The sequence below is a fragment of the Armatimonadota bacterium genome, assembly GCA_016869025.1.
Taxonomy (GTDB): domain Bacteria; phylum Sysuimicrobiota; class Sysuimicrobiia; order Sysuimicrobiales; family Humicultoraceae; genus VGFA01.
Map to the genome: position 1 here is coordinate 1 of VGFA01000018.1, position 54697 is coordinate 54697.

The window sequence follows — 54697 nt, forward strand, 5'->3', positions numbered from 1 at the left end:
GAAGCACGCTGGCCTTCCAGCGGTCCGTGCGCTACGCCGCGGTCGTCATAGGCTGCTATGCCGCCTATGCCATGGGCGCCAACAACGTCGGCAACGCCATGGCGCCGTACGTGGCCGTCGGCGTGATCGGGGCCTCCTCCGGAGCCGCCCTGGGTGGCGCGGCCATAGCGCTAGGCGTGCTGACCTACAGCCATCGCGTCATCATGGTGGTAGGAAAGCAGATTACGGCGCTGGATCCGATCTCCGCCCTGGTGGCGACCACGGCCACGGCGATCACGATCCACCTGTTCACCCAGATTGGGATCCCCGTGTCCACCTCGCAGGCGATCGTCGGCGCGGTCGTCGGGGTCGGCCTCACCAAGGGGGTCATGGGCGTCAACCGCCGAACCTTGATGGTGATCCCGGCCGGATGGGTGGTCAGCGTCGCCGGCTCGGGCGCCGCGGCCTGGCTTCTTCTGGTGGCCTACCGCGCGACCCAATGAGATCCCTGATTCGAGGCGGGCCATGGCCCGGCAGCCGGGACGGCCCAGGGAGGCATCCATGCCCAATGTCGTGGTACTGACAACAGGCGGTACGATCTCGACCCGCGATGCGGACGGCCGCGGGGCCACACCTGTCCTGCGCGGCGCCGACCTGCTGCGCGAGATCCCGGGGCTCGACGCGGTCGCCTCGCTAACAGTAGAAGAGTTCGACTTCATCCCGGGCGCCTTCATGACGCTCGAGAAGATCCTCGAGTTGAGCCGCCGCGCCTCGGAGATCATCACGCGGCCGGAGGTGGCGGGCCTGGTCATCACCCACGGGACCGACACGCTCGAGGAGTCTGCCTACTACCTGCACCTGACGGTGGGCGGCCAGACTCCGGTGGTCTTCACCGGTGCGATGCGCAACGCCTCGCAGATCGGGTTCGACGGTTATCGCAACCTCTACGACGCGATCCGCACGGCGGCCTCGCCCGAGGCGCGGGGGCGCGGGGTATTGGTGGTCCTGAACGAGGAGGTCCATTCAGCACGGTGGGTGACCAAAACCAGCGGGCAGAAGGAGGATACCTACAAGTCACCGGTGACCGGCCCGGCGGGTCTTGCGTACGGGGACCGGATCGCGTTCGTGGCCGCGCCGTACCCGCGGCGCGTGCTGCCCAACGCCATGGAGCCCAAGGTGGACCTGATCCGCCTGGCCGTGGGCGTTGATGACCGATTTCTCCGCTGCAGCCTGGAGAGCGGATCTAGAGGAATCGTGATAGAAGCCTTCGGCGGCGGCCGGGTGCCGCCACCGCTGCTGCCTGCCATCGGTGACGTGCTGGGCGCAGGGGTTCCGGTGGTCGTCACCACGCGGTGTATTGCCGGAGAGATGTGGAACGGCTACGGGTACCCGGGCGCACATCGCGATCTGCTGGCGCGCGGGGTCTACTTCGTGCACGACCTGCCGGGCCACAAGGCCAGGCTGAAGCTGGCGGTGGGGTTGGGCAACGGGCTGCGCGGCGAGGCGCTGCGCGACTACCTGGCGGCAGAGGCGTGAAGGCGCGAAATTGACACGCAAAAACCGGCCTTCTTATAATGGAGGATGGTGCGGCGGGTGCTGCAGGCCACACGGCTTCCAGCGACCGCCGGCTTTGCTTCCAGGAGGTCCGGCATGAAGATAGAAGGCGAGCATCTCCTCCCCGCAACGCGCGATGAGGTATGGGCAGCTCTCAACGACCCGGACGTGCTCGTCAAGACGGTCCCGGGACTCAAGCAGCTCAATCCCACCGGTGAAGACGCCTACGAGGCCACGATCGAGCTGGCAGTCGGACCTGTGCGCGGAACCTACCAGGGAAGGGCTCGCATCACGGACAAGACCGCCCCGGAGAGGATGACCCTGACCGTGGAGGGAGGCGGGCGGCCCGGCACGATCAGGGCAGCGGGCGCTCTGACCCTGGAAGGCCAGGGAACCGAGACGCTGGTGCGGTACGTCGGGGATGTGCAGGTTACCGGGATCCTGATGAGCGTGGGCCACCGCCTGTTCGGCGGCGTGGCCAAGCAACTGGCAGGCGTGTTCTTCAAGGCGCTGGAGCGCGAGGTGCACCAGCGCGCTGCCGCGGAGCCGGCCCTGTGATTCCGGCCGCGTTCGCCTACCATCGGCCCCGCACGGTGCAGGCAGCCATGCGGCTGCTGCTGACGCACGGCCACGACGCCAAGATCCTGGCCGGGGGGCAGAGCCTGCTTCCCATGATGAAGCTGCGGGTCGCAACTCCGGCCCACTTGATAGATATAGGGCACGTGACTTCTCTCCGGGGCATCCGGCTGCGCCAGGGCCGGCTTCGAATCGGGGCTATGGCCACGCACAGGGAGATCGAGCTCTCACCGGCGGTGCGCAGGGCGGCCCCGGTCCTGGCAGAGACCGCGGCGGTCATCGGCGACCTTCAGGTGCGCAATCTCGGGACAATCGGCGGCGCCCTGATGCACGCCGATCCCGTGGCCGACTACCCTGCCACGGTCCTGGCGCTGGAAGCGGAGTTCACGCTGCAGGGCCCATCCGGCGTGCGGACCGTCCCGGCCGCGGAGTTCTTCCTCGGGCCCATGACGACCGCAGCAGGGCCCGACGAGATCATGACCGAGATCGCCGTCCCCGCGGCACCTCCCATGCGTGGCGCGGCATACCTGAAGATGCCCAACCCGGCCTCGGGCTTTGCGCTGGCCGGGGTAGCGGCCGTGATTGGGCTGGATCAGTCCGGCCGCTGCGTCCACGTCCGCGTGGGCATCACCGGAGTGGCCTCGGCCGCATACAGGGCATCCGGCGTGGAGGCCGCCCTTTCCTGGAAGGAGCCCAATGATGAGGCGCTGGAGCGCGCCGCCGCCGCGGCCGCGGACGGGGTCGAGGCCAACCCCGACATCCATGCCAGCGCCGAGTACCGGATACATCTGGCCGGTGTTCTCACGCGACGCGCCCTTGCGCTGGCCCGCGACCGAGCCATGGCGGTCCGGCGCCGAGGACGGGCCGCGTCGCGAGCCTGATTGGTGGAGCAGGGGATGCATTCCGAGATTAGCCGCATCCAGGAACTGCTGGCCGGGCAGGGCTATGTCGCCGACCGCACAATCGCGACCAGCGTCTACCTGTCCATCACGCTGCGCAAGCCCCTGCTCATAGAGGGCGCCGCAGGCGTGGGGAAGACCGAGGTGGCGAAGGTAATGGCCCGCGCCCTCGATGCGGACCTGATCCGGTTGCAGTGCTACGAGGGCCTCGACGCCACCACCGCGCTGTACGAGTGGAACTACCAGAAGCAGCTCCTCCACATCCGGCTCTCCGAGGGTGGCGAGCGGTCGCTTGCCGAGCGCGAGGCCGAGATATTCAGCGAGGGGTTTCTCCTCAAGCGGCCGCTGCTGGACGCCATCACCAGGTCGCAGCCGCCGGTGCTGCTGGTAGACGAGATAGACCGGGCCGACGAGGAGTTCGAGGCGTTTCTGCTGGAGGTCCTCTCCGACTTCCAGGTTTCAATCCCCGAGATCGGCACGATAGCGGCCACCGCGATTCCCAACGTGGTGCTCACCAGCAACCGCACCCGCGAACTCGGCGACGCGCTGCGCCGGAGGTGTCTGTACCTCTGGATTGATTACCCCACGTTTGAGAAGGAGCTGGAGATCGTCAGGCTCAAGGTGCCTTCGGTCAACGGGCGCCTGGCCGAGCAGATCAGCGCCTTCATGCAGTTGATCCGGCGCGTCCGGCTGGAGAAAGCCCCGGGGGTTGCCGAGACCCTGGACTGGAGCGCCGCGCTCATGGCCCTCCACCGAGACCATCTCGACCGCACTGCGGTCGAGGAGACGCTGGGCGTGCTCTTCAAGCATCATGACGACGCCGCGACAGTGCGGGCGCACTGGCTGGATCAGCTTCTCGATGGTGTCGCGGCGCTGGAGCAGGAAGGACGGCCATGGTCCCAGGAAGCCGTGGTGCGCGCCGCGGAGCGGCTCGCGATCCGCAGGTAGACCGCCCGCGGCACGGTGACCTCGCGGCCAACGTGGTGGCGTTCGCCCGCCTGCTGCGAGGGCGCGGGTTGATCGTTGGACCGCCCGAGGCCGCCGACGCGTTGCGCGCTCTGTCCGCCGTGGACCTGACCGACCGCCTGGAGACCTATCTCGCGCTGCGGGCTGTTCTGGCGTCCGGGCCGGAGGCGCAGCGCATCTTCGACGTCGCCTTCTGGGAGTTCTGGGGCGAAATGCACAAGGCGGTGGGCGCTCCTCCGCCCGGAGATCAGAGTGCGCCGACGCTGGACGGCCAGCAGGCGCTCGACCGCGTGATGATCGAGTGGCAGGAGAACGGTGAGACAGGAGCCGACGGCGATCGAGTCCCGGCCTACAGCCCGGTTGAGGCACTCACCCACAAGGACTTCAGCACGCTTTCCGCCGATGAACTTGACGAGATCACCGCGATCGTGAACGCGATCGCCCGGAAGGTGGCAACGCGCCTCTCACGCCGGACCAGGCAGGCCAGGAGAGGCCGCTTGGTGGACCTGCGGCGTACAATCCGGCACAGCCTGCGCCGTGGAGGCGAGATACTAGACGTTCTCCGTAGGGAACGGAAGCTTCAGAAGACGCGCGTGGTGCTGGTCTGCGACGTCAGCGGCTCTATGGACCTCTACAGCCGGTTCATAATCCAGTTCATCTACGCGCTCCAGCACGCGGTGGCCAGGGTCGAGACCTTTGTCTTCAGCACCGGCCTCAGCCGGATCACGGGATCGCTCGCACGCGCCGATCTGCGTGCCGCCCTGGACGAGATCGCCCGGAAGGTGCCCGACTGGTCCGGCGGTACGAAGATAGGTCGCAGCCTGCGCCGGTTTCTAGCCGACCACGGAGGGTGGGCACTCGACGGCCGGACCGTGGTCATAATCATCAGCGACGGATGGGATACCGGCGATCCGGACGTGCTGGAGTCGGCCATGGCCGAGCTGCACCGGCGCGCCGCGCGCGTCATCTGGTTGAACCCGCTGCTGGCGAGCCCGGGGTATGAGCCAATCTGCCAGGGGATGCGTGTCGCGCTGCCCCATGTGGACGTCTTCGCCCCTGCGCACAACCTGGACAGCCTGCGCCGGCTCGAACGCCATCTGGCGCGCCGCCCATGAAGGAACTCGCCGACATCCTCTCCGCCGCACGGGAGGCCTCGGCCGCAGGAGAGCCGATGGCCGTGGCCACCATAATAGGGGTGAGGGGTTCCACGTACCGGCGTGAGGGCGCACGCCTGCTCGTCACCCGCTCGGGCCGCCTGACCGGCAACATCAGCGGGGGCTGCCTCGAGGGGGACGTGGCCGTCGTGGCCGCGGACGTAATGGAGCGGCGCCTCCCGCGGGTGACGCTCTACGACCTAACCGCCGATGACGACGCGGTGTGGGGTTTGGGCCTGGGCTGCAACGGCGCGATCGAGGTGTTCGTCGAGCCCGTAACGGGTGACGATCTGTTGTGGCAGGCGGCGGAGGCCGTGCTTGACGGCGCCACCCTTGGGCTCGTTACCGTGGTGGAGGGAGGGGCCACTGTCCCTGCCGGAGGGCGCATGGTGGTGTGGCCCGACGGTCGCCGCCAGGGCAGCCTGGGCGATGCGGCCGTGGATGAAGAAGCCGCACGGATCGCGCTGTGCGCTTCGGGCGCGCTCCGCTCGCGGGTTCACACCCTCGGTGCCGAGGGTGGGCCGCAGATACGGCTGTTCGTGGAAGTGCTGCATCCTCCGTTGCGCCTAATCGTCTGCGGGGCAGGGCACGATGCGATACCCGTGGTGCGTCTAGCATCGCAACTCGGCTGGAGGGTGCTGGTTGTTGACAGGCGCGAGGCGTTCCTGACGCCCGAGCGATTTCCGGGTGCAACCGGGTTTGTCCGCACGGAGTTTCCCGAGGCCGGAGCGACGGTCCCAACCGACCCCAACTCGTTCGTGCTGGTGATGACCCACAACTATGTCCACGACCGCGACCTGCTGCGGGCGTTTCTGCCGACACCGGTACGATACCTGGGAATGCTCGGGCCCAGGGCGCGTACCGAGAAGATGCTGGGGGAACTTGTGGCCGAAGGCGTGGCGATCAGCGAGGACCGCCGCGCGCAGATCTACGGCCCGGTCGGCCTGGATATCGGCGGTGATACCCCGGACGAGATCGCGCTGGCAGCCCTCTCCGAGATCCTCGCCGTGGCGCACGGCCGCGCAGGAGGGTTCCTGCGTGCCCGCTCCGGTCCCATCCATGTGCCTGCGCAGGACGCGGGCCCCTTCGTTTCTGCCGTGATCCTGGCGGCCGGAGCCAGCACCCGCATGGGCCGCCCGAAGCTGGCGATTCCCGTGCGGGGAACGCCGATGATCCGCCGCATAGTGGCGGCCGCGCTCGCCTCGCGCTGCAGTGAAGCCATCGTAGTGCTGGGCACGCACGCGGATCTCTACCGTTCGCTGCTCGACGGCCTGGCAGTACGGATAGTGGAAAACCGGGATCCCACGGAGGGTATGGCGTCCTCGATCCGCGCCGGAATCGAGGCGGTCTCGCCCGACGCCTCCGGCGCTGTGATCCTGCTGGCGGACCAGCCGTTCGTTTCGGCAGAGGTGATTGACCGTCTGATCGAGGCCGTCGCCTCCGACAGGCGGAGGATCGTCGCGTCGGAGCACCACGGCGCCGCGACTCCGCCGGTCTACTTCCCGCGAGCCTACTTTCCGGAGCTGCTGGCCCTCGAGGGCGACCGCGGTGCCCGCAGCGTGATCCAGGCCCATCCACGGGAATGCGTCTTGGTGCCGCTCCCCGAGTCCTGCGCCGCGGACATCGACACCAGCGAAGATCTCTCGGCCATCGGCGACTAGACGCGCCTCAGGACCCGCCCCGCCCTGGTGCCGGTGTCCACGGCGTTCTCGATGACAACCTGTCCGTTCACAACCACCTGGGCGACGCCCGCGCAGTAGCGATGTGGGTCGTGGAACGTGGCCAGGTCGGTGATCCGGTCCGGATCGAAGACCACCAGGTCGGCGGCGCAGCCCGGCCTGATCAGCCCCAGGTCGTAGCGGCGCAGCCGCTGTGCCGGGAGGGAGGTCATCTTGCGCACTGCCTCTTCGAGACTGAGCACGCGGTCCTCGCGCACGTACCTGGCCAGTACGCGCGCGAACGTGCCGTAGCTGCGCGGGTGTGGCCTTCCCCCGGCCGAGGGGGAAAGCGTCCAACCGTCGCTGGCAATGGCGACCGCGGGGTGGCGCATCACGCGCCGCACGTCCTCCTCGCACATGGAGAATATGATCATCTGAACCCCGCCGCGCCCGCTCTCGAGCAGGTGCAGGGCCGCGTCCACCGGATCCTCGCCCCTGTCCGCGGCGATCTCGGTGAGCATCCTGCCCTCGTACACCTTGCATGGACCGTCAGGGATGCTGCTGATCATGATCGCCTCAGGGTCGAACTCGCGGGCTCCAGAGGACAACGCCTCGGGTCCGGGAGACGCGATCTCGGCGCGGATGCGGGCGCGCTCGTGTGGATCAGCGAGGCGGGAAAGCATCGCCTCGATCCCGCCCTGCATCGCCCGCTTCGGCAAGATTGCCGCCAGGGTGGTGCTGCCGGCTGTGTACGGGTACTGATCCGCCAGCACGTCCTGACCTGATGCGCGCGCGCGGTCAATCATCTCCAGCGAGGCACCTACCAGGCCCCAGTTCTGGCGGCCCGTTGCCTTGTGGTGACTGAGTTGCACGGGCACCCTGGCGCGGCGTCCGATCGCGAGTGCCTCGCCGACCGCGTCCAGCAGCGAGTTGCCCTCGCCGCGGATGTGGGAGGAGTAGAATGCCCCATACCGCCCTGCCACCTCTGCCAGCGCCACAAGTTCCTCGGTAGCGGCGTAACTGCCGGGGACGTAGATCAGGCCCGAGGAAAGACCGAACGCCCCCTGCTCGAGCGCCCGCGCCACGTGGGTCCGCATCGCGTCCAGTTCCTGGGACGACGGAGCACGGTCGTCAAATCCCATCACCGCGACGCGCACGGTCCCATGGCCTACTTGCAGGGCGACGTTGCAGGCCAGCGGAAGGCGTTCCAGGCAGGCCGCGTAGCCGGAGGCGTCCTCCCACTCCCACGACAGCCCTGCGTCCACGAACGCTGCGTACGCACGCAACAGTTCCAATCGTTCCTTGTGGACCGGGAACGGCGAGAAGCCGCAGTTGCCGACGAGCTGCGTGGTGACACCCTGGCGCACCATCGCCTCGGCACGAGGGAATGCCGGGAGAGTGAAGTCGCCATGTGTGTGCAGGTCAATGAATCCGGGCGCCAGCACAGCGCCGTCAACGTCAACAATCCGCCGGGCAGCAGCCCCGGACAGATCGCCGACCATCGCGATGCGGCCGTCCTCCACGCCCACATCGCCCCAGAACCACGGGTTGCCGGTGCCGTCCACTATGCGGGCGTTGCGGAAGACCAGGCTGTACATCTATTCCCCTCCCTCACTTCCCACCCTGGGACGGAGGCAGCACCAACAAGACATCGCCGACCAGGCGCTCCCCGGTCTCGTCCGACGGCAGGTTGATCACCACTCCCCGGACCACGAGTGTCGTTGATCCGCCGCCATCCAGGTTCAGGGCGTCGGTCACCCCGAGCCGTCGAAGCATTCCTGCCAGCTCTGCAAGGGTCATGCCGAGACTGTGATAGGGCTGGCGCCCTCCGACCACCGCGATGACGATCCGGCCATCTTCCAGCCGGCCGATAGAGGTGCGAGGATGGCGCCGGTTTACAAACGACGGGCGGAACCCTTCGCCGCCGGCGAACTGGCCGCCGGAGAGGAGCCGCGGTCCACCGCCTACTACGTTCCGGACGCCTTCCCACCGCGCATCGCCGGAGGCCGGTACCAGCCGCAGGCGGAGCAAGACCCGATCGCCCTGCTTGAACGCGGCCAGCAGGGAGGCCCGACCGCGGGCGTGTCCCGAGAGAACGTAGCCGCCCTGAGGGATTGGGCTGTTGCCGCGTCCATCCAGCACATGCTGTACCGTGTCCCCGGCCACGACTACCTCGGCGCCGAGGGCGCTGGCGCGCGTGGTGGCGCCGTGCGCCGGGCGGTACAGGATGACCTCACCTGCGCCGCGGTCGCGGTTGACGCCGTCTATCGTGACCGTGCCTCCATCGGTAGAAGCGGCGGCATCGAGCCGGAGCACGTCGAAGAGCAACTGGCCGTCATCCGTGATTCCAACACAGCTCCTGCCCGCCAGCGGCTCGCTGATCACCTCACCCTCTATGACCAGGCACCCCAGTGGATCTCCCAACGAGGTGAAGAACCCGCCGTTTATCGCAGCGGTCGCGCCGACGCGACGCGCGGCCTCGCTGGTCCTGCCGCGGCCTATGAGCGGCCCGGAGGCCAGCGCCGGTCGCAGCCGCGCGCCGCCCGCGGGTTCGACTAGCACAACCCCGCTCCAGAAAGGTCCGGGCAGCGCCTCGTAGTCGGACACTGTAAGGATGATCCAGGTAGGCAGACCCTCGGCCGCGAGGCGTTGTTGCAGGCCGGCCGCCTCGTCGCGGGTGGCGTAGTTCCCCACGCGAACCTTGAAGAACTCGTCAACCGCATCCACGAACGCCGGAAAGCCCCGCGCCCGCATCGCATCGGCCAACCGTCGCGCCCGCTCTTCTTCCAGGAACGCGCCGATCTGCACCCGCCAGACCGGCGGCGTTCGCAACGCGCCTCGTTTCTCCAAGATGAGGGTGACGCCGGCTTCCAGCACGACCGAGAAGGTCAGCGACATGCCCTGCTCCGCGCCCTGCAGGTATGCCCACACCAGACTGGCTGCCTCGGCGCGCGTGAGCGGATCGCCGGGGCGCACGCGCTCCGAGGGTGGCTCGCGCAGCAGAGGCGGTGTGCTATGCGAGGCGACGGCGATCGCGCCGCGGACTGCAGGCGGTAGGCCGTTGAGGTCGGTGAACGGTAGCGCTGCGTTGACCATGTACGCGGATTCGAACGTGTGCCCCAGCGCGCGCACCAGCCAGATGAAAGCATCGCCGCGCACGAGCGGCGAGTTCGGGCGGAACAGGCCGCCCGCGGGAAGGATGCCGTAAGCCACGGCGGATTCAACCGCGGGCGCCAGTTCGCGTGCGAGTGATAGATCGGCAAACGACGGCGGATCGAGCCGCACCTGCGGCAGTCCGCGCGCTGCTACGAGCCAAGCGACGAACTGTGCGCGGCCGATTGGCGCATCCGGGCGGAACAGACGGTCGGCGCCGACCTCGATCACGCCGCGCGCGAGCAGGTTCGCGATGCGCTCCTCTGCCCAGTGGCCGCGCGCATCTTCGGGCCGCAACTGGGCGGATGCGGCGGCTCCTGAGGCAACCAGCAGCGCGGCCAGGAGGGTGAGCGCGATCAAGAGCGTGCGGCGTGCGTCCGGCGGAAACATCGCCTCGGGGATTCTGCTGACGCCCTGTTGTTCCTGCTCGCCTGATACACCTGTCTTGGAAATCAACAAATTGTGTCCGGCGAAGAAGGAGAATCTATATGTGGTATCGAACGGACATACGACGGCAAGATCGTGCCGTCCATCTTCCAAGAGAAGGAGGCGAGGACGGTGGCGAAGAAGGCTAAGAAGGCCGCTAAGAAGAAGGGCAAGTAGCCGCCCTGCGCTTGCCCCAAAGAGACGGCGGGTCTAACCGCCGTCTCTTTGTTCGTGATTGCGGCCTGCGTTCACCACAGACCGCATCTAGCCGAAAGCGTTGAAGCCCGTAAGATCACGGCCCAGTATGAGCGTGTGGATGTCGTACGTGCCCTCGTATGTGTCCACCGATTCCAGGTTGGCGGAGTGGCGCATCGCGTGGTATTCGAGCGTGATGCCGTACGCGCCGAGGATCGAGCGCGCGGCGCGCGCGATCTCCAGCGCGGCGCGGACGTTGTTGCGCTTGGCCAGCGAGACCTGCGTGTGCCGCATCAGCCCCTGATCCTTGAGCTGCCCCAGGCGGTAGACGAGGAGCTGCGCCTTGGTCAACTCGGTGAGCATGTCCGCCAGCCGTGCCTGGATGATCTGCGTCGCGGCGATGGGCCTGCCGAACGCCACGCGATCGCGCGCGTAACCCAGCGCCTCCTCGAAGCAGGCCATTGCCGCGCCCACGGCGCCCCACGCGATTCCGTAGCGTGCCTGGGTCAGACAGGAGAGCGGCGCCTTCAATCCCTTCGCATCGGGAAGACGGGCGTCGTCGTCCAGGCGCACGCCGTCGAGCACCAGCTCAGAGGTGTCGGACGCGCGCATGCTGGCCTTCGTCTTCAACTCGTGCGCCGAGAAGCCGGGCGTGCCCCGCTCCACGAGGAACCCCAGGATCTCGCCGCCGTCGTCCTTGGCCCAGACCACCGCCACGTCCGCGAGCGAACCGCTGGTGATCCACATCTTGGAGCCCGTTAGTTCCCATCCGTCCCCGCGGCGCCTGGCGCGGGTCTGCATCGCTGCGGGATCAGAGCCCGCCGACGTCTCGGTCAGGCCGAAGCAGCCGATGGCCTCTCCGTGCGCCAGGCGCGGGAGCCAGTGCCTCCGCTGCGCCTCGCTGCCGTAGGCATATATGGGATACATGACGAGCGAACCCTGCACCGAGGCAAACGAGCGCAGGCCTGAGTCGCCACGCTCCAGTTCCTGAAGGATCAGGCCGTAGGCGACGTTGTTGATCCCTGCCGCGCCGTACTCACTGGGCAGGTTGGCGCCCAGGACTCCCAGGCCTCCCAGCTCCTTGACCAGGTGCTTGGGGAATTCGCCCCTCAACCACCAACCCCCGATGTGCGGCAGGACCTCGCGGTCCACGAAGCGGCGGACCGTATCACGCATCAACCGCTCGTCGTCGGAGAGCAGTCCATCAAGCATGTAGTAGTCGGCCGGTCGTGCCAGGAGTTCACTCACGCGGCAACCTCCAGTAGTACGGCGTCCCCTCGATTCTATGGGATGGAGCACGACCGGGGAAGGGTTCCGCCCTGGGATCTGGAACCCTCTCCTCATGTCCGCGACACGGATCATCCGCATCAGTGCCGGAGGCGTCGAGGCAAGCGCAGCGATGGGAAACACGCGTACCGCCGATGCGATTTGGGAGGCGCTGCCGATCGAGGGCCGCGGTAACCGCTGGGGGGACGAGATCTACTTCCGCATCGGGCTAGGCCTGCCCGAAGAGGACGCGGTGGAGGTCGTGGAGGTGGGCGATCTCGCGTACTGGCCCCCGGGGCAGGCGTTCTGCCTCTTTTTCGGCCCTACCCCGGCCAGCCAGGGGATCGAGCCCCGCGCGGCGAGCCCGGTGAACGTCTTCGGCCGCGTCCAGGGCGATGCCACGCTCTTTCGAGGAGTGCGCGATGCAGCCCGGGTCACCCTGGCTCGGCTCGATGCGCCGGAGATCTCCCGCACGAACGGCTGACCCATCTTCCCAGACACCAACTTCCCAGGCGCCGAGTTGAGAACATCAGGAGGACTCGATTCCGCCGCGTCGAACACCCTTCATGGTAATCGTTTTCCATCCATGAGCGTGTCGTGCCCTCGGCGATTCTGGCACAGGAGGCCTGCGTGTGACCGCGACGATCCGGGAGGTGGCTGAGGCCGCTGGAGTATCGGTCGCCACGGTTTCGCGGGTCGTGAGCGAGAGCGATCACCGCGTCGCCGCGGCAACGCGCAGCCGGGTGCTGGCCGCAGTCGCGCGACTGAACTATCAACCCAACCTGGTGGCGCAGGGCCTGAAGAGCCGCGTCACACGCACTGTCGGTCTGATAGTGCCCGACATCAGCAATCCTTTCTTTCCGGCGATCGTTCGAGGAATCGAGGATACCGCAAACCAGGCCGGCCTCGCGGTCCTGCTGTGCAACACCTACGAGGACCTTGCCAAAGAGCGTAGCTACCTCGCGCTGCTGCGTAAGCGCATGGTGGACGGCTTCATCTTCGCCACTGTAGGCGCCAACACCGAGCACCTGCGGATGCTGCGGCGTCAGCGCATGCCCGCGGTGCTGATCGCCCGGGCCCCGGGCGGGGTGGACATGGATGCCGTGCTGGTGGACAACCGTCGGGGGGAACGCGAGGCCGTCGAGCACCTGCTGCATCTCGGCCACCGGCGCATCGCTTTCATCGGAGGGCCGGCGACCCTGCCGGTGGCCGGTGAACGCCTGGCCGGCTATCGGGATGCCCTCGGCGCAGCCGGGATACCGGTGGACCCTGCTCTGGTCTTCGACGGTGGCTTTCGTCCCGAAGGCGGCGCGGCCGCGGTGGAGGCGCTGCTGAGCCGGCGGGTGAAGTTCACGGCCATCGTGGCCGCCAACGACCTGATGGCGATCGGGGCAATGGAGGATCTCCATCGCCGCGGGCGGCGGCTTCCCGGTGATGTCGCGGTGGTCGGGTTTGACGACATCACGTTTGCCTCGCTCGTTGAGCCCCCGCTTACGACCGTCGCGCAGCCCAAGTACCAGATGGGCCGCCTGGCAATGGAGCGGCTGCTGGAACTGCTCAACGGCGGGGCCTCCCGGCCCCGCCGGCTCGTGCTGGAACCACGGCTCGTTGTTCGGGAATCATGTGGGGCGAACCTGACGCGCACCGAGATCAAGCGATCTAACTAAGGAGGGGATTGAGAGATGAAAGGCCTGTTGCTAGAAGCCGAGTGGAAGCCGCGCGACGGCTACAAGGTGAGTGAGTTCGAGCGCACCACCGGGAAGGCGGTCACCGGCAGTAGCGTCTGGCACCGCCCGCGGCTGCGTATTGCGGACCTGCCCGACGCTCCGCTCGGTCCGAAGGACGTGAGACTGCGGGTCCGAGCATGTGGCATCTGTGGCTCGGACGTGCACTTCTACGAGACCGACAAGGACGGCTACATGCTCTACCCCGGGCTGACCAAGTTCCCCGCGTTCCTTGGCCACGAGTTCTCCGGCGAGGTCGCTGAGGTTGGCTCCGAGGTCACGGATCTGGTCGTGAGCGACATGGTCACCGCCGAGGAGATGATCTGGTGCGGCGAGTGCGTTCCCTGCCGCAACGGGTATCCCAATCAGTGCCTGCGGCTCGAGGAGATCGGATTCACGATCCACGGTGCCATGGCCGAGTTCATCGTGATCGGCGCCAAGTACTGCTGGAAGATAAACGAACTGGCCGAGGTCTACGGCAGCGTGGACCGCGCATACGAGGCCGGCGCGCTGTGCGAGCCCACCTGCGTGTCCTACAATGCCATGTTCTCCAGGGCCGGCGGCTTCAAGCCGGGCGGGTACGTTACGGTTTTTGGAACGGGGCCGATTGGGCTGGCCGGGGTTGCCCTTGCCAAGGCCGCCGGAGCGGGCCGCGTTATCGCATTCGACGTATCCGCGGCGCGCCGGGAGCTGGCCAAGAAGGTTGGCGCCGACTTCGCATACGACCCCGTTGAGCTCGGACGCCAGGGGACGAAGCCGCGCGACGTGATCATGGAGGCCACCAAGGGCGAAGGGGCCGACCTGCATTTCGAGGCCGCGGGGTCTCCGCCGCTGACCATCCCCGAGATGGAAGAGAGCCTGGCCGTGGGCGGCAAGATCGTGATCATCGGCCGGGCCTCAGAGCGCGTGCCGATGTACCTTGAGCACTTCCAGACCCGCGCGGCGCAGTTGTACGGCGCGCAGGGCCACTCGGGATACGGGAACTTCCCGTCGGTGATTCGGTTGATGGCGGCGCGCCGGATAGACATGACGCAGGTTGTCACGAACCGGTTCCCGCTTGATCGCGGGGTCGAGGCCATACAGACTGCCACCAAGCGAGAAGGCGGCAAGATCCTCGTGCTGCCATGAAGCGATTCGGACTGAACGGCGCCACTACCGGTGAGCACGTTGACATCGAGACCGACATCCGGGTGGCCGGGGAGGCAGGGTATCAGGCCGTCGAGCTAAGGGACACGAAGATCGAGCGGTACCTTGGTTCGGGCGGCACGCTTGCCGCCCTGCGCGGCCGGCTCCGCGACGCCGGCGTGGAGGTGCTCAGCATCAACGCGTTGGAAGACTCGACGCTCCGGACCGGCGCGCGCCTGGAGGAGATTCTGGCGCGCTGCCGGGTCTTCTGCGAGTGGGCCCGTGCCCTGGACGCGCCCTATGTGGTGGCGGTGCCAAGTTTCCTGGCACCGGGTGAGGCGGGCTCATTGGACTCCATGGACGCGGGGATGCGGTCGCAGACCGGCGCATCGCTGGCCGCCATGGCCGGCGTCGCCAAGCCCTTTGGGGTGAAGGTCGGGTTTGAGTTCCTTGGATTTCGCACGTGCTCGGTCAACACCCTGCGCGTCGCCAGAGACATCCTCGACGAGGTAGGGGATCCCACGGCGGGCCTCGTCATTGACACGTTCCACTTCTACGCCGGTGGATCGCGGCTTGAGGACCTGGACGGCCTTGACGCCGCCCGCGTCTTCGTCGTCCACGTGGACGATGCCGAGCCCGGCGATCCGGCAGGCCTCGGTGATTCCCACAGGTTGCTGCCCGGCGAGGGGGTCATTCCCCTGAAGGCCATGATCACACGCCTGGAGGAAGCGGGATACCGCGGCACCTACTCCCTCGAGCTGTTCCGGCCCGAGTACTGGGCCTGGCCCCCTGCCGAGATCGCGCGGCGCGGGCTCGACAGCATGGTGCGACTGTTCACCTGAGAGCCAAAGGAGCGAGGAGATGAGCATCAAGGTTGGTGTGCTGGGAGCGGGATTCATCGGCCGGATTCACGCGCTCATCCTGAAGCGGGATCCGCGCGTCGAGTTGGTTGGGATCGCGGACGTTGCGCCGTCCGCAGCCGCGCGCCTGGCGGTCGAGGTGGCAACGACGCCGTGTGATGGGCTGCCTGCCCTGATGGACGCCGGCGCCCAGGCGGTCTTCATCTGCACGCCCAACGTGCGGCACGTGGAGCCCGTGGTAACCGCGCTAGATGCCGGGCTGCACGTCTTCTCCGAGAAGCCGATGGCCACCTCGCTCGACGGCGCCAGGACCATCCGGGACGCGGCCGGGAGGTCGAAGGGCATCTACCAGATTGGGTTCAACCGGCGGTTCTCCAACGCCTATCGCTTTGCTAAGCAGCGGATCGAGGAAGGCCGCATCGTGCCCCGCCTCGCACAGATGAAGCACAACCGCGGGGAGCTTCAGCAGCCGGCCTGGACCGGCGACCGGTCGGTGACCGGCGGGTACCTGTACGAGACGCCGGTGCACCTGTTTGACATGGGGCGGTTCCTGTTCGGCGAGGTCGCCGAGATCACCGGTAGCGCTCGCCAGAGTGCCTACGATGAACCCGACGGGTTCATGATGCTCTTCACCTACCACAGCGGCCTGGTGGCGTCCGTGACAAGCGTGGCGCACACGTCGTGGCTGTTTCCGTACGAGCGGGTTGAGATCTACGGCGTCCACTCAACGATCGTAACCGAAGAGCTGGAGCGCGCCTGGTTCAGCCCTGGGGTCAGGGAGCAGGTCGAGGCCGTGGACTGCTTCCACATGCCCTTCGATCAGAAATGGGGCTACATCGAGCAGGATAGGTTGTTCATTGATGCCGCCCTTGGCGAACGGCCCCCGGCGGTGACCGCCGAGGACGGCTACCGGGCGACCGAGCTGGTGGAAGCCGTCTACCGCGCGGTGCGGGACGGGGGCGTGGTGCGGCTACCGCTCGATGGGTGACAGGTAGGGCCGCAGGACCCCGGCCGTCCGGATGCAGGACAGGCACAGGAGGAGAAGGTGCGCTACCGGCTTCTGGTCGCGGACATAGATGGGACGCTGGTAAACGCCTCCCGCGAGATAACGCCTCCTGTGCGATCCGCGGTCGCCGCGGCGCAGTCGCGCGGCATCCGCGTGTGTCTGGCCACAGGCCGCATCTGGCCGTCGGCGAGGCAATTCGTCGAGGGGTTGGGCGCCGACCCGCCGGCCATCCTGTACAACGGCGGCATGGTCTACGACTTCGCCCGCGACGAGATTTGGTTGCGCAGGCCGCTGGCAATGGATCAGGCGAGGGACGTACTGCGCATTCTGAGACGACATCCCTCGGTGCAGCCGCACCTGTACGCGGGTGACCGGGTCTACGTCCCCGCGATGAACGCGCTCACGGAAACCTACCAGGAGAAGGACAGTCTGCGTGCCGATCCGGTGGGCGACCTGGCCGACTGGCTGGAGGCCGACCCCGCTCGGGTGCCGATGAAGATCCTGAACATCGGCGAGCGGCCTGCGCTGGAGGCGGTCGCCCGAGATCTCGACGCGCTGCCCTATCCTGTAAACCACGTCTTCTCGGAGGCCATCTACCTGGAGGTCCTGCCGCCCGGGGTGGACAAGGGTACGGCGCTGCAGGCGGTCGCAGCACGCCTGGGAGTGGGCAGGGAGGAGATCATCGCCGTCGGCGATAACCTGAACGACCTTGCTATGATTGAGTACGCCGGGCTGGGGGTCGCGATGGCGAACGCCCCCGAGACCCTCCGCGCCCGCGCGGATTTCGTGGCGCGCAGCAACAACGACCACGGCCTCCAGGAGGTGATCGAGCGGTTCGTCTTGATGCCCATGGAAAGGGCATGAGGGTTAGCGAAGGCACGTCGAGCGGTTGAACGAGATTAGTGTCGGAGGAGGGGAGAGCATGAAGCGATTGATCGCGATGGGACTGCTGCTGGCGCTGGTGCTGGTAGGCGTGGGAGTCAGTCAGGCGCAGACGACCAGGATCGTGGTCTACTCAGCCCTGCCGGATCTCGAGACCACGATGGTGAACCGCGAGTTCACCAAGCGGACGGGTATCTCGGTGGAGGCCCTCAGCGTTGCCGCAGCCGGTACGATCGCGGCGCGGATTCGAGCCGAGAAGGACAAGCCGCGCGCGGACATCTTCACGGGCGGCTCCCGGGACTTCCACATCCCGCTGGCGCGCGAGGGCCTGCTACTGGCCTACAAGTCGCCGGCGTTTGCCGAGGCCAAGGTCAGCCCGGTCTACATCGATCCCGATGGGTTCTGGCACGGTTGGTATCTTGGAGCCCTGGCGATTATCATCAACACCGACCGGTGGGACCGTGAGATGGTCCCGCGCCGCGTGCCCAAGCCGGCCACCTGGGACGACTTCCTGCGGCCGGAGTTCAGAGGGCACTTCATCATGCCGAGCCCGATTACGACCGGGGGCGGCTACATCTTCACCGCCGCGCAGATCTTCCGTCTGGGCGAGGACCGCGCATGGGCATACCTGCGCGCCCTGAATGCCAACGCCTCGCAGTTCACGCCCACCGCACCCGGCACCATCACCCTGCTGGCCCGCGGCGAGGGCATAGTGGGCATGCAGTGGGCGCATGAGGGCATAGGCGCCCGTTTGGCGGGGATGCAACCGCTGGAGACCATCGTCCCGCCCGATACCGGGTTTGAGGTCGGCGCGGTCTCTATCATAAAGGGCGGCCCGAACCCAGAGGGAGCCAAGGCCTACGTAGACTTCCTGGCCAGTCGGACCCCGCAGGACATCAACGCCAAGTTCGGGTACCGCTACCCGGTGCGGGCCGACGTGCCGGTGCCCATGGGGGCAACTAGGTTCGAGGACTTGAAGTTCGTCAAGTACGACCTCGCCTGGGCCATTGACAACATGACCCGGGTTCGCGAGCGATGGACGCGGGAGATCGGGCGCTAGTAGCGCGCGGATCTTGTTGAAACCCATGCGGGGTGGCCCGAGCGTGCGTTCGATGCGCCGGGCCACCCCTGAGGGGTGGTATTTGAGCCTGTGGCCGTGATCCGTTGGGGAGAGGTCCGACGGCATGCCGGCGATCCCGGTGTCGCGCTTGCGTTCGCAGGTGCGGCGGTCATGCTTGGGCTCTTCGTGCTGTATCCGGCCTTTCGCGTGCTGGTCTATCCGGCGCTGCAGGACTACCTGGAGATCCCCAGGAGCCTGCGGTGGATGCAGGCGGCCCGCAACAGCCTGGTGATGATGGTCATCTCCACCCTGACGGCGACGCTCGCGGGGCTGATCTTCGCCTTCGCCGTCACGCGCCCGGACGTGCCTGGACGGCGTTTCTTCCGGAGCATCGCGGTGCTGCCCATATTCGCCCCACCGTTTATGGTGGCATTTGCCTACATCCTGATGTTTGGCCGGCAGGGACTAATCACAAAGACGGTTCTGGGGCTCGACGCCAACATCTTCGGCTGGCACGGGTTGTGGCTCGTCCAGACGGTGGCCTTCTTTCCCCTGGCGATGCTCATAATCGTTGGAGTGCTGGAGGGCATCAATCCCAGCATGGAGCATGCCGCCAGGAACCTGGGCGCCGACGAGTGGGCAGTAGTTCGTACTGTCTCGCTTGCACTCGCCCGGCCCGGGATCGCCGGCGCGGCGCTCGTGGTCGCCATCTCGGTACTGGCCGATTTCGGCAACGCGGTCGTCATCGCGGGCGGCTTCCCGCTGCTGGCCACCGAGGCGTGGTTCCGGATGGAGGGGCTGGCAGACCTGAAGGGTGCGGCGCTCGTGGTTGCGATGCTGATCGTTCCCACGGTCTGCCTGTTCCTGCTCGAGCGCTACTGGGTGAGCCGGAGGGTCTATACAACGGTGACCGGGAGGGGATCGCGGGTGGAGCGGCCGCCGACGCACCCCGTGCTGAAGTGGGGCACGTTCCTGTTCTGTTGCCTGATGAGCGTGATGATCGGGTTGGTGTACTTCGGCGTCGTGGCCGGATCGCTAACCGCGGTGTGGGGCCGGGACTGGACCGTGTCCCTGGCGCACTGGCGCCTGGCGATGGATCGGATCCCAACACTTTTGGCGAGCGTGAAGATCGGCGCGATGGCCGGCGTCATCACCGGTGTGGTGGGCGTCGCGGTTGCGTTCCTGACCTCACGCCGCCTGCCATTGAGGCAGGTGCTGGACTTCCTGGCCGTCCTGCCCGGTGCCCTGCCCGGGGTGTTCGTGGGCGTGGGCTTTGTGCTGGCCTTCAACCGCCCTCCGCTCGAACTGGTCGGGACCCCCTGGATACTGGCGCTGGCGCTTGCCTTCTGGCACCTGCCGATGGGATACCAGGCTGCGGTGGCAACGCTCAAGCAGGTCGAGCGGTCCATTGAGGAGGCCGCGACGAACCTTGGGGCCAGCGGGCTGCGCGTCCTCTGGGATATCTACGTGCCGTTGCTGCGGCGCGCCTTCCTGGGCGCGTTCACCGTGTCGTTCATACGATCGGTGACCAACGTCAGCATCGTCGTATTCCTGGTCACGCCGGGCAACATAGTGGCCACATTCGCCATTCTGAACATGATTGGAAATGGAATCTGGGGGGGCGCAGCGGCGCTGACCACCATGCTCCTGCTGATCACCTTTGCCTCGGTGGGCGTGGCACAGGCCGTGGTGGGCAGGACGTTGCGCTCGATGCCGATGGGATGATGGGCATGACGGAGGCACACGTACGATTCCTGAACGTCACCAAGCGCCTGGGCGCGACGCTGGCGGTGGACCGCGTGTCCCTGGACGTGCCCGAGGGGAGCTTCACGACGCTGCTGGGACCCTCAGGCTGCGGCAAGACAACCACGCTTCGCATGGTGGCCGGGTTCTACCACCCCGACGCCGGCGAGATCTACGTGCGTGACGTCCCGGTCACCGACATCCCCGCGCACCGCCGCAACACCGCTATGGTCTTTCAGGAGTACGCGCTGTTCCCGCACATGACCGTGGCGGAGAACGTCGGGTACGGCCTGCGCATGCGGCGCGTCGAGTCCGCCCAGGCCCGGCGCCGGATCGGCGGCGTGCTGGAACTGGTCGGGCTGGTGGGTCAGGAGTCCAAGTTTCCTCACCAGCTCTCCGGAGGCCAGCAACAGCGCGTGGCGCTGGCGAGGGCACTCGTGGTCGAGCCGGAGGTGCTGTTGCTCGACGAGCCGCTCTCCAACCTGGACGCCAAGCTGCGCGTCCGAGTGCGGACCGAGATACGCAGCCTTCAGCAGACACTGGGCAAGACCACGATCTACGTGACCCACGACCAAGAGGAAGCCCTATCCATCTCCGATCGCATCGCCGTGATGAACCAGGGCCGGGTTGTCCAGGTGGGCACGCCGCAGGAGATCTACTACAGGCCTGCCGACCGGTTCGTGGCCGATTTTGTGGGGCTGGCCAACTTCGCTCCGGTGCAGGTGGTCGCCCCCGGCCGAGTTCGCCTGGACGAGGTCATCCTGCCCGTGGAGAGTGCCGTGAAGCCTGGTCCGGCGCTGCTGGTCGTGCGCCCGGAGACCATGTCGTTGGCGGCCTCGTTCCCCACGGCTCCCGGTCTGCCGGCCCTCCGCGGGAGGGTGAAGACCGTGGCCTTCCTGGGCGGGCTCGCACGGTACTGGGTCGAGGCAGTTGGCAAGGAGTGGATCGTAGACCACGCCGCGCCCGGCGAGCAGCTGCTGCGCGGCGAGGTCTACCTGACGCTGGCACCGGAACGAATGCACGTGCTCTACGAACGCGAGGTCACTCACGATGGGGAGGGTCAGGCATGAGCAAGTGGCAACTCCCGCCTCCGGGCGGGCACATGGACAGGCGCACGGGTGTCTACGTGCAGAACATGACGATGCGCGACATTGACGAACGACTTGAGAAGAACGATGTGCTCATCGTTCCGCTCGGCGCCACGGAGGCGCACGGACCCAACGCGCCGATCGGGGAGGACATCTTCCTGGTGGCCAGGATGGCCGAGGCGGTAGCAGAGCGCACCGGCTGCACGGTCTCCCAGCCGCTGTGGTTCGGATCACACCCGTACCACCACCTTGGGATGCCGGGAACGGTAGTGATTCCAGAGGATGTCTTCTGCAGCTTCGTACGCTCCATGATCGCGGGCTTCTGGAACATGGGGTTCCGCAAGCAGATCCTGCTCAACGGGCACGGTCAGGAGTTCGTGATTCCCGTCGCCATCCATCAGTTCGGCAAACGCTACCGAGTGCCCGCGCTGATCGTCAACGTGAACTGGTATCATGCAGTTCCCGACTACTTCAAGACCAAGGCGGACGGTGGGCCGTACGAGACCCAGTTCATCCACGCCGACGAGGTCGAGACCTCGTGGTGCATGGCGCTGTTTCCCGAACTGATGAAGCAGGAGTGTGCGGTGGACAACAAGCCGTTTGGTTTCCTGCCGGAAGGTCACGTGGACAAGGCCGGGAACCTGATGCGGCGCCCGATCAACTGGTACGGGCACATAGGCGCGGGCCCGATCGAGGTTAAGGCATACCCCGAGGGCGTAGTGGGCAGGCCTACCCTGGCCTCCGCGGAAAAGGCCCGGCCGGGCGTCCTGGCGCTGCTGGACTACCTCGAGAAGCTGGTCACCGACATCCTGAAGACCTTCCCGCCCGGAGTGCTGCCGCCGGTGGAGTACGTGACCGAGCGTGACAAGGAGGAGATCGAGGCCGTGCTCAAGGGCCCGACCAAGGGCGGCAAGAGCATCTACTCGCTTGCGTACCCGCCATAAGGAGCGCAACGCGAATGCCGGCGACTGTGAGCAGGGGCGCATGAGACTTAGTCTCGTCGTCTCCGTGGAGGAGACGGCCTTCGACGCCGTGGCGATCCGGGGCGGCTGGGAGGCGGGCGTTGCCCGCCTGGCCGCCCTTGGATTCGACGGCGCGGAACTGGCGATCCGTGATGCCGCGGTGGTTGATGCGGGCCGGATCGAGGCCGTGGTGCGCAACGCGAACCTCGCGGTGCCCGCCATCGGGACCGGGCAGGCGTTCCTGCGGGATGGGTTGAGTCTGTCAAGTGCGGACGCCGGGGTGCGCCTGGCAGCAGCCACACGGCTCCTGGGGCACGTTCGCCTTGCGGCCCGGCTGGACAGTTTGGTCATCATTGGGCTCATCCGTGGGCGGGCCGAGGGCGGGCAAGCGGCCACGGCCTCCCGGTTCCTGGAGGGCATCGGCCCGGTCCTGGACGCGGCCGCGTCCGCAGGCGTCCGGCTGGTCATCGAGCCGATCAACCGCTACGAGACCGACTTCCTGGTGACCGTGGAGGAGACCCTTGAGGTGATCGGCGCGTCCGGTGCCCCACACCTGGGGGTGCTGGCCGACACCTTCCACATGAACATCGAGGAAGTCACGATCGGGGGCGCCCTGGCTGCCGCCGGGCCGCGGCTGTGGCACGTGCACGTGGCCGACAGCAACCGCTGGGCGCCTGGGCTTGGGCACCTGGATTTCCCGTCCATCGTCAACGCGCTCAGGCAGTGCGGCTACGAAGGGTTCCTTTCGGCGGAGATTCTTCCCAGGCCGGATCCGGAGACCGCGGCCAGACAGGTCGAGAGTTTCATGCGGCCGATCGTCGCCGGCGGCGCTTAGCCGACAAGCCCGAGCGGAGGCACGGAGAGGGGACAGTCGAAGCACATACCGATGGCACGGCACGGTCCACAACCCGGACTGACGAGGAGGCTGATGCGTGTGCGAATCGCTGTCATAGCCACTGCGCTCGTCGTTCTGGCAGTGTCGGTTGCGCCTCTGGGGGCCCAACCGGCGAGGATAATGGTCTACAGCTCGCTCCACGAGACGGAGATCGCCGCGATGCTGGACTCCTTCACGCGGACGACAGGCGTCCGCGCGGAGTTCATCCGCGCGTCCTCCGGCGAGCTTGTGGCGAGGATCAGGGCCGAGCGTGCCTCGCCCAAGGGCGACATCCATCTGGGCGGTCCGGCGGACGGGCATGAGGTGCTGGCCGCTGAAGGCCTGCTGGAGCCGCACAGGTCGCCTGAGCACAAGTTCATCGGCCCCCGGTTCCGCGATCCCAAGGACCGCTGGCACGGCTTCTACATCGGGGCGCTTGCGATCGCCGTGAACAAGACGCGGTTCGAGAGGGAGATGCGGCCAAAGGGGCTCGACTACCCTAAGAAGTGGGAGGACCTGCTGCATCCCGCCTACAAGGGCGAGATCGTGGTGGCCAACCCGTTCACCTCGGGCACGGCTATGACGTTCATCGCCGCCCACGTCCTGCGTCTCGGCGCAGATCGTGGATGGAAGTATCTCGAGGATCTCGACAAGAACGTGAACCACTACACGAGGAGCGGCGCAGCACCCGCCCGCATGTCCGCGGTCGGCGAGTTCCTGATTGGGATCACCTTCGGCCACGATATCCTCAAGCCGATCTCCGAAGGGCATCCCTTGTACATCGTCTATCCGCCCGACACCGGCTGGGAGGTCGGCGGTGTATCCATAATCAAGGGGGGCCCGAACACCGCCGGCGCCAGGAAGTTCATTGACTGGCAGCTCGGCAAGGACGCGGGCAAGCTGCACTCGGACATCTCGCTGCGTATCTCGGTGCGCTCGGACGTCCCGGTGCCGAAGGGCGCGATCCCGATCACGGAGATCCGGCTCTTGAAGGGGTACGATCTCTGGTGGGTGGCCCAGCACCGGGATGCCCTTCTCCGGATCTGGGATTCCAAGTTCAGGAGATAGGCCGGATGCGGTATAGCACTTGCTGACGGCTGCTGGACTGCGAGTCAGAGAGGTCCGATGGCTCCTGCGCGAGCCTGCGCTGCTCGCTGTGCTGGTGGCCGTTGCCGCCCTTCTCGTTCTCTTTGTGCTCCTGCCGGTCATCCGGGTCCTGAGCGTCCCGTCGGCCGAGCACTGGCTGGCGTACTTCCAGCGCGAGGCGTTTGTGCGAGCGACCCGCAACAGCCTGCTCATGGCAGTGCTTTCCACGAGTTCTGCCATGGCCGTGGGCTTTCTCTACGCGTATGCGATCGTGCGGGCGGACATCCCGGCAAAGGGGCTGTTCCGGACAGTAGCCCTGCTGCCGCTCGTCTCGCCGCCCTTCGTCACCGGGCTCGCGACCATACTGCTGTTTGGGCGAAGGGGACTCATCACCCACGGGCTGTTGGGCCTGACGTACAATCCTTACGGCTGGCACGGCCTGTGGTTCGCCCAGACCCTTTCGTTCTTCCCGATCGCCTACCTTGGGGTCGCAGGCGTGCTGCGGGCCATCAGCCCCTCGCTGGAGCTGGCCGCCCACAACCTCGGCGCACGCCGCTTCGCCGTGTTCAGGACGATAGCGGTGCCCCTGGCGACGCCCGGCCTGGCGAGCGCCGCGCTACTCGTGAGCATCTTCATCCTTGCTGACTTCGGGAATCCGATGCTGCTGGGCGGCGACTTCTATGTGCTCGCGACCGAGGCATACCTGCAGGTGATCGGTCGGTACAACATGGAGATGGCGGCGGTGCTCTGCACCGTGCTGCTGGTTCCGGCACTGGGCTTCTTCCTGGCGCAGCGCTACTGGGTCGGCGCCCGGGCGTACACCACGGTCACGGGAAGGCCGACAGGCCTTACGCCGCTCCGCGTCTCAGGGCCGGTGAGGTGGATCCTGTTCGCGGCGTGCCTGCTCGTGGCGATGATCGTCCTCTCGGTCTACCTCGTCATCGCCGCAGGGGCGTTCGTGCAGGTCTGGGGTGTGGATTGGACGTTCACGCTCAAGAACTTCCAGTACACCCTCTTCAGGCAGCGAGACCTGTACAACAGCGTGCGCTTCGGCGCGATGGCAGGGGCTATTACGGCGGTCGCGGCCACGGTAACGGCCTACCTCACGCAGCGCAAGTCGTTCCCGGGCCGGGGGGCGCTGGACTTCCTGACGCTCCTGCCCGTGGCGCTCCCGGGGACGCTGGTCGGCATAGGGTTCGTGCTGGCGTTCAATCAGCCCCCGATCGAGCTCGTCGGCACCGCGACGATAATCGTCGCCGCCATGGCCGTGCGGACCCTGCCGGTGGGATACCGGCTATCGGTGGCGTCGCTGCACCAGATTGACACCTCGATCGAGTGGGCCTCGCGCAACCTCGGAGCGTCGAGCCTGAAGACGTTCGCCAGGATCATGCTTCCCCTGCTCAGATACGCCTTCGCCGGGAGCTTCATATACTCGTTCGTCAAGTCAATCAACACGCTCAGCGCGGTCGTCTTCCTGATGACGCCCGGAAAGGTGGTCGCATCGGCTTCGATCCTGGGCCTGGCCGATCACGGCTACTGGTCGCAGGCCACGGCGCTCGCGTTCTCGCTAATCGCAGTGGCGCTGCTGGCGCTGGGCGCGCTACGCCTCGTTGCCGGCCGGCGCGTGCAGCTGTTTGATCTATAGAGGCAGGGACACGATGACGAGCATCCACGTGGAACTGAGCGGGCTGAAGAAGCGGTTTGGCGACGTCACAGCGGTGGGCGGCGTTGACCTGGCCGTACCCGAGGGATCGTTTGTGACGCTGCTCGGCCCGTCCGGGTGCGGGAAGACCACGACGTTGCGTCTGATCGCCGGGTTCTACGACCCGGACGAGGGTGAGATGAGGATCGGTGGCAGGCGGATCAACGACCTTCCCCCGGACCAGCGCAACACGGCCATGGTCTTCCAGGACTTCGCGCTGTTCCCGCACATGACCGTTTTCGAGAACATCGCCTACGGCCTGCGGATGCGCGGCCAGCCGAACGCCGAGATCTCCCGGCGGGTCGAGGAGACGGCGCGCCTGCTCGGGCTCGCGGGTATGGAGCGCAAGTGGCCGCTCCAGCTCTCGGGCGGTCAGCAGCAGCGCGTGGCGCTCGCCAGAGCCCTGATCGTCGAGCCCGAAGTCCTCTTGCTCGACGAGCCGCTCAGCAACCTGGATGCCAAGCTCCGCATCAGGGTGAGGACGGAGATCAGGCAGATCCAGCAGCAGTTGGGCAAGACCACGATCTACGTGACCCACGACCAGGAGGAAGCGCTCTCGATCTCGGACACGATCGCGGTTATGGCCGCGGGCCGCATCGTCCAGGTGGGCACGCCCTACGAGGTCTACTACACGCCCGCGTCGAGGTTCGTGGCAGACTTCGTCGGCATTGCCAACTTCGTCGAGGGCCGCGTCGTCCGGGACGGCGGCGCCGCAGGGGTCGAGGCCGGGGGTGCTGTCCTCGAGATGGGGACCAGGGATCTGCGTGCCGGCAGCGCTGTGCTGCTCGCGATCAGGCCCGAGGCAGTGCGCCTCCTGGAACCGGGCGTATCCCTGGAGGGAAAGAACGTCCTGCGCGGCGTGGTCACCGCCAGCAGCTTCATGGGCAGTCTGGCCCGCTACTGGATCGAGGCCATGGGGACCGAGTGGGTCGTCGACGTGCACATGCCGGTCCCGAGAAAGCTGCTGGCGGGGGAGGTCGTCCTGCAGATCCCCGGAGAGCGTATCCACGTCCTTGAGCAGCGCTAGGCTGAACGGTTTCATGGATCGAGCAGGCCGAAATAGACAGGTCTGCGGAGGCTTGGGCACGAAGCTTTACAGGAGGGATCGGTGGGCATAGAAAGATCGCGCAAGGGGGTATAGTGATGAAGCGACTGTTGTTGGCAGTGCTGGTAGTTGCGCTGGCAGGCCTGAACATCGCCCACGCCGGGCCGGCGGCCGGTCGGGTTGCCGTGCTGTGCAGCCCGGCCGTCGAGTGGTGCGACGCCCTCAAGGCCCAGTTCCCGCGGGCCACTGGGATCACGCTCGACTTCGTGCGGATGAGCGCCGGTGAGGCTCTCACCCGCCTGCGTGCCGAGAAGGCGAACCCCACGTTCGACGCGTGGTTCGGAGGTACCGGCGATCCGCACTTCGTCGCCAACGAGGAGGGACTGACCGAGTTCTTCAAGCCACGCAACTGGGACGACCTGCGGCCCGAGTTCCGCGACGCCGTCGCGGGCAAGTACATCCCGCTGTACGCCGGCATCCTTGGCTGGGCGCTCAACCCGAAGCTGCTCCGCGACAAGAACCTGCCTGAGCCCCGCACGTGGAAGGACTTGGCCGACCCACGCTACAAGGGCCTCGTGGCCTACCCTAACCCCACCACCTCAGGGACCGCCTACACGATGGTGGCGACCATGGTCCAGCTCTACGGCGAGCGCGAGGCCTTCGAGGTGCTGAAGCGGATCCACCCCAACGTGGCGGAGTACACGCGTGCCGGCGCGGCGCCGGGCGTCCTGACTGGGCGCGGCGAGGTCGCGATCGGCGTGACGTTCAACCACGACTCGGTGGTGCAGATCCTGCGGGGGTTCCCGATCACGTATGGTTCGGCGCGCGATGGGACCGGTTACGAGATAGGCGGTATCAGCTTGATCAAGGGGGCGCCCAGCCGTGCAAACGGGATCGCGTTCATCGAGTGGGCGCTGAGCCCGGAGGCGCAGCGCCTCGCGAGCGAGGCCGGTGAGTCGTACCAGATTCCCTCCAACGCGAAGTCTCCCATACCCAGGGTCTCGCCGCGCTTCCAGGACTTCAATGTCATCAAGTACGACTTCGTCAGGTTCGGCAGGGCCGACGTGCGAGACAAGCTGCTCGATCGCTGGCTGAAGGAGGTCTTCCCGCTGCCCAAGTAGGCCGCCGGCTGCGCTCCGCAGGCCATCCCGACAGCAGCGACCGCGCGCCTTTTCCACAGAGGAGGCTTGGTGGCGCGACCGGGCGTGGGCTGAGGGCTGGGGGGTGAACCGCGCTGCTATACTGGCGCTGAAGGAGGTGTAGCCGATGAGACGGTTCTTGCTGTCAGGATTGATGCTCGCGCTGGCAGGCTTGGGCATCGTCCACGCCGGGCCGGCGCCTGGTAGGGTAACCGTGATCTGTAGTGCGGCTGTCGAGTGGTGCGATGTCCTCAAGGCGCATTTCCCGCGCGCCACGGGCATCGCGTTCGACTTCGTGCGCATGAGCACCGGCGAGGTGCTGGTGCGGCTGCGTGCCGAGCGGGCCAATCCGGTCTTCGATGTGTGGTTCGGCGGGACAGGCGACCCCCACTTCGTGGCAAACGAAGAGGGGTTGACCGAGTCTTTCCGGCCGCGCAACTGGGACGAGTTGAGGCCCGAGTTGCGCGATGCCGTCGCCGGCAAGTACATCCCACTCTACGCCGGGGTCCTGGGATGGGCGCTGAGCCCCAGGTTGCTGCGCGAGAAGAACCTGCCCGAGCCCCGCACCTGGAGGGACCTGGCCGAGCCCCACTACAGGGGGCTGGTGGCCTACGCGAACCCCTCGACTTCAGGCACGGGGTACACGATGCTTGCGACGATGGTGCAGGTGTACGGTGAGAAGGAGACGTTCGAGATACTCAAGCGGGTCCACCGCAACGTCGCCGAGTACACCAGGGCCGGGGCCGCTCCGGGAGTGCTGACCGGCCGGGGCGAGATAGCGATCGGCATCACGTTCAATCACGACTCGGTCATGCAGATCCTGCGGGGATTCCCCATCACCTACGGCTCGGCGCGTGACGGGACCGGCTACGAGATCGGCGGAATCAGTTTGGTGAAGGGCGCGCCCAACCGCGCCAACGGGATCACGTTCATCGAGTGGGCGCTAACCCCAGAGGCCCAGCGACTGGCTGGTGATCTCGCCGAGTCCTACCAGCTCCCCTCGAACTCCAGGACACCCGTGCCGCGTGTCTCGCCGCGCTTCCAGGATTTCAACGTCATCAAGTACGACTTCGTCAAGTTCGGCAGATCCGACGTGCGAGACCGCCTGATTGATCGCTGGCTGAAGGAGGTCTTCCCGCTACCCAAGTAGGCCGCAGGTTGCGCTCGGCAGGTGGGTGGAAGGAGTCCACCCACCTGCTATTCCAACAGAGGCGTCCGCGCGCCATTTCCACGGAGGAGGCCTGATGACCAGCTCCACGATCGCGATCACCCGCCCCGCGCACGCGCCGAGCATGACGCTTCTGGCCTGGGGAGGGCTGGCACTAGCCGGCGGCCTGTTGCTCCCCTGGTTCAGGACCGGCCGGGATCTTTCCGTCTTCGTCTCGGGAACGGCGGGGATCGGGCTGCTGGGCTCTGAGCCGGCCGTGGCCGCGGCCCTGGTTTGTGCGCTCCTTTCCGCCATCCTGGGCATGCTGAGGCTGCCGCTCTACCGCCGCGGCCAGCTGGCGCTCGTCACGGCCGCCGCAGGGTGCACTCTGGTCGCGCTTGCCCTCGCGGGTCACGGCCAGCCGATGGGTCCGGCGCCGGTAGTGATGTTTCTATGCTTTCTTTCGCTGGTTGGAACCGGGCTGTCGCTGAGCGGCTACCTGCGCGCCGATGCATTCATCGCGGCGAGCATAGTCTGGGTCGCGGTATTCGTCGTGCTCTTCATCCTGTACCCGCTGTGGGCCGTGCTGCAGGCGAGCGTGGTGGTCAAGGGGCGGCTGACGCTTGAGATGTTCGGCACGGTCTTCCAATCGCCGAACTTCCTGATGGTGAACAACCCGCTCACGCCCCGGGACGAGATGCGCATCGCCGCGACGTTCGGAGCCGTGGTCGCTGCGGTCGCCGGGTTTGTGGCGGCGGTGCTTACCAGGAAGATCCGCGCCGTGGTCGTGTGGGTGGCAGGCAGCGGCATCACCGGGTTGTTGCTCGCGGCCCTCTACCTGGGATTTGGAGCGGTGCGCAACAGCGTTCTGCTGGCTGCGGTCGTGGGCGTTGCCTCCACCGGTTTGGGGTTCCTGTTCGCGCTGCTGGCCGAGCGATCCCAACTCCCCACGCGGCGGCTGCTGGGGCCGGTCTCGATCCTTCCTATTATTACCCCGCCGTTCGTCCTGGGCCTGGCCATGGTCTACCTGTTCGGACGGCAGGGATTCGTCACGCACTCCGTGCTCGGGCTGTCAACCACCGTCTTCTCCGGGCTGCTAGGGCTGTCAATCGCCCAGATCCTGGCATACACGCCCATCGCCTTCCTTCTGCTACAGGGTGTTGTGCGCGCCATGGACATAGCCCTCGAGGAGGCCTCCGAGACGCTGGGGGCCTCCAACTGGTACACGCTGCGGACGGTTATCTGGCCGCTGGCGCGCCCGGGGATCGCGAACGCCTTCCTGCTGACGGTGATCGAGAGTCTGGCCGACTTCGGCAACCCCGTAGTGATCGGTGGCGGCAAGCCATACCTGGCGACAGAGGTGTTCTACGCCATCATCGGCCGCTACAACCCCAATGAGGCCGCTGTGTTCGGGGTTGTGCTGCTGAGCATGACGCTGGCGATCTTCCTTGTTCAGAGGTACTGGGTGGGCGAGCGGTTCTACGTGACGGTTACAGGCCGGCCCACCCATGCCACGCCGCGCAAACTGCCCCCGGCCTTGGACTACGCCGTCACCGGCGTGTTTCTGGTCTGGGTGCTGCTGATTGTGCTGCTCTACGGTTCGATCTTTGTCGGCAGCGTGACCAAGCTCTGGGGGTTTGACTACACCTTCACGCTCGCGCACGTGAAGGGGCTGTCCCCCTCGGGCTGGCACGTCTTTCGGACCACGGCCTCACTGTCGCTCATTGCCGCGCTGCCTTCCACCGCGCTGGGATTCCTCATCGGCTACCTGGTCACGCGCTACTCGTTCCCGGGGAGGCGGGCGCTGGAGTTCTCCTCGATGCTCTCGTTCGCGGTGCCCGGCACCGTGATGGGGATCGGCTACATCCTGGCCTTCAATACGGGGGTCCTCCTGTTGACGGGAACTGAACTGATAATCATCCTGGCCTTCGTCTTCCGGAACATGCCGGTGGCGATCCGCTCCGGGGTGGCGGCCATCCACCAGATAGACCGCTCGTTGGAGGAGTGCTCGACGATGCTGCGGGCTGGCTCGGTAACGACGCTGCGGCGCGTGGTCGCCCCACTCGTTCAGGCGGCACTGCTTTCCGGGCTCGTCTTCGCGTTTGTCCGGGCGATGACGGCCGTCAGCCAGGTCATATTCCTGGTGACCCCAAAGGTGAACCTGAGCACGGCTCTCATCCTGTCATACGTTGAGCACGGCAGCATGGGTAGGGCCGCGGCGCTTTCGTCGGTTCTGGTCGTATTCATGGCCGTTGTGATCATGATCATGTACTCGCTTACGACGCGGATAGACGCACGGGCTGGGCGCGGAGCGCAGGCCAAGCCCTAGGAAGCCGAGGTGTAGACAGAGATGGCGGTTTCGGCTACGCAACTGAAGCAGGTTCTGCACAAGGAGGCGTCCCCGGTCCGTTTCGAGCGCGTCACCAAGCGTTTCGGGACAGTCCTGGCCGTGGATGACGTGACGCTGGAAGTTCCGGCAGGCAATCTGGTGACGCTGCTGGGGCCCTCGGGCTGCGGGAAGACAACGGCCCTGCGGATGATCGCGGGCCTCGAGTGGCCGACTGAGGGGCGGGTCTACATCGGCGACGAGGACGTGACCCCGCTGCCTGCTGCCAACCGCAGCGTGACGATGGTGTTTCAGGCATACGCCCTGTTCCCTCACCTCACGGTCTTCGAGAACATCGCCTACGGCCTTCGGGTGATGCGCCGCCCCCAGGAGGAGATCCGCCACCGCGTCGGCGAGGCGATGAGCCTGGTCGGACTGCCGGGCCTGGAGCGCCGTGCGCCGGCGCAGCTCTCAGGCGGCCAGCAGCAGCGCGTGGCGCTGGCCCGGGCGCTCGTGATGCAGCCAAAAGTGCTGCTCTTTGACGAGCCGCTTTCCAACCTGGACGCCAAGCTCCGCAAGCGCGTCCGCGCCGACATCCGCATGCTGCAGCAAGACCTCGGGATTACGAGCATCTACGTAACGCACGATCAGTCTGAGGCCCTGGCGATCTCCGACATCGTGGTGGTCATGAACCAGGGACACATCGAACAGATCGGGACTCCGACCGACCTGTACCGGCGGCCGGCCTCCAGGTTTGTGGCGGACTTCATCGGGGAGGCGAACCTGCTGCCAGCGCTTGTCGAGGACGGAGCCGTGCGTGTGGGCGGCTACCGGTTCCCCTATCAGCAGCCGGGCGTGGCCGCGGGTGCGGCCACGCTCATGGTGCGGCCGGAGTCCGTTCAGATCGGGGTCGGGGGAGACGGCCTTCCCGGTCGCGTGCAGACCGCGTTCTTCATGGGTACCTACGCCGACTACCTCATCGAGACAGAGGCCGGGGAAGTCAGCGTGGCCGACCCGCGCAGCGTGGACCGGATTCACCCGATGGGGACAGAGGTCAGACTGCTGTTCTCGCCTGAGGCCCTCTACCTGCTGCCCCCGGGCGCCTAGGTGCCGGTGCGCCTGGCCACGCGCGTCATGTTCAGTCGCGCGTACGGCGGCAGCGCAGGGCCGATCAGAGGTCTGGCGTAGGCCAGGAACGCTTCGGTGACGTCGTTGCCCTCCGGCGCTATGAACTCGTCCGGGACCTTCCTCTCGGCGTTGGCGATGCGTTCGAGCGGCGCCAGTCCGGTGGCCCATCGGTAGGGCTCCGACGATTCGCGCACCAGCGTGACCATCGCCCCATCCCGACCCTCGACCGCGTGGCGAACCGCGGCGCGGCCCACCTGGTGCGCCTCCTCGAGGTCAACGGGTGATGCCGCCAGCATTGAGACCCGCTGGATCGTACCGGGCTTATCCCACCTTGCCTTGATGCCGAGCCCTTCGGCGACGATGTCGCAGAGCACGGCCGCGGCGCCGCCGAGCTGCTTGTGGCCAAAACGGTCCACGTCAACTGTCTTGCCGCTGGCCGAGAGATATTCGCCCCGATCGTCCTTCAGGCCCTCACAGACGGTGATTACCGCGTAGCCGAGCTTCTTGTAGACGCGGTCCACGTCGGAGAGGAAACGGTCGCGCACGAACGGCCGCTCCGGCAGGTAGATCAGGTGAGGCGCGGCATCGGCGTGGTCGCGGGCCAGCGCGGTGGCCGCGGTGATCCAGCCGGTGTTGCGGCCCATGGTCTCGATGACCTTGATCGTGTCAACGACGCCAATCGCCTCGGTGTCGAGCCCGGCGTCGCGGACGGCTGTGGCCAGCCACCGGGCGACGCTGCCGTAGCCCGGGCAGTGGTCGGTAGAGACCAGGTCGTTGTCAATCGTCTTTGGGACGCTCATCACGCGCATCTCGTACCCCCGGTCGGCCGCCAGGCGTCCCAGGCGCCAGGCGGTATCGGCCGAGTCGTTGCCGCCTATGTAGACGAAGTAGCGAACCCCGTGGGCTTCGAGCACCCGCAGGATCTTCTCGTAATCGGCGTCGCGCAGTTTGTGCCGGCACGACCCCAGGGCCGCCGATGGGGTGGAGCGCAGACCGGCAATCGTGGCGGCGCTCTGGCGCCCCAGGTCTATCAACTCCTCCTCCAGGAGCCCCTCGACGCCGTGCACCATCCCGTAGATTTCCTCGATCGCGTCGTGCTCGAGCGCCTCGAGGACCACACCCGAGAGACTGCTGTTGATAACCGCGGTGGGGCCTCCGGACTGCCCGACAACCAGGTTTCCACGCAGTGGTTCCATGGCTGCTACCTCGCCTGACCCAGCAGTCGCGTGAAGAAGTCGGCATCACGGTCGCGTGCCGCGGGCGCGGCCGAGGTCGCCTGCGCCGCGTCCCATCCGCGGTGCACGATCCCTGCCACCCCGTGCGCCACGGCCCGGGGATCATCTCGGCCAGGGAAGGTCACATTGCGGCCCACGAGCGCGCCGCGGATCGTTGCGCCGGCGCGCATCCCGGAGGCGAACTCGGTGAAAATGCCGGTGGGATCGCCCTTGGATTCGCCGCCCAGCATGAGGATGGGACAGGTGGTTGCCCGAGCGATGAGCTCGTAATGTTCGCAGTAGGGGATCTTCAGCCACGTTCCCAGTGACGACTTGCCCATTCCCGACGCGACGCCTATGACCTTGACCAGCTCCGGTGCCTGCTTGAGCATCTTGTACTTGCCTTCGCTCTTCTGCACGGCCAGGCATTCCAGGAATGCGGGGATGCTCAGGTCGTACAACCGGTCGAGCGCCTTCACGCAGTAGTCAATCGTCCATCCGGAGGCCGGCTCCGAGGGTTCCAGGCGGAACATCAGTTTGGCGCCGTCGAGGCGCAACTCCGCGATCCGCTCTGGCGTGAAGGCGGTCATCCGGTCGTCCATCTCAAACGCTGCCCCGGCGAGCCCGCCCCGGTTCATGCAGCCCAGCAGCACCTTGTTGTCCAGGAACGAGGGGCCGCCCATCTCCCTGACCATGTGGCTGACGATGAACATCTCCTCCATGATGTCCGGTGTGGCCATCAGGCCGTCGGCGTCAGGCGCGGTCACGACGCGAAGGATCCTGCTCAGCAGTCCCCACCGGTTGCCCATTGCTATGGGGTCATCCCCGACCCCGGCCACGCTGCGGGCCGGGTGGTCTGCCGCCAGGATGACCAGCCGGCCGCCGGTGGTCAGTTGCGCGCGCTTCTGCCGCAGTTCGGCTTCATGCTGCACGATCCCGGGCCTGGTGATCCGCAGCTCCGTGATGCGGTCGAACAAGCTCGCGGGGAAGAACTTCTCGGGCGAGAAGACGTAAGAGCCGATATCGTAGACCGCCGCCGACATTTCCATCCCTCCTGCTCACTGAACCCTGTTACCATTGCGCTTCTCGCGCGCGGGTCCGTTCCCCTGCCACGGATGCAGTTGCCGGGAGCGAACAGGGCCGTATACTGTGAGGGGAAAAAGCCCGTAGTCGAGGAGGTGCCATGCCGCGCTTTGCCGCAAACCTCACGTTTCTGTGGTCAGATCGTCCCTTCATTTCCCGGTTTGATGCCGCTGCCCGCGCTGGATTCGGCGCGGTCGAGTACATGTTCCCCTATGTCGAGGACATAGATGCCATCGCCGGCGAGTTGCGCCGCCTGAAGCTCCGGCAGGCGCTGTTCAACCTCCCCGCCGGCGACTGGGCCGCCGGTGAGCGCGGCATCGCGGTGGATCCGGGACGGCGCGGCGAGTTCAGGGAGGGCGTTCGCCTGGCCGTTGAGGTCGCCCGACGCCTGGGGTGCCCGCGCGTCAACTGCCTTGTGGGAAAGCAGATGGAGGACGTGCCGCTGGCCGAGCAGTGGGCGTGCCTGGTGGACAACCTCAAGAGCGCGGCCGCGGCCTTCGAGGAGGTAGGGCTGGTCCTCCTGGCCGAGCCGGTCAACACGTTCGACATCCCCGGGTTCTTCCTGCGCACGACCTCCGAGGCGTTCCAGCTTCAAGAAGCGGTCGGCGCCGCCAACCTCAAGGTGCAGTTCGACGTCTACCACGCGCAGCGCATGGAGGGCAACCTAGCCCATACGCTCCGGAACAACATCGGCCGGATCGGCCACATCCAGGTGGCGGATTCCCCTGACCGCAATCAGCCAGGCACAGGGGAGATAAACTTCGGCTACCTCTTCCGGGTGCTCGACCGTACCGACTATGCGGGCGACGTCGGGCTGGAGTACAGGCCTGCCGGCACCACCGATGAGTCATTCGGTTGGATTGAGGATCTGGGCTACACGCGCTCCTAGCAGGATCCGAGAAGGAGGCAACGCGATGGCAGAACGGATTGGATTCATTGGGCTGGGGATCATGGGCAGGCCGATGTCACTACACCTGCTCAAAGCCGGGTATCCCCTGGTCGTCCATGACCTTGGCCGACCTGCGGTGGAGGAGCTGGTGGCGGCAGGGGCCACCGACGGGGGATCGCCGCGGGCGGTGGCAGAGAAGAGCGACATCATCATCACGATGCTGCCCGATTCCCCGGAGGTGCGCCAGGTCATCCTCGGGCCTGACGGGGTGATCGAGGGCGTGCGAGCCGGCCAGATCGTTTTGGACATGAGCACCATCTCCCCGCTCGCCAGCCGCGAGGTGGCTCAGGCCCTGGCGGCAAAAGGTGTGGCCGCGCTCGATGCACCGGTCAGCGGAGGGCAGAAAGGGGCTGTCGAAGCGACGCTCTCCATCATGGTGGGAGGGCCCATCGCCACATTCGAGCGGGTGCTGCCCATCTTCCAGACGATGGGCAAGAACATCGTGCACATCGGTGAAGAGCCCGGCTCCGGCCAGGTCACCAAGACCTGCAACCAGATCGTTGTCGGCATCACGATAATGGCGGTTGCCGAGGCGCTCACGCTGGCCCGCAAGGCCGGTGTGGACGTGGCGAAGGTTCGCCAAGCGCTGTTGGGAGGATTCGCACAGAGCCGGATCCTCGACCTCCACGGCCAGCGCATCATTGATCGCAACTTCGCGCCGGGCTTCCGCATCAAACTCCACCAGAAGGACCTGGGGATCGCGATGGCCTCGGGCAAGGCATACGGTGTGCCCCTTCTGGCGACCGCTCTGGTGAACGAGGTGCTGGGAGCGCTCGTGGCACAGGGGCACCAGGATCTTGATCATTCCGGGATTGCAAGGTTCGTCGAATCTCTGGCAGGGCTGGAGGACTAGCGGCCCCGGCGCAGGCGGCCCCGGGGTGCCGCTGCCTGCAGTAGTCGCACCAGGCGCGCCCGCACCTGGTCCTCCAGGGCGGGCGCAATCGGGTTGCCGGTAGCTGCCAGCCATTCGGCCACGGTCATGGCTTCCTCCAGCGCGGCGGCGGCCCTGGCCGGCTGCTTCAGCCTCCACTGCTGCACCTTGGCGACCTCGATCAGGGTCCGGACGCGCCAGGATCCGCGAACGCCGGCGTGTTCCCACAGTGCCAGCAGTTCCTGCCATCGTTCCGTGCGGCGCAACAGAGGGGCCAGGCGCGAGGCGATGCGCCAGCGCGCGGCCGGGTCGTCCTCGGCCTCCAGGGCCCTACGCAGCACGGCCTCGGCGTCTCCGATCAGGGCGCGGCTGGCCGTGTCGCCGTCGAGTGTCGCAGCGGCCGTCTGCAGCCGCAACACGCCCAGGCCTTCCCAGTCCACGGGCTGCGGAGGATCCACGCCATCCTCCACCCACCGGCGCACCTTCCGGCGCAGGTGCAGCAGGCAGAGGACGTCCTGGCGGTTGTGCTCGAAAACCGGCTCCAGCGACTCGGCATCTCCGGTACGCAGGTAGTCGAGGTAGAGCCCTGGGATCTGGGCCGCGTCAACGTCATCCACGCGATCAATGCCGAGCGCGTGCCGCTCGATCGCCGAGAGCCGGTAGGTGCCCAACGGCCGGTGCCACAACCGCCGCGCCGCGCCGATCAGGTCGTGGTGCTCGGGAGGGGCCTCCAGCGGCGTCCGGTTGATGATTCCACGCGCTTCCAGGATCGGCCAGTCGAACCTCCGGCCGTTGAACGTAACGAGCGTCTCCACCGCGGTCAGGCGCTCGCGCAACGCGCCCAGCATGGCGGCCTCGCCGGAGAGGCGTCGCAGGAAGTACTGCTCGGTGACCACCTCGCCGCCCGCGACGAAGGCCAGGCCCACCAGGAACGGCGTGGTGCCCGTGCCACCCGCCAAGCCCGTGGTCTCGGTGTCGAGAAACAGGGCGCTCGCATCCGACGGATGCGGCTGCTCCCGGCCGAAGAACTCGCCGGCGTCGCGCCTGTTGCGGCGGACCTCGAAGGCCGGTCCATCCCACCCGTCCGTCCGCGCCGCAGGCGAGCGGGCGACGGTCCCCATCATCGCCAGCCTATCGGCGAGCGTCTGGGATGAGCCGGGCATCGAGGACCTCCAGCGCGAGGGCCTTGCCGGTGCTGCCTACCTCCAGCACCGGCCCGACGCACGATGGGCAGCCAGAGTCGCACGGGCACGCCGCGATCAGATCGCGGGCGGCAGATAGCACCTGGTGGTGCATCCTGTACAGCCGCTCCGCGAAGCCAACCCCACCTGGGAAGGCGTCATAGAGGAAGACCGTCGGCCGGTCGGCGTGCGGCGAGTGCACCTCGTATGTGCGACCAAGGTCGCGCGGATCGCACATCAGAAACAGGGCGGCGACATGCGCCAGGGAATGAGAGAGCCCTATCAGCAGCCCCTGCAGTTCGTGTTGGGGCACCGGCAGTATGGGGAGCGCCAGCCAGTAGGCCGTGGTGTGCAGCGTGGATTCGGGCAGGTGGATCGGGCCCCAGCCCACGTTCTCGTGCCGCTCGAGCGTTAGCTTCTTGAAAATCGTCGGCCGGTAGGTGACCACAACCTCGCCGTGGGCCGGGCCGCCGCAGACCATCCCGGTATGGGGCCGTCCTGGGGCGAATTCGGTCAGCACCCGGATATCAACCGCGATCTGGGCGGTGGTGTAGTAGTCCACATCTACACGGTGGACGTATGCCTTTCGTTCTTCCCACTCGAGCCGGTCCACATGGTACTGCTGGCCCAGGTGCAGGTAGATCGCGTCCTCGTGCACGAGTCCTGGAGCGCTGGCCAGATCCACCTCGCCCACGACCCGGGGCGCGGGATCCGTGGTGTCAATGATCACGACGTTCTCGGTGGAGGCGCTGCGCAGCGAGACGTCTTGGGCCGGATACGCGTCGGCCACGTAGTGCCAGCGATCATCTTCCCGGTGCACGATCCGCTGCTTCTCCAAGTAGTCCAGGACCTCGGGCAGCGTCCTCGGCCCGAACCGCTCGCCGCTCTCGATGGGCAGTTCGAACGCCGCGCAGCGTACGTGGCTGGTCAGGATGTAGACGTTGTCGGGGTTGACCAGTCCGGCCTCCGGTGACTGCCCGAAGAAGTACTCGGGATGCCGCACGATGTATTGATCGAGCGGGTCGCTGGTGGCGGTCAGGATCGCCGCGGAAAGGTCCTGCGTGCGGCCTGCGCGTCCCGCCTGCTGCCAGGTTGAGGCCACGGTGCCGGGATAACCGACCAGCAGCGCCGCCTGCAGGCGGCCGATGTCAATGCCGAGCTCCAGCGCGTTGGTGGCGGCAACGGCCAGCACGCTTCCGTCCCGGAGCCCCTTCTCGATGGCCCTTCGCTCGGACGGCAGGTAGCCCGCGCGATAGCCGGCGATGCGTTCCGGCGGGATCTGGTGGCCGGCCGCAACCGACTGAAACCGTGCGGTCAGGAGCTCACAGGCACGACGGCTGCGCGCGAACGCGATCAACGGGATCCGATTACGGATGAACTCACCGGCCAGCCTGCCGGCCTCGGAGAGCGCGTCCCGGCGGATGCCCAGCTCGCGGTTGATCACCGGGGGATTGTAGAACGCGATCACCTTGGGGCCCGATGGTGCACCGTTATCGTCCACCAGCGCAACCTCTTCTTCCAGCAGGCGCTCGGCAAGCTCCTTCGGGTTGCCGATCGTGGCCGAGGTAAAGATCACCTGGGGCGCGCTGCCGTAGAAGCGGCAGATGCGCCGAAGCCGCCGCAGCACGTTGGCAACGTGGCTGCCGAACACGCCGCGATATGTATGCAGCTCGTCAACGACGACGTAGCGGAGGTTCTCGAACAAGCGCAGCCACTTCGTGTGGTGCGGCAGGATCGCCGCGTGCAGCATGTCGGGGTTTGTGACGACAACGTGGCCGGCGGTCCTGATTGCCCGCCGTGCCGCGCCAGGCGTATCACCGTCGTAGGTAGCGGCCTTGATGTCCGCTTTCAGCGCGCGGACCAGGGTCTGCAACTCATCCACCTGGTCCATGGAGAGGGCCTTGGTGGGAAACAGGTAGAGCGCACGTGTCTGGGGGGCTGACAGCAACGCGTTGAGAACCGGCAGGTTGTAGCAGAGCGTCTTGCCCGACGCGGTCGGCGTGACAACAACTAGGTGCCGGCCCGACCGGGCGATCTCGAAAGACTGGGCCTGGTGCGTGTAGAGCTGCTCGATGCCCGCGCCCCGAAGCGCCGAAGCCAATCGGCCGTCCACATCGTCAGGGATCGGCTCGTACCGGCCTGGCCGCTCCGGGACCAGATGCCAGGCGGTGATGTTCCGGGCCCACGCGGGGTCTGTGCGCAGCGCGGTCAGAATCTGCTCGAGTGTCATGCCGTCACCATGGTACGAACACAGGTTCGACGGCAGGCAGGCAGGCCTCCTTCTGCGCAAGGAGGCCATGTGGGGCAGGGACGGGGCTGGGGGGCTAGACTCGTGCGGCCCGGAGCACACCTACAGCAATCGCGGCAAGGAAGGCCAAAGCGGTAAGGGTTACCCAGGCTCCCAGATGGCTGAGGGCTTTCAGAGCCAGGACCCATCCTATAGCAAGGCCAATCAGACTGATCGTCAATCTGTTGACGGTTGAGGTCATCTCGCCTCCAGATGCGGCGTTATCACACGGGTTATTCCCCGCAATCCTCGGGTTCAGTCGCACCATCACGGGTTATTGACAACAACAACCCTCCCGGCTAGTATAACTCCCAAGTCTCGCAGCACGGTGTTGCGCTCGGCCTCCGTGCTGCTCGCGAGGGAGTGCGCCTAGGGTTCCGCGGTCCTACCCGGTCCGGTCTGGTCCAAGCGGCGCAGACGGCACAGCGCCGTTACACCTTCAGGATAGAAGCCTGAGGGATAGGTTCCTCACCGGTGCCTATCGCTCGGGCTTTGTTGTATCTGTACAACGCGATGAGGGGAAGCAGTAGGCGGCCCCGCGGAGAAGAGCGAGCCGGACCTGGTGTGAGCCGGTCTTCGTACCTGCCGAATCTCGTCCCTGAGCCGCGGATCTGAACCAGAGTAGGATCCGCCGTCCGCCCACGATACGGGATCGAGGGCCCCCCGGTGAAGTGCCGGTGGGGAACTAAGGTGGTACCGCGGGAGCATCCGCCCTTAGATGTCTCCCGCGTTGCGTTTTCGGCGCAGACGAGAGAGATGGAACGGCGGGTCGGCAGGACTAGGGAGGGGACGGCATGGCGCGGCAGGCAACGGTTCCATTGAAGCCACGGGCGGCACCGCTGAAACCCCGAGCGGCACCGCGCGCCGGGCAGGTAAACGGGGCGCAGGCACTGGTTGAGTCCCTCCGCCGCGAGGGCGTACGGATCATTTTCGGCGTGCCGGGCGGCGCCTCGCTTCCGATCTACGATGCGCTCTACGATGCGGACCCCCTGCGGCACATCCTGGTCCGCCACGAGCAGGTCGCCGTTCACGCCGCGGTCGGCTACGCCAGGGCTTCGGGTCGCGTGGGTGTCTGCACCGCAACCTCTGGGCCGGGAGCCACGAACCTGGTAACCGGCATCGCCGACGCCATCATGGACTCGGTGCCCATTGTGGCGATCACAGGGCAGGTGCCACGGGAAGTCATCGGCAACGATGCCTTTCAGGAGGCGGACGTGACCGGCATCACGATGCCGATCACCAAGTTCAACATGCTCGTGATGAGCGCCTCCGAGATCCCCCAGGCCGTTCATCAGGCATTCTATCTGGCGAGGACCGGGCGTCCGGGCCCTGTGCTCGTGGACATCCCCCGGGACGTGTCGCAGGAGATGTGCGTGCCGGAGTTCACCGATGAGGTGACCATTCCCGGATACAGGCCCATCTTGGAAGGTGCCGCCAACCAGATCGCGGCAGCGGTGAAGGCGCTGGCAGAGGCCGAGCGACCGGTCATCTGCGCCGGCGGCGGTGTCATCGGCTCCAACGCCAGCCCTGAGCTGGCGGCGCTGGTGGACGGCACGGGGATCCCTGTGGTGCTGACATTGATGGGCAAGGGCGCGCTTGATGAACTTCACCCGCGGTGCCTGGGGATGCTGGGCATGCACGGTAGCGCCTACGCGAACTGGGCGGTCAACGGCGCGGATGTGCTTCTGGTAGTGGGCGCACGGCTCGACGACAGGGTGACCGGCAGGCTCGAGGACTTCGCGCCCCGCGCTCGGATCATCCACGTGGACATTGACCCGGCGGAGATCGGCAAGAACAAGCCGGCCCACATTCCCATCGTGGGAGATGCGAAGCGCGTGCTGGCGGTGATGGCGGCACAGGCCCGGGCTCCGCAGATCGAGTCCTGGTGGCGGCTGATCACAGAATGGCGCGTACGCCACCCGTTTCGGTACCACCAGAACGACCACCGGATCAGCGCCCAGTACGTGTGCGACATGCTCAACAAGGTCACGGGCGGCCGCGCGGTTGCGGTTACCGACGTCGGCCAGCACCAGATGTGGATGGCCCAGTGGTACCGCCCGCGCGCGCCGAGGCACTTCATTACCTCGGGCGGCCTGGGCGTGATGGGCTTCGGTTTCCCGGCGGCGATGGGCGCGAAGTTCGCCTGTCCCGACGAGACGGTGGTGGCCGTTGTGGGCGACGGCGGCTTCCAGATGACCTTGCAGGATCTGGCTACCGCGGTCGAGCACGGGGTGAGCCTGGCGATCGTCGTGCTCAACAACGGGGCGTTGGGAATGGTGAGGCAGTGGCAGTCCATGTTCTACGGGGGGCGCTTCTCGGCGTCCTTGTTGCGCAACCCGGATTTCGCCCGTGTGGCAGAGGCCTTCGGCGCGCGTGGGATCCGGGTCGAGCGTCCCGAGCAGGTTGAGGGGGCACTGCGCGCAGCCCTGGAGACGGAGGGCGTCCCGTGCGTGGTGGATGTGATCTGTGACCCGGCCGAGAACGTCCTTCCGATGATACCTTCCGGGCAGTCGGTCGCGGAGATGATCCTCGATGAGTGAGCCTCACTCCGCGACGATCTCCGTACTGGTCCGGAACGCGCCCGGCGTGCTGGTGCGCGTCGCAGGCCTTATCCGAAGGCGCGGGGTCAACATCCACAGCCTATCGGTCGGGCCGACCGAGGATCCTTCAACCTCACGCATGACGATCGTGGTTGACACGGCCCCCGAACGCACGGAGTTGTTTGCCAAGCAACTGCGCAAGCTGGTCGAGGTGCTGCGGGCGACCGCCATTGACGGTACGCCCTCGGTAGACCGCGAGCTGGCGCTGATAAAGGTCAACGTCACCTCGGGCACCCGTATGGAGATCATGGAGATCGCCAGCGTGTTCCGGGCCAACATCGTTGACCTGACGGACCGGACCATGACCATCGAGGTCACCGGCCGTACCGAGAAGGTAGATGCGATCCTTACGCTCCTGGCCAGGCATGGCATTCGTGAGATGGCCCGCACCGGGCAGGTCACGCTCGTGAGGGGGCCACAGAATACCTGAGGCACTCGGACCGCGCCCCTGATGCGGCCCAAGGCACCGGGAAGGAGAAGAGCGATGGCCACAGTTTACACCGAACGCGACGGCGGCCTCCGGCCGCTTGAGGGCAAGACGGTCGCGGTCTTGGGTTACGGCAGCCAGGGCCATGCGCAGGCCCAGAACCTGCGCGACTCCGGGGTCGGGGTGATCGTGGGGTTGCGCCCGGGAAGCCCCTCCTGGGACAGGGCCGGCTCTGACGGCTTCGCCGTGAGATCCACCGCCGAGGCGGCGGAGGAGGGCGACGTGGTGCAGGTGCTGATTCCAGATGAGCTGCAGTCCGCCGCCTACCGGGAAGCGATTGCACCTGTCCTTCAGAGGGGAAAGGCACTGGCCTTCTCTCACGGGTTCAACATCCACTTCGGGCAGATCGTCCCACCGGCCGATGTGGACGTCTTCATGATCGCTCCCAAGAGCCCGGGGCACCTGTTGCGGCGCGTCTTCACCGAGGGGCGCGGCGTGCCGGCGCTGCTGGCGATCCACCAGGATGCCACCGGCGGCGCCAAGGCGCTGGCGCTGGCCTACGCCGCCGGGATCGGCAGCCTGCGGGCCGGTGTGGTGGAGACCACCTTCAAGGAGGAGACAGAAACCGATCTGTTCGGCGAGCAGGCCGTACTCTGCGGAGGGGTGACCTCGTTGGTCGCGGCCGGCTACGAGATCCTGGTCGACGCTGGGTACCAGCCCGAGATCGCCTACTTCGAGTGCCTGCACGAGCTCAAGCTCATAGTGGACCTCATGTACGAGGGCGGGATGGGGCGGATGCGCCACTCGGTCAGCAACACGGCCGAGTTTGGCGATTACACGCGCGGCCCCCGCGTGATCTCTGAGGCGGTGCGCGCCGAGATGCGGGAGATCCTCAAAGAGGTCCAGTCCGGCGCGTTTGCCCGGGAGTGGATTCTGGAGAACCAGGCAGGCAGGCCGCTGTTCACTGCCCTGGCCCGTCAGGGGAGGGAGCACCCGATTGAGGACGTGGGGAGACGGCTGCGGGCGATGATGTCCTGGCTCGCACCGGGAGGTTCCTGATGGACGACGTCGTTCGCATCTTCGACACCACGCTGCGTGACGGCGAGCAGTCGCCGGGCTTCTCCATGACGTCGGCCGAGAAGCTGGAGCTGGCCCGGCAGTTGGAGGCACTGCGCGTGGACGTCATCGAGGCGGGATTCCCAATATCGTCGCCCGGCGAGATGGACGCCGTCCGGGCCGTGGCCAGGGAGGTGCGCGGCAGCACCGTCGCCGCCCTGGCACGCGCCAATACTCGGGACGTGGAAGCGGCGGTCGAGGCGCTGCGTCAGGCCTCCAGGCCGCGGGTCCATGTCTTTGTTGCCACTTCAGCCATTCACATGGCGCACAAGCTGCGGTTGACGCCCGACGAGGTCGTCGAGGCCGCGACCGGCGCGGTGCGGCTGGCGCGACGATTCACCGACGACGTTGAGTTCTCGGCCGAGGATGCCAGCCGCTCCGAGGTCGAGTTCCTCTGCCGTGTTTTCGACGCCGTCATCCGGGCCGGCGCCACCGTGATCAACGTTCCCGATACCGTCGGGTACACGACCCCGCACGAGTACGCCGCGCTGATCCAGACGCTGCGGGAGCACGTGACAGACAGCGATCGCGTCACCTGGAGCGTTCACTGTCACGACGACCTGGGTCTGGCGGTCGCCAACTCTCTGGCAGCGGTGGCCGCGGGCGCCCGGCAGGTTGAGTGCACGATCAACGGAATCGGCGAGCGCGCGGGCAACGCCGCCCTGGAGGAGGTCGTCATGGCGCTGCGCACCCGGCGCGACGCCTACGGCGCCCACACCAGGGTTGACACCACCCGGCTGTACCGCACGAGCCGTCTCCTGACCGCGGTTACTGGCGTGGCGGTGCAGCCCAACAAAGCCGTCGTGGGAGAGAACGCCTTTGCCCACGAGGCAGGCATCCACCAGCACGGAGTGCTGGTCAACCGGACGACATACGAGATCATGCGGCCCGAGGATGTCGGACTGCCGAAGAACCGGCTTGTGATGGGCAAGCACTCGGGCCGCCATGCCTTCCGCAAGGCGCTGGAGGATCAGGGAGTGCGACTCGACGAGCCCACATTGGATCGCACGTTCGCGCGTTTCAAGGAGTTGGCCGACAAGAAGAAGCAGGTGGCAATCGAGGACATCCTTGCCTTGGTTGACGAGGAGGTCCGCTCCGTGCCGGCGCGTTACACCCTGCAATCGTTCCATGTGATCACGGGAACCGGCGTACCACCGGCCGCCACCGTAACGCTCAACGGCGACGGCGGCCCCACGACCGCGTCGGCCTCGGGCGACGGTCCGGTAGACGCACTGTGCGCCGCGGTGGCAGCCATGACCGGGTTGCAGGCGCAGCTTGTGGGCTACGGTATCCGGGCCGTGACCGGGGGTACGGACGCGTTGGGAGAGGTGACCGCTCGGGTTCGGGAAGGCGAGACGATGGTCGTGGGCCGGGCAAGCAGCACCGACGTGCTGGAGGGTAGCGTGCGTGCGTACCTGGATGCCGTGAATCGGCTGTTGGCGGTCCGCGACGCGGCGAGGGCAGGTGATCCGGCATGGGCATGACCCTTACCGAGAAGATCCTCGCAGCCCACGCTGGGGAGGAGCGCGTCCGTCCCGGAGACCTGATAGATGCCCGCGTGGACTTCTGCTTCGCCAACGACATCACCGGGCCGCTGGCGTTCCGCGAGTTCGAGCGCATCGGCCTGCCCGCGGTCTTCGATAGGGAGCGGGTGGCGCTCGTCCCCGATCACTACGCGCCCAGCAAGGACATCGCTTCGGCCGAGCAGTGCAAGATCATGCGCGAGTTCGCGCACAAGTACGACATCGCCCACTACTACGAGGTCGGCCGCGCGGGCGTCGGACACGTGATGCTGGCCGAGATGGGGCTAGTACTTCCGGGCGAGGTCTTCGTCGGAGCCGACTCGCACACTTGTACGCACGGCGCGCTGGGTGCTTTCTCGACCGGTGTGGGCTCTTCGGACCTGGCCGCGGTCATGGCCACCGGCCGTCTCTGGTTCCGCGTTCCGGAGACGCTGCGGTTCGTGTTCCGTGGGCGGCCCGCTCTTTGGGTGACCGGCAAGGACCTGGTGCTGCACATCATTGGCGACATCGGCGTGGACGGCGCGCGCTACTGCGCCATGGAGTTCGCCGGCGAGGCCCTCGGGCACCTGACCCTGGGCGAGCGGTTCAGCATCACCAACATGGCCATAGAGGCAGGAGCGAAGAACGGCATCATGGAGCCGGACGCGGCCGTCCTCGATTACGTTACACCACGCGCGCAGCGGCCGTTTGCGCCCGTCTTCGCCGATTCCGACGCCGAGTACGCTGCGGTGCGCGAGTACGACACCGGCCAGATGGAGCCAGTGGTCGCCGTCCCGTCGTCGCCCGGAATTGTGGTGCCGGTTGGCTTTGCCGCCGGTGTGCCGGTGGATCAGTGTTTCATCGGCACCTGCACCAACGGTCGGATCGAGGATCTTCGTGTGGCGGCTCGGATCCTGGAAGGGCGCGCGGTGCATCCCCGGACCCGGCTGCTGGTAGTCCCGGCGACGCCGGCTATCTACCGCCAGGCGATGGAGGAGGGGCTGACGCGGATCTTCCTGGATGCCGGTGCCGTGGTCGGCGCGCCTACCTGCGGCCCGTGCCTCGGCGGCCACATGGGCGTTCTGGCCTCGGGCGAGGTGTGCGTAAGCACATCGTCCCGCAACTTCGTCGGCCGCATGGGACACCGGGACAGCAGGGTCTATCTCTCAGGCCCGGCGGTGGCCGCCGCCACCGCGGTGCTGGGCAGGCTGGCGCATCCGGACGAGGTGCTTTCATGATCCTGAGCGGTACGGTATGGAAGGTCGGCGACCACGTGGACACCGACGCAATAATCCCGGCGCGCCATCTTGTGACCACCGACCCCGAGGTTCTGGCCCGGCACTGCTTCGAGGACCTAGATCCCGCCCTGGCGGCGAAGATCCGGCCCGGCGACATCCTGGTCGCCGGGGAGAACTTCGGCCAGGGCTCTTCGCGCGAGCACGCGCCGATCGCGATCAAGGCGGCAGGGATAGCCTGCGTCGTTGCCCGGTCGTACGCGCGCATCTTCTACCGCAATGCCTTCAACATCGGCCTGCCGCTGCTGGAGTGCCCGGACCTGCACGCCGCGACCGAGACCGGGGACCGTCTCAGCGTGGACAACGAGACCGGGCGGATCATCAACGAGACGCGTGGCACGCTGCATGCCGCGGCGCCCCTGCCGGAGTTCATGCGGCAGTTGATAGCCGCCGGCGGCATCATCGAGTACGTGCGCCGGCAGGTGTCGGGCCGAAAGGTGGGAGCGTGAACCGCGTCACCGTCTACGATACGACGCTGCGCGACGGTTCCCAGGCCGCGGGCGTGGCGTTTTCGGTTGAGGACAAGCTTCGCATTGCACGCCGATTGGATGACCTCGGGTTCGACTACGTGGAGGGCGGTTGGCCCGGTAGCAACCCCAAGGACATGGCCTTCTTTGAACGGGCCCGCGCTCTGCCGTGGCAGCACGCCAGGGTTGCAGCGTTCGGCAGCACGCGCCGCGCCTCGACGCGCGCGCAGGACGACCCAAGTTTGCAGGCCTTGATCGAAGCAGGGACCCCCACGTTGGCCATATTCGGGAAATCCTGGGATCTGCACGTCCGCTCCGGGCTGCGCACATCGCTCGAAGAGAACCTGGCAATGATCGGCGAGTCTGTGGCCTACATGCGCGCCGCCGGCCGCGAGGTGATCTATGACGCCGAGCACTTCTTCGACGGCCTCAAGGCCAACCGCGACTACGCCCTGGCCACTCTCTGCGCGGCGCGGGAGGCAGGCGCCCACTGCCTGGTCCTGTGCGACACCAACGGCGGCAGCCTGCCGGAGGAGATCCAGGAGGGCGTGCGGCTCGTGCTGCGCGAGATCGGCGGCCCCGTCGGAATCCACGCGCACAACGACGCAGGCCTGGCGGTGGCCAATACCCTGGCCGCTGTAGGCGCCGGCTGCGTCCACGTGCAGGGCACGATCAACGGCTACGGCGAGCGCAGCGGTAACGCCAACCTGTGTTCCGTGGTTCCGGGCCTGCGCCTCAAGATGGGCCTGCGTGCACTGGCTCCGGAGGCGCTGGCACGCTTCACCGAGACGAGCCGGCTGGTTGCCGAACTGGCGAACATGGCGCCTGACGACTACCAGCCCTACGTTGGAGCGAACGCGTTTGCGCACAAGGGCGGCGTGCACGCCAGCGCGGTGATGATTGACCCGGTGATGTACGAGCACGTTGCGCCCGACCTGGTCGGCAACGGGCGGCGCGTGGTGGTCAGCGACCTCTCCGGACGCGCCACGTTGCTCCACAAGGCCGGCGAGATCGGCCTTCGCCTCGATCGATCCCGACCAGAGGTGCAGGCGGCGTTGGACGATCTCAAGCGGCTCGAACAAGAAGGATACCAGTTCGAGGGCGCCGAGGCCTCGTTTGAACTGCTGCTACGCCGCGCGGCGATGGGCCACGAGCCAGGGTTCGAGATCAAGGCATTCCACATCGCTGTGGATCACGACGCCACCGAGTGTACTTCGCGGGCAATCGTCCGCGTCTCGGTGCACGGCCAGGAGGCCGGCTCCTCCGCCGAGGGCAACGGGCCTGTGCACGCGCTGGATCGGGCGCTGCGGGACGCGCTGGAGCGCTTCCACCCCGAGCTCGCGCGCGTGCGGCTGGTGGACTACAAGGTTCGGGTTCTGGACGCCGACGCGGCCGCCGCGGCGCGCGTGCGTGTGCTGATCACCTCGACCGACGGGCACCGACACTGGGGGACGGTGGGCGTGTCCGAGAACGTCGTGCTGGCGAGCGCCCGCGCGCTGGCCGACAGCCTGGAGTACGCCCTGCTGATCGCCGCGCCCCAGATGGCCGGGCCGTAGCCCGGCCCGGGCGCCCCAATGGCAGACGCGGTCGTGCAGGCGCGGATCGTCGTGCTCTCTGGCGATGGCATCGGCCCGGAGGTCACCGCCGAGGCCGTCAAGGTCCTGCGCGCGGCCGCGCAGGCGCGAGGCCACGCCTTCGCGTTTGAGGAGGCGCCGTTCGGCGCCGCCGCGCTGGCCGCCGGGCACTCGCCGCTCCCGACAGCCACACTTGAGGCGTGCCGCCGCGCGGACGCGGTCCTGCTGGGCGCGGTGGGCGGCCCTGAATGGGACGGCCTGCCGCCTGACAGGCGGCCCGAAGCCGGCTTGCTTGCCCTGCGCCGGGAGCTGCGCCTGTACGCCAACCTGCGCCCGGTGCGCGCATTCTGCGGCGTTGCCGCCGCGTCGCCACTCCGTCCCGAGAAGTTGGAGGGAACCGACTTCCTGATCGTTAGGGAACTCACCGGCGGGCTCTACTTCGGCGAGCCCCGCGGCCGGACCATCACGGACGGCCGGAGAGCAGCGGTGGATTCGCTCGTCTACTCCGAGGAGGAAGTCCGCCGCGTCGCCCGGGTCGCGTTCGAGGCCGCCCGGTTGCGTCGCGGCCATGTCACCTCGGTGGACAAGGCCAACGTGCTGCACTCCTCACAGCTCTGGCGCGAGGTGGTGTGCGAGGTTGCCCTGGACTACCCGGACGTGACGCTGGACCACATGCTGGTGGACAGCGCCGCCATGCAAATGGTGCGCGGGCCAGCGGCGTTCGACGTGCTCGTGACGGAGAGCATGTTCGGCGACATCCTGAGCGACCTGGGTGCGGGGCTGGTGGGATCGCTCGGCCTCCTGCCCTCGGCCAGCCTGGGCGCCGAAGGACCATCGCTCTACGAGCCGGTGCACGGCACCGCTCCGGACATCGCGGGGCGCGGGCTTGCCAACCCCTCCGGCGCCATCCTGAGCGCGGCGCTGTTGCTCCGATACGCGCTGGGCCTGGCCGAGGAGGCTGCCCTTGTCGAGACGGCCGTGGAACGCGCTCTGGCCGGCGGAGCCAGGACGGCCGACTTGGCCGGCGGCGGCCCTGCTCTTTCCACGGCCGGCTTTGGCGATCGAGTGATCGCCCTGCTGAGCTGAGGGTGCTCCTCGTCGTCTTGCGCCGGCAGGTTGCGGGAACACCCCTCGCGAACGGTTCGGCATCCGGCACCCCGGGAGGCTACCGTGCGGAACCGGCTGGGAACGGTTTCCATGTTTCTTGTCCTCAGCGGCGTGCTCGCCGGCTGCCAGACGCCGCGGCCCTCGGGGACCGACCGGCCGCAGGCAACGCAGGGCCCGGCGTGGCTGCCTGAGGGCGCAAGAGCCAAAGAGGTCGTGCACGCCGACCTAACCGGCGACGGGCGCGACGAGATCATCGCGACCATAACGTTTCCGACCGCTGACCGCAAGCCACCTGCGGCGATGGTGTTTGCCACGGACAAGGGCGGGCGCTACACGCAGATGCTGCGGCGCAACGTCGCCGGTGATCGTTGGCTTCCCATCCAGATAGGGCGCCCGGCCGAAGAGGCGCCGCTGGCCGCGGTGCTCGCCACTCAGTCCGGTTCAGGAGGATTCCTCGGCTACATCGTAGTGCAGCAGCGTTCAGGACGGCTGGGCGTCACCCTGGAGAAGGAGGGTCTGTTCTCTGGGGGAGTCAGATTCGTTCCCGAAGGGCTGCTGGAGTCAGCCGGCGACACAGACCGGCTGTACAGGTGGGAACCTGATGGTTGGCAGGCCGAGGACCTCGGCAGCCAGTACCTTCCGCCTGTGCCCGCTGGGACCCTGATCGTCTCGTACACGGTGGATCCCGCACGCGGGCCGCGTGCCGACGGTCCGCGCGCGATCCGGGCCCGCGTGGGGCAGTACCTCTTCCTCAGGCGCGTGAATCGAGGAGAGCCCTCGCGTATCCAGTTCTCAGGTGGCGCGGATTCCATCTCGATTCAGCCCGATGGGCTGATTGCGCTCCTGCAGGCCGACCAGATCGAGATTCACATCGAAGGCCCGGCCTACAGTGGACGCACGCTGACGCTCCTGCTGCGGATCGATCGCTAGGCACCGCGCGCGGAGGCGCATGCGGGTCACGACGCGCGTTGACACTCACTGGGGTCGGGCATAGAATGGTTCTCGGCGGGAGTGCAATTCCCTCGCGGGGGCGTGGTGTAGCCTGGTTCAACACACCTGCCTGTCACGCAGGAGACCGCGGGTTCAAATCCCGTCGCTCCCGCCACCTCACTTCCCCCTCTAGCAGATGCCACGTGTAGTGGTTGCCGGGGCGTCGGGTCCAATTGGTCGGGCGTTGGTCCGCACCCTGCTCGAGCAGGGTGCGGCGGTCTGCCGGCTCGTGCGGCGCCCCCAGGCAGGACCCGGCGAGGTGACCTGGGATCCGGAGGCCGGCACGCTCGATCCCCGCGCCTTCGACGGCGCTGACGCCGTGGTGAACCTTGCCGGACGCAGCATCGCATCCCTTCGCTGGACAGCTGCGGTGCGAAGAGAGATCCTCGACAGCCGCGTCCGATCCACGCGCCTGCTGGTTGACGCCATCCGCAATGCTTCGGTCGCCCCTCCTGTCTTGGTCTCGGCCTCTGCGACCGGATACTACGGGGACCGGGACGATGAGGTGCTGGACGAATCGTCCTCACCGGGCCACGGCTTCCTGGCCGACATCGCCCAGGCCTGGGAAGCCGAGGCGCGGCGCGCGACACGCGCAGGTACGCGTGTCGTGTGCGCCCGATTCGGCATCGTTCTCTCGCGCGATGGCGGCTTGCTGAGAGCCATGCGCCCCCTGTTCCGCGCATGGCTCGGCGGGCCGCTGGGAGGCGGGCGGCAGTGGTGGAGCTGGATTCACGTTGACGATGCAGCGGCCGCTCTCTCGGCAGCGATGCGGATCGCGTCGCTGGAAGGGCCCGTGAACGTCGTATCACCCTCGCCGGTCACGAACCGGGAGTTTGCCCGTGCCCTGGGAGCTGCGCTGGGACGCCCGGCCGCCCTGCGTGTGCCGGCGTTTGCGCTGCGCTTGTCGTTTGGCCAGGTGGCCGATGAGATGATGCTGGCCAGCCAGAGGGCAGTTCCCGCCAAGCTCCAGGCGCACGGATTCCGGTTCCGGTGGCCCGGACTGGAACCGGCACTGTGCGATCTTCTCTCCGGACCGCCGGGAGCAAGTTCTTGACATGCAGGGACAGGCAATCATAGACCAGAGAGCCATTCCCGCGCCGATCTTCCTTGCGATTGTGGCGCTCCTCCTGGTCGGATGCGCTCGGGGGGAGACCGCGCCATCACATCTTGCCTTCGTAGAGGTCAAGAGAAGCGGCACCGGCGGCGTGGAAGGCCTACGAGGGGTCTGGTCGCTGACAGTTAGCCCGGACGGCAGGCACGTCTATGCGGCGGGCTACAGGGACGACGCGGTGGTTGTGTTCGGTCGTGACCAGGTCACGGGCAGGCTGGCGTTTGTTGAGGCGCACAAGGATGGATCCGGCAATCTGGATGGAATCGCGGGCGCCTGCTCCATAGCGGTGAGCCCCGACGGACGGCACGTCTATGTGGCAGGACACTGGGACCACGCGGTGGCGGTGTTCAGCCGTGACCGGGCTACCGGAAGTCTGGCCTTCGTAGAGGCGCAGCGGGATGGCATAGCCGGCGTGGACGGACTCCAGGTTGTCAACTGGGTGGCGGCGAGCCCAGACGGAAAGCATGTCTACGCCGCAGGATACAGGGACGACGCGGTTGCCGCGTTCCGCCGGGACGCTGCCACGGGCAGGCTTGCTTTCGTCGGGGTGTACAGGGATGGCGTCGGCGGCGTGGACGGTCTCCATGGCGCCTTCCACGTGACGGTGAGCCCGGATGGAGAGCACGTCTACGCTGCGGGGTATCTTGAATCCGCGGTGGCGGCTTTCAGGCGAGACCGAGCCACGGGAAGACTCATCTTTGTAGAGGCAAGGCGGGACGGTGTCGGAGGAGCGAACGGGATGAGAGGACCGTCCTCCGTATCGCTGAGCCCGGATGGGAGGCACATCTATGTTGCGGGCGCCAGTGATAGCGCGGTGGCGGTGTTCAGCCGCGACAGCCGCACCGGCAGGCTCGCCTTCGTGGAGGCGCAGCAGGACGACATCGGCAGTGTAGACGGCCTCCAGGGGGTCAAGTCCGTGGCGGTAAGCCCTAACGGGAGGTATCTCTATGCAGCAGGCTGGGGCGAGCACGCGCTGGCAGTGTTCACCAGGGATGGGGTCACGGGCAGGCTGACCTTCATGGAGGCGCAGCAGGACGGTGTCGCTGGCGTTGACGGCCTCCAGGGGGCCTCTTGTGTGGCGGTGAGCCCGGACGGTGTCGGGAGATACGTCTACGTTGCTGGCAACTGGGCCCGCGCCGTCTCGGTGTTCAGAGTGCTGCGCCCACGCGATCATCGCCGATCCTGGCCAGACGGCTAGGCGATACCATCCTGACACCTCGGAGGACAAGCCGATGAACCCAGACAGCCCCACGCCTACCCCGCACGGAAGGTCCCTGCTGATCCTGACAGCCTGGGTCCTCATGCTGGCCGTATCAGATCTGCCGAACATGCTGCTGGGCCTCTCGGGCGGCGAACCCGCCTGGCTGCTGTGGTCCAAGGTGGGGCTGCTTGCTGCGTTCCTGGTGCTCAGCCTGTCCGCGAGGCTCTTCCGCCCTCTGTGGCCGTACGGCCTCATCTTCCTGGTCTTCTACTTCGCGAAATGGGTGGGCAGGCCGGCACGCTGGCAGTATCTGCTCGGAGAAGAGCGGCCATCATTCCCACTCGGACACCTTGGCATCCAGGTCGGCGAGATGGCAGGGATGGCGGTGGTCCTCGCCGTGCTCTGGGCCATCCTGCGGCGACGGGGCGCGTTCTTCCTCACGGTCGGGCAGCTCAACGCTCCGCTTGAACCCGTCCGGTGGCTGGGCATCCGCCCGGGCGGGACATGGAAGGCATTCGGCTGGATCTTCTCGGCTGTGATAGGAGGGGGCACTCTCATCTTCATTGCGATGGGGGCGCGACCGCTGCTGGGCAAGTTCGGGATGGTGATCGGACGAGACCAGGCGCTCTGGCTGACCGTGGTCTTCTTTGGGCTGTCGCACTATCTATACGGTGACCCAAGCGGGCCGCTTGGCTTCCTCGTGACTAGCTTCGTGGCCTACTTGTTTGGAAAGAGCATGCTGGAGACACGCGGCTCCTTCTGGGCTCTGTTCATGCACATGGCAGCGGACATACCCATCTTTGCCTGGTATGCCTTGAGATCTGTGTAGGACGCCTCGGCGCACGGGACGGCACCGGCAGGAAGTACGGTCCGGAACGTGTCAACACCTCTGAGACAAGTTCCTTTGTGAATTAGGCTCCCGGTCGCCACACCTCCTTCGTGGTCGTTTGGATCTGCGGTCGGTTGATCCAGGCCGCCGTGGGAAGCGGCCACGGCCTG

General features: G+C 67.0%; 46 protein-coding genes and 1 tRNA gene. 40 read left to right on the forward strand and 7 right to left on the reverse strand.

Going from position 1 to position 54697, the window contains the following annotated elements:
- From FJX73_09545 to FJX73_09575, 7 genes are all read left to right on the forward strand, one after another.
- On the forward strand, positions 1–482 hold a 482-nt coding region (locus FJX73_09545; protein ID MBM3471018.1), incomplete at its 5' end, for an inorganic phosphate transporter.
- A gap of 22 nt (positions 483–504) precedes the next feature.
- Positions 505–1515 carry an asparaginase gene (locus FJX73_09550; protein MBM3471019.1) on the forward strand — a complete coding sequence of 337 codons (1011 nt, stop codon included), beginning with the start codon at positions 505–507 and terminating at the stop codon, positions 1513–1515.
- 45 nt (positions 1516–1560) lie between these two features.
- On the forward strand, positions 1561–2091 hold the full coding sequence (locus FJX73_09555; protein MBM3471020.1) for a carbon monoxide dehydrogenase subunit G: 531 nt from the start codon (positions 1561–1563) through the stop codon (positions 2089–2091).
- Positions 2088–2990: a xanthine dehydrogenase family protein subunit M gene (locus FJX73_09560; GenBank protein ID MBM3471021.1), complete on the forward strand. Its 903-nt coding sequence runs from the start codon at positions 2088–2090 to the stop codon at positions 2988–2990. Before FJX73_09555 ends, FJX73_09560 begins: the two co-directional genes overlap by 4 nt.
- A 15-nt stretch (positions 2991–3005) precedes the next feature.
- Entirely contained in the window at positions 3006–3956 is a 951-nt protein-coding gene (locus FJX73_09565; protein ID MBM3471022.1) for a MoxR family ATPase, read from the forward strand.
- On the forward strand, positions 3902–5089 hold the full coding sequence (locus tag FJX73_09570) for a VWA domain-containing protein (protein ID MBM3471023.1): 1188 nt from the start codon (positions 3902–3904) through the stop codon (positions 5087–5089). Before FJX73_09565 ends, FJX73_09570 begins: the two co-directional genes overlap by 55 nt.
- Complete coding sequence (locus tag FJX73_09575) at positions 5086–6789, forward strand: hypothetical protein (protein ID MBM3471024.1); 1704 nt, start codon at positions 5086–5088, stop codon at positions 6787–6789. The genes FJX73_09570 and FJX73_09575 overlap by 4 nt, the downstream gene beginning before the upstream one ends.
- Here FJX73_09575 and FJX73_09580 read toward each other — a convergent pair.
- The 3 genes from FJX73_09580 to FJX73_09590 all read right to left on the reverse strand — a co-directional run bounded on the left by FJX73_09580 (position 6786) and on the right by FJX73_09590 (position 11772).
- Complete coding sequence (locus FJX73_09580) at positions 6786–8384, reverse strand: D-aminoacylase (GenBank protein ID MBM3471025.1); 1599 nt, start codon at positions 8382–8384, stop codon at positions 6786–6788. The two genes, FJX73_09575 and FJX73_09580, sit on opposite strands and share 4 nt — an antisense overlap.
- Positions 8385–8397: 13 nt before the next feature.
- Entirely contained in the window at positions 8398–10329 is a 1932-nt protein-coding gene (locus FJX73_09585) for a hypothetical protein (protein MBM3471026.1), read from the reverse strand.
- Between the two features lie 300 nt (positions 10330–10629).
- Positions 10630–11772, reverse strand: a complete 1143-nt coding sequence (locus FJX73_09590; protein ID MBM3471027.1) for an acyl-CoA dehydrogenase — start codon at positions 11770–11772, stop codon at positions 10630–10632.
- A 130-nt stretch (positions 11773–11902) separates the two neighbouring features.
- Between FJX73_09590 and FJX73_09595 the strand changes: the two genes are divergently transcribed.
- From FJX73_09595 to FJX73_09680, 18 genes are all read left to right on the forward strand, one after another.
- Positions 11903–12310: a hypothetical protein gene (locus FJX73_09595; GenBank protein MBM3471028.1), complete on the forward strand. Its 408-nt coding sequence runs from the start codon at positions 11903–11905 to the stop codon at positions 12308–12310.
- Positions 12311–12458: 148 nt separating this feature from the next.
- On the forward strand, positions 12459–13493 hold the full coding sequence (locus tag FJX73_09600) for a LacI family transcriptional regulator (protein MBM3471029.1): 1035 nt from the start codon (positions 12459–12461) through the stop codon (positions 13491–13493).
- Positions 13494–13508: 15 nt separating this feature from the next.
- Complete coding sequence (locus FJX73_09605) at positions 13509–14678, forward strand: zinc-binding dehydrogenase (GenBank protein ID MBM3471030.1); 1170 nt, start codon at positions 13509–13511, stop codon at positions 14676–14678.
- A complete protein-coding gene (locus FJX73_09610) occupies positions 14675–15517 on the forward strand; it encodes a sugar phosphate isomerase/epimerase (GenBank protein ID MBM3471031.1) in 843 nt (280 codons plus the stop codon). Before FJX73_09605 ends, FJX73_09610 begins: the two co-directional genes overlap by 4 nt.
- Before the next feature lie 19 nt (positions 15518–15536).
- Positions 15537–16523 carry a Gfo/Idh/MocA family oxidoreductase gene (locus tag FJX73_09615; protein ID MBM3471032.1) on the forward strand — a complete coding sequence of 329 codons (987 nt, stop codon included), beginning with the start codon at positions 15537–15539 and terminating at the stop codon, positions 16521–16523.
- A 57-nt stretch (positions 16524–16580) separates the two neighbouring features.
- On the forward strand, positions 16581–17405 hold the full coding sequence (locus FJX73_09620; GenBank protein ID MBM3471033.1) for an HAD family phosphatase: 825 nt from the start codon (positions 16581–16583) through the stop codon (positions 17403–17405).
- Between the two features lie 58 nt (positions 17406–17463).
- Positions 17464–18483: an ABC transporter substrate-binding protein gene (locus FJX73_09625; GenBank protein MBM3471034.1), complete on the forward strand. Its 1020-nt coding sequence runs from the start codon at positions 17464–17466 to the stop codon at positions 18481–18483.
- Between the two features lie 75 nt (positions 18484–18558).
- Positions 18559–20208 (forward strand): iron ABC transporter permease, encoded by a 1650-nt coding sequence (locus FJX73_09630; protein ID MBM3471035.1) that lies wholly within the window; start codon positions 18559–18561, stop codon positions 20206–20208.
- The gene (locus FJX73_09635; GenBank protein ID MBM3471036.1) at positions 20208–21296 is read left to right on the forward strand and encodes an ABC transporter ATP-binding protein; all 1089 of its coding nucleotides are present in this window, start codon (positions 20208–20210) and stop codon (positions 21294–21296) included. Before FJX73_09630 ends, FJX73_09635 begins: the two co-directional genes overlap by 1 nt.
- Positions 21293–22258, forward strand: a complete 966-nt coding sequence (locus FJX73_09640) for a creatininase family protein (GenBank protein ID MBM3471037.1) — start codon at positions 21293–21295, stop codon at positions 22256–22258. The genes FJX73_09635 and FJX73_09640 overlap by 4 nt, the downstream gene beginning before the upstream one ends.
- A 40-nt stretch (positions 22259–22298) precedes the next feature.
- The gene (locus tag FJX73_09645; protein MBM3471038.1) at positions 22299–23111 is read left to right on the forward strand and encodes a sugar phosphate isomerase/epimerase; all 813 of its coding nucleotides are present in this window, start codon (positions 22299–22301) and stop codon (positions 23109–23111) included.
- 51 nt (positions 23112–23162) lie between these two features.
- Positions 23163–24218 carry an ABC transporter substrate-binding protein gene (locus FJX73_09650; GenBank protein ID MBM3471039.1) on the forward strand — a complete coding sequence of 352 codons (1056 nt, stop codon included), beginning with the start codon at positions 23163–23165 and terminating at the stop codon, positions 24216–24218.
- Between the two features lie 19 nt (positions 24219–24237).
- On the forward strand, positions 24238–25881 hold the full coding sequence (locus tag FJX73_09655; GenBank protein ID MBM3471040.1) for an iron ABC transporter permease: 1644 nt from the start codon (positions 24238–24240) through the stop codon (positions 25879–25881).
- Positions 25882–25894: 13 nt separating this feature from the next.
- Positions 25895–26965, forward strand: a complete 1071-nt coding sequence (locus FJX73_09660) for an ABC transporter ATP-binding protein (protein MBM3471041.1) — start codon at positions 25895–25897, stop codon at positions 26963–26965.
- Between the two features lie 116 nt (positions 26966–27081).
- Positions 27082–28104 (forward strand): ABC transporter substrate-binding protein, encoded by a 1023-nt coding sequence (locus FJX73_09665; protein ID MBM3471042.1) that lies wholly within the window; start codon positions 27082–27084, stop codon positions 28102–28104.
- Between the two features lie 145 nt (positions 28105–28249).
- Positions 28250–29272: an ABC transporter substrate-binding protein gene (locus FJX73_09670; GenBank protein ID MBM3471043.1), complete on the forward strand. Its 1023-nt coding sequence runs from the start codon at positions 28250–28252 to the stop codon at positions 29270–29272.
- Positions 29273–29366: 94 nt separating this feature from the next.
- The gene (locus FJX73_09675; GenBank protein MBM3471044.1) at positions 29367–31598 is read left to right on the forward strand and encodes an iron ABC transporter permease; all 2232 of its coding nucleotides are present in this window, start codon (positions 29367–29369) and stop codon (positions 31596–31598) included.
- A gap of 21 nt (positions 31599–31619) precedes the next feature.
- On the forward strand, positions 31620–32702 hold the full coding sequence (locus tag FJX73_09680; GenBank protein ID MBM3471045.1) for an ABC transporter ATP-binding protein: 1083 nt from the start codon (positions 31620–31622) through the stop codon (positions 32700–32702).
- Here FJX73_09680 and FJX73_09685 read toward each other — a convergent pair.
- The gene (locus FJX73_09685) at positions 32699–33919 is read right to left on the reverse strand and encodes a 6-phosphofructokinase (GenBank protein MBM3471046.1); all 1221 of its coding nucleotides are present in this window, start codon (positions 33917–33919) and stop codon (positions 32699–32701) included. The two genes, FJX73_09680 and FJX73_09685, sit on opposite strands and share 4 nt — an antisense overlap.
- A 5-nt stretch (positions 33920–33924) precedes the next feature.
- Positions 33925–34980, reverse strand: a complete 1056-nt coding sequence (locus FJX73_09690; protein MBM3471047.1) for a hypothetical protein — start codon at positions 34978–34980, stop codon at positions 33925–33927.
- Positions 34981–35120: 140 nt separating this feature from the next.
- Here FJX73_09690 and FJX73_09695 point away from each other — a divergent pair, with 140 nt between their 5' ends.
- Positions 35121–35909, forward strand: coding sequence for a hydroxypyruvate isomerase family protein (locus FJX73_09695; protein MBM3471048.1), 789 nt, complete (start codon positions 35121–35123; stop codon positions 35907–35909).
- A gap of 25 nt (positions 35910–35934) precedes the next feature.
- Complete coding sequence (locus FJX73_09700) at positions 35935–36822, forward strand: 2-hydroxy-3-oxopropionate reductase (protein ID MBM3471049.1); 888 nt, start codon at positions 35935–35937, stop codon at positions 36820–36822.
- Here FJX73_09700 and FJX73_09705 read toward each other — a convergent pair.
- Entirely contained in the window at positions 36819–38003 is a 1185-nt protein-coding gene (locus FJX73_09705; protein ID MBM3471050.1) for a hypothetical protein, read from the reverse strand. The two genes, FJX73_09700 and FJX73_09705, sit on opposite strands and share 4 nt — an antisense overlap.
- The gene (locus FJX73_09710; GenBank protein ID MBM3471051.1) at positions 37972–40251 is read right to left on the reverse strand and encodes a DEAD/DEAH box helicase; all 2280 of its coding nucleotides are present in this window, start codon (positions 40249–40251) and stop codon (positions 37972–37974) included. Before FJX73_09710 ends, FJX73_09705 begins: the two co-directional genes overlap by 32 nt.
- An 851-nt stretch (positions 40252–41102) precedes the next feature.
- Between FJX73_09710 and ilvB the strand changes: the two genes are divergently transcribed.
- From ilvB to FJX73_09775, 13 genes are all read left to right on the forward strand, one after another.
- Positions 41103–42848, forward strand: coding sequence for a biosynthetic-type acetolactate synthase large subunit (gene ilvB / locus FJX73_09715; GenBank protein ID MBM3471052.1), 1746 nt, complete (start codon positions 41103–41105; stop codon positions 42846–42848).
- Entirely contained in the window at positions 42841–43338 is a 498-nt protein-coding gene (ilvN, locus tag FJX73_09720; protein MBM3471053.1) for an acetolactate synthase small subunit, read from the forward strand. Before ilvB ends, ilvN begins: the two co-directional genes overlap by 8 nt.
- Before the next feature lie 54 nt (positions 43339–43392).
- Positions 43393–44394 (forward strand): ketol-acid reductoisomerase, encoded by a 1002-nt coding sequence (ilvC, locus tag FJX73_09725; protein ID MBM3471054.1) that lies wholly within the window; start codon positions 43393–43395, stop codon positions 44392–44394.
- Positions 44394–45935 carry a 2-isopropylmalate synthase gene (locus FJX73_09730; protein MBM3471055.1) on the forward strand — a complete coding sequence of 514 codons (1542 nt, stop codon included), beginning with the start codon at positions 44394–44396 and terminating at the stop codon, positions 45933–45935. The genes ilvC and FJX73_09730 overlap by 1 nt, the downstream gene beginning before the upstream one ends.
- Positions 45926–47191 (forward strand): 3-isopropylmalate dehydratase large subunit, encoded by a 1266-nt coding sequence (locus FJX73_09735; GenBank protein MBM3471056.1) that lies wholly within the window; start codon positions 45926–45928, stop codon positions 47189–47191. Before FJX73_09730 ends, FJX73_09735 begins: the two co-directional genes overlap by 10 nt.
- Positions 47188–47697, forward strand: coding sequence for a 3-isopropylmalate dehydratase small subunit (locus FJX73_09740; protein MBM3471057.1), 510 nt, complete (start codon positions 47188–47190; stop codon positions 47695–47697). The genes FJX73_09735 and FJX73_09740 overlap by 4 nt, the downstream gene beginning before the upstream one ends.
- Positions 47694–49271 carry a citramalate synthase gene (locus FJX73_09745; GenBank protein MBM3471058.1) on the forward strand — a complete coding sequence of 526 codons (1578 nt, stop codon included), beginning with the start codon at positions 47694–47696 and terminating at the stop codon, positions 49269–49271. Before FJX73_09740 ends, FJX73_09745 begins: the two co-directional genes overlap by 4 nt.
- A 33-nt stretch (positions 49272–49304) precedes the next feature.
- Complete coding sequence (leuB, locus tag FJX73_09750) at positions 49305–50375, forward strand: 3-isopropylmalate dehydrogenase (protein ID MBM3471059.1); 1071 nt, start codon at positions 49305–49307, stop codon at positions 50373–50375.
- Between the two features lie 84 nt (positions 50376–50459).
- The gene (locus FJX73_09755; GenBank protein ID MBM3471060.1) at positions 50460–51326 is read left to right on the forward strand and encodes a hypothetical protein; all 867 of its coding nucleotides are present in this window, start codon (positions 50460–50462) and stop codon (positions 51324–51326) included.
- 96 nt (positions 51327–51422) lie between these two features.
- A tRNA-Asp gene (locus FJX73_09760) sits at positions 51423–51501 on the forward strand.
- Positions 51502–51522: 21 nt separating this feature from the next.
- Positions 51523–52440, forward strand: a complete 918-nt coding sequence (locus FJX73_09765) for a TIGR01777 family protein (GenBank protein ID MBM3471061.1) — start codon at positions 51523–51525, stop codon at positions 52438–52440.
- Between the two features lies 1 nt (position 52441).
- Complete coding sequence (locus FJX73_09770) at positions 52442–53695, forward strand: lactonase family protein (protein ID MBM3471062.1); 1254 nt, start codon at positions 52442–52444, stop codon at positions 53693–53695.
- 34 nt (positions 53696–53729) lie between these two features.
- Positions 53730–54527, forward strand: a complete 798-nt coding sequence (locus FJX73_09775; protein ID MBM3471063.1) for a CPBP family intramembrane metalloprotease — start codon at positions 53730–53732, stop codon at positions 54525–54527.
- Positions 54528–54697: the final 170 nt, after the last annotated feature.

Bases quoted from the DNA above. Each gene is read 5' to 3' on its own strand.
- FJX73_09685 (MBM3471046.1), bottom strand. From the start codon at position 33,919: ATGGAACCACTGCGTGGAAACCTGGTTGTCGGGCAGTCCGGAGGCCCC.
- FJX73_09730 (MBM3471055.1), top strand. From the start codon at position 44,394: ATGGACGACGTCGTTCGCATCTTCGACACCACGCTGCGTGACGGCGAG.
- FJX73_09605 (MBM3471030.1), top strand. From the start codon at position 13,509: ATGAAAGGCCTGTTGCTAGAAGCCGAGTGGAAGCCGCGCGACGGCTAC.
- FJX73_09740 (MBM3471057.1), top strand. From the start codon at position 47,188: ATGATCCTGAGCGGTACGGTATGGAAGGTCGGCGACCACGTGGACACC.
- FJX73_09700 (MBM3471049.1), top strand. From the start codon at position 35,935: ATGGCAGAACGGATTGGATTCATTGGGCTGGGGATCATGGGCAGGCCG.
- FJX73_09635 (MBM3471036.1), top strand. From the start codon at position 20,208: ATGGGCATGACGGAGGCACACGTACGATTCCTGAACGTCACCAAGCGC.
- FJX73_09650 (MBM3471039.1), top strand. From the start codon at position 23,163: ATGGCACGGCACGGTCCACAACCCGGACTGACGAGGAGGCTGATGCGT.
- FJX73_09670 (MBM3471043.1), top strand. From the start codon at position 28,250: ATGAGACGGTTCTTGCTGTCAGGATTGATGCTCGCGCTGGCAGGCTTG.
- FJX73_09680 (MBM3471045.1), top strand. From the start codon at position 31,620: ATGGCGGTTTCGGCTACGCAACTGAAGCAGGTTCTGCACAAGGAGGCG.
- FJX73_09775 (MBM3471063.1), top strand. From the start codon at position 53,730: ATGAACCCAGACAGCCCCACGCCTACCCCGCACGGAAGGTCCCTGCTG.
- FJX73_09705 (MBM3471050.1), bottom strand. From the start codon at position 38,003: ATGCCCGGCTCATCCCAGACGCTCGCCGATAGGCTGGCGATGATGGGG.
- FJX73_09570 (MBM3471023.1), top strand. From the start codon at position 3,902: ATGGTCCCAGGAAGCCGTGGTGCGCGCCGCGGAGCGGCTCGCGATCCG.
- FJX73_09675 (MBM3471044.1), top strand. From the start codon at position 29,367: ATGACCAGCTCCACGATCGCGATCACCCGCCCCGCGCACGCGCCGAGC.
- ilvN (MBM3471053.1), top strand. From the start codon at position 42,841: ATGAGTGAGCCTCACTCCGCGACGATCTCCGTACTGGTCCGGAACGCG.
- FJX73_09660 (MBM3471041.1), top strand. From the start codon at position 25,895: ATGACGAGCATCCACGTGGAACTGAGCGGGCTGAAGAAGCGGTTTGGC.
- FJX73_09735 (MBM3471056.1), top strand. From the start codon at position 45,926: ATGGGCATGACCCTTACCGAGAAGATCCTCGCAGCCCACGCTGGGGAG.
- FJX73_09595 (MBM3471028.1), top strand. From the start codon at position 11,903: ATGTCCGCGACACGGATCATCCGCATCAGTGCCGGAGGCGTCGAGGCA.
- FJX73_09585 (MBM3471026.1), bottom strand. From the start codon at position 10,329: ATGTTTCCGCCGGACGCACGCCGCACGCTCTTGATCGCGCTCACCCTC.
- FJX73_09765 (MBM3471061.1), top strand. From the start codon at position 51,523: ATGCCACGTGTAGTGGTTGCCGGGGCGTCGGGTCCAATTGGTCGGGCG.
- FJX73_09550 (MBM3471019.1), top strand. From the start codon at position 505: ATGGCCCGGCAGCCGGGACGGCCCAGGGAGGCATCCATGCCCAATGTC.
- FJX73_09690 (MBM3471047.1), bottom strand. From the start codon at position 34,980: ATGTCGGCGGCGGTCTACGATATCGGCTCTTACGTCTTCTCGCCCGAG.
- FJX73_09610 (MBM3471031.1), top strand. From the start codon at position 14,675: ATGAAGCGATTCGGACTGAACGGCGCCACTACCGGTGAGCACGTTGAC.
- FJX73_09710 (MBM3471051.1), bottom strand. From the start codon at position 40,251: ATGACACTCGAGCAGATTCTGACCGCGCTGCGCACAGACCCCGCGTGG.
- FJX73_09665 (MBM3471042.1), top strand. From the start codon at position 27,082: ATGAAGCGACTGTTGTTGGCAGTGCTGGTAGTTGCGCTGGCAGGCCTG.
- FJX73_09575 (MBM3471024.1), top strand. From the start codon at position 5,086: ATGAAGGAACTCGCCGACATCCTCTCCGCCGCACGGGAGGCCTCGGCC.
- FJX73_09645 (MBM3471038.1), top strand. From the start codon at position 22,299: ATGAGACTTAGTCTCGTCGTCTCCGTGGAGGAGACGGCCTTCGACGCC.
- FJX73_09625 (MBM3471034.1), top strand. From the start codon at position 17,464: ATGAAGCGATTGATCGCGATGGGACTGCTGCTGGCGCTGGTGCTGGTA.
- FJX73_09565 (MBM3471022.1), top strand. From the start codon at position 3,006: ATGCATTCCGAGATTAGCCGCATCCAGGAACTGCTGGCCGGGCAGGGC.
- FJX73_09640 (MBM3471037.1), top strand. From the start codon at position 21,293: ATGAGCAAGTGGCAACTCCCGCCTCCGGGCGGGCACATGGACAGGCGC.
- ilvC (MBM3471054.1), top strand. From the start codon at position 43,393: ATGGCCACAGTTTACACCGAACGCGACGGCGGCCTCCGGCCGCTTGAG.
- FJX73_09555 (MBM3471020.1), top strand. From the start codon at position 1,561: ATGGTGCGGCGGGTGCTGCAGGCCACACGGCTTCCAGCGACCGCCGGC.
- FJX73_09770 (MBM3471062.1), top strand. From the start codon at position 52,442: ATGCAGGGACAGGCAATCATAGACCAGAGAGCCATTCCCGCGCCGATC.
- FJX73_09590 (MBM3471027.1), bottom strand. From the start codon at position 11,772: ATGCTTGATGGACTGCTCTCCGACGACGAGCGGTTGATGCGTGATACG.
- FJX73_09695 (MBM3471048.1), top strand. From the start codon at position 35,121: ATGCCGCGCTTTGCCGCAAACCTCACGTTTCTGTGGTCAGATCGTCCC.
- ilvB (MBM3471052.1), top strand. From the start codon at position 41,103: ATGGCGCGGCAGGCAACGGTTCCATTGAAGCCACGGGCGGCACCGCTG.
- FJX73_09615 (MBM3471032.1), top strand. From the start codon at position 15,537: ATGAGCATCAAGGTTGGTGTGCTGGGAGCGGGATTCATCGGCCGGATT.
- FJX73_09580 (MBM3471025.1), bottom strand. From the start codon at position 8,384: ATGTACAGCCTGGTCTTCCGCAACGCCCGCATAGTGGACGGCACCGGC.